Source organism: Pseudorhodoferax sp., assembly GCF_047601025.1.
In the GTDB taxonomy this organism is placed as follows: domain Bacteria; phylum Pseudomonadota; class Gammaproteobacteria; order Burkholderiales; family Burkholderiaceae_C; genus Pseudorhodoferax.
The window spans coordinates 1,452,767-1,508,102 of sequence record NZ_JASGJZ010000001.1 but is presented as its reverse complement, the minus strand read 5'-3'; the positions used below and the strand labels follow the sequence as shown (position 1 = coordinate 1,508,102).

The 55,336-nt window shown below is 72.2% G+C and carries 52 protein-coding genes and 1 riboswitch (2 of these 53 cut by a window edge); of the genes, 37 read left to right on the top strand and 15 right to left on the bottom strand.

From position 1 onward, the window contains the following. Positions 1-1,002 carry the 3' portion of a homocysteine S-methyltransferase family protein gene (locus QM782_RS07065; RefSeq protein WP_415202207.1) on the top strand. It extends 45 nt beyond the left edge of the window, so only the last 1,002 of its 1,047 coding nucleotides appear in the window; its start codon lies off the left edge, out of view; the stop codon is at positions 1,000-1,002. 15 nt (positions 1,003-1,017) lie between these two features. Here the strand turns inward: QM782_RS07065 and QM782_RS07060 are convergent, their stop codons facing one another. Further along, the gene (locus QM782_RS07060; protein ID WP_415202206.1) at positions 1,018-1,428 is read right to left on the bottom strand and encodes a GNAT family N-acetyltransferase; all 411 of its coding nucleotides are present in this window, start codon (positions 1,426-1,428) and stop codon (positions 1,018-1,020) included. A 110-nt stretch (positions 1,429-1,538) separates the two neighbouring features. Between QM782_RS07060 and QM782_RS07055 the strand changes: the two genes are divergently transcribed. The 17 genes from QM782_RS07055 to QM782_RS06975 all read left to right on the top strand — a co-directional run bounded on the left by QM782_RS07055 (position 1,539) and on the right by QM782_RS06975 (position 16,308). Then, complete coding sequence (locus QM782_RS07055) at positions 1,539-1,799, top strand: hypothetical protein (RefSeq protein ID WP_415202205.1); 261 nt, start codon at positions 1,539-1,541, stop codon at positions 1,797-1,799. Between the two features lie 123 nt (positions 1,800-1,922). Further along, positions 1,923-4,244 carry a bifunctional salicylyl-CoA 5-hydroxylase/oxidoreductase gene (locus tag QM782_RS07050; RefSeq protein WP_415202204.1) on the top strand — a complete coding sequence of 774 codons (2,322 nt, stop codon included), beginning with the start codon at positions 1,923-1,925 and terminating at the stop codon, positions 4,242-4,244. Beyond that, a complete protein-coding gene (locus QM782_RS07045) occupies positions 4,241-4,999 on the top strand; it encodes an SDR family NAD(P)-dependent oxidoreductase (RefSeq protein ID WP_415202203.1) in 759 nt (252 codons plus the stop codon). Before QM782_RS07050 ends, QM782_RS07045 begins: the two co-directional genes overlap by 4 nt. Next, positions 5,000-5,575 (top strand): MarR family winged helix-turn-helix transcriptional regulator, encoded by a 576-nt coding sequence (locus QM782_RS07040; RefSeq protein WP_415202202.1) that lies wholly within the window; start codon positions 5,000-5,002, stop codon positions 5,573-5,575. Then, the gene (locus QM782_RS07035) at positions 5,572-6,429 is read left to right on the top strand and encodes an enoyl-CoA hydratase family protein (RefSeq protein WP_415202201.1); all 858 of its coding nucleotides are present in this window, start codon (positions 5,572-5,574) and stop codon (positions 6,427-6,429) included. The genes QM782_RS07040 and QM782_RS07035 overlap by 4 nt, the downstream gene beginning before the upstream one ends. A gap of 1 nt (position 6,430) precedes the next feature. Further along, complete coding sequence (locus tag QM782_RS07030; RefSeq protein WP_415202200.1) at positions 6,431-7,582, top strand: acyl-CoA dehydrogenase family protein; 1,152 nt, start codon at positions 6,431-6,433, stop codon at positions 7,580-7,582. Positions 7,583-7,602: 20 nt separating this feature from the next. Further along, on the top strand, positions 7,603-9,213 hold the full coding sequence (locus QM782_RS07025; protein WP_415202199.1) for an AMP-binding protein: 1,611 nt from the start codon (positions 7,603-7,605) through the stop codon (positions 9,211-9,213). 33 nt (positions 9,214-9,246) lie between these two features. After that, positions 9,247-10,425, top strand: coding sequence for an ABC transporter substrate-binding protein (locus QM782_RS07020; protein ID WP_415202198.1), 1,179 nt, complete (start codon positions 9,247-9,249; stop codon positions 10,423-10,425). A gap of 22 nt (positions 10,426-10,447) precedes the next feature. After that, positions 10,448-11,368 carry a branched-chain amino acid ABC transporter permease gene (locus QM782_RS07015; protein WP_415202197.1) on the top strand — a complete coding sequence of 307 codons (921 nt, stop codon included), beginning with the start codon at positions 10,448-10,450 and terminating at the stop codon, positions 11,366-11,368. A gap of 11 nt (positions 11,369-11,379) precedes the next feature. After that, positions 11,380-12,351 carry a branched-chain amino acid ABC transporter permease gene (locus tag QM782_RS07010; protein ID WP_415202196.1) on the top strand — a complete coding sequence of 324 codons (972 nt, stop codon included), beginning with the start codon at positions 11,380-11,382 and terminating at the stop codon, positions 12,349-12,351. Further along, positions 12,348-13,109: an ABC transporter ATP-binding protein gene (locus tag QM782_RS07005; protein WP_415202195.1), complete on the top strand. Its 762-nt coding sequence runs from the start codon at positions 12,348-12,350 to the stop codon at positions 13,107-13,109. The genes QM782_RS07010 and QM782_RS07005 overlap by 4 nt, the downstream gene beginning before the upstream one ends. Further along, positions 13,106-13,816 carry an ABC transporter ATP-binding protein gene (locus QM782_RS07000; RefSeq protein WP_415202194.1) on the top strand — a complete coding sequence of 237 codons (711 nt, stop codon included), beginning with the start codon at positions 13,106-13,108 and terminating at the stop codon, positions 13,814-13,816. Before QM782_RS07005 ends, QM782_RS07000 begins: the two co-directional genes overlap by 4 nt. After that, the gene (locus QM782_RS06995) at positions 13,816-14,232 is read left to right on the top strand and encodes an acyl-CoA thioesterase (RefSeq protein ID WP_415202193.1); all 417 of its coding nucleotides are present in this window, start codon (positions 13,816-13,818) and stop codon (positions 14,230-14,232) included. The genes QM782_RS07000 and QM782_RS06995 overlap by 1 nt, the downstream gene beginning before the upstream one ends. A gap of 37 nt (positions 14,233-14,269) precedes the next feature. Beyond that, the gene (locus QM782_RS06990; protein WP_415202192.1) at positions 14,270-14,662 is read left to right on the top strand and encodes a RidA family protein; all 393 of its coding nucleotides are present in this window, start codon (positions 14,270-14,272) and stop codon (positions 14,660-14,662) included. 2 nt (positions 14,663-14,664) lie between these two features. Next, positions 14,665-15,549: an alpha/beta hydrolase gene (locus QM782_RS06985; RefSeq protein ID WP_415202191.1), complete on the top strand. Its 885-nt coding sequence runs from the start codon at positions 14,665-14,667 to the stop codon at positions 15,547-15,549. An 81-nt stretch (positions 15,550-15,630) separates the two neighbouring features. Further along, entirely contained in the window at positions 15,631-16,002 is a 372-nt protein-coding gene (locus tag QM782_RS06980; protein WP_415202190.1) for a hypothetical protein, read from the top strand. 45 nt (positions 16,003-16,047) lie between these two features. Further along, positions 16,048-16,308, top strand: coding sequence for a hypothetical protein (locus QM782_RS06975; RefSeq protein ID WP_415202189.1), 261 nt, complete (start codon positions 16,048-16,050; stop codon positions 16,306-16,308). A 9-nt stretch (positions 16,309-16,317) separates the two neighbouring features. Here the strand turns inward: QM782_RS06975 and QM782_RS06970 are convergent, their stop codons facing one another. Genes QM782_RS06970 through araD form a run of 3 tightly spaced genes read right to left on the bottom strand, consistent with a single transcriptional unit; the run spans position 16,318 to position 19,763 of the window. Beyond that, positions 16,318-17,283, bottom strand: a complete 966-nt coding sequence (locus QM782_RS06970) for a tripartite tricarboxylate transporter substrate binding protein (protein ID WP_415202188.1) — start codon at positions 17,281-17,283, stop codon at positions 16,318-16,320. A gap of 25 nt (positions 17,284-17,308) precedes the next feature. Further along, positions 17,309-18,019: a ribonuclease activity regulator RraA gene (locus QM782_RS06965; RefSeq protein ID WP_415202187.1), complete on the bottom strand. Its 711-nt coding sequence runs from the start codon at positions 18,017-18,019 to the stop codon at positions 17,309-17,311. A gap of 13 nt (positions 18,020-18,032) precedes the next feature. Beyond that, complete coding sequence (gene araD, locus QM782_RS06960; protein ID WP_415202186.1) at positions 18,033-19,763, bottom strand: L-arabinonate dehydratase; 1,731 nt, start codon at positions 19,761-19,763, stop codon at positions 18,033-18,035. 79 nt (positions 19,764-19,842) lie between these two features. On the opposite strand from araD, the gene QM782_RS06955 reads away from it, so the two are divergent. The 3 genes from QM782_RS06955 to QM782_RS06945 all read left to right on the top strand — a co-directional run bounded on the left by QM782_RS06955 (position 19,843) and on the right by QM782_RS06945 (position 24,537). Further along, a complete protein-coding gene (locus tag QM782_RS06955; RefSeq protein ID WP_415202185.1) occupies positions 19,843-20,538 on the top strand; it encodes a GntR family transcriptional regulator in 696 nt (231 codons plus the stop codon). Between the two features lie 54 nt (positions 20,539-20,592). After that, a riboswitch (S-adenosyl-L-homocysteine riboswitch) is annotated at positions 20,593-20,674 on the top strand. Between the two features lie 86 nt (positions 20,675-20,760). Continuing rightward, positions 20,761-23,460, top strand: a complete 2,700-nt coding sequence (gene metH / locus QM782_RS06950) for a methionine synthase (protein WP_415205605.1) — start codon at positions 20,761-20,763, stop codon at positions 23,458-23,460. Between the two features lie 285 nt (positions 23,461-23,745). Beyond that, the gene (locus QM782_RS06945; RefSeq protein ID WP_415202184.1) at positions 23,746-24,537 is read left to right on the top strand and encodes a PEP-CTERM/exosortase system-associated acyltransferase; all 792 of its coding nucleotides are present in this window, start codon (positions 23,746-23,748) and stop codon (positions 24,535-24,537) included. A gap of 43 nt (positions 24,538-24,580) precedes the next feature. Here the strand turns inward: QM782_RS06945 and QM782_RS06940 are convergent, their stop codons facing one another. Further along, positions 24,581-26,107, bottom strand: coding sequence for a YifB family Mg chelatase-like AAA ATPase (locus QM782_RS06940; RefSeq protein WP_415202183.1), 1,527 nt, complete (start codon positions 26,105-26,107; stop codon positions 24,581-24,583). 207 nt (positions 26,108-26,314) lie between these two features. Here QM782_RS06940 and QM782_RS06935 point away from each other — a divergent pair, with 207 nt between their 5' ends. The 5 genes from QM782_RS06935 (at position 26,315) to glcF (ending at position 31,441) form a co-directional block, all read left to right on the top strand. Beyond that, positions 26,315-27,052, top strand: a complete 738-nt coding sequence (locus QM782_RS06935; protein WP_415202182.1) for a TorF family putative porin — start codon at positions 26,315-26,317, stop codon at positions 27,050-27,052. 24 nt (positions 27,053-27,076) lie between these two features. After that, positions 27,077-27,415 (top strand): P-II family nitrogen regulator, encoded by a 339-nt coding sequence (gene glnK, locus QM782_RS06930; protein ID WP_415202181.1) that lies wholly within the window; start codon positions 27,077-27,079, stop codon positions 27,413-27,415. Between the two features lie 31 nt (positions 27,416-27,446). Continuing rightward, entirely contained in the window at positions 27,447-28,853 is a 1,407-nt protein-coding gene (locus tag QM782_RS06925; RefSeq protein WP_415202180.1) for an ammonium transporter, read from the top strand. Between the two features lie 119 nt (positions 28,854-28,972). Then, a complete protein-coding gene (gene glcE, locus QM782_RS06920; protein WP_415202179.1) occupies positions 28,973-30,094 on the top strand; it encodes a glycolate oxidase subunit GlcE in 1,122 nt (373 codons plus the stop codon). Positions 30,095-30,196: 102 nt separating this feature from the next. Beyond that, a complete protein-coding gene (gene glcF / locus QM782_RS06915) occupies positions 30,197-31,441 on the top strand; it encodes a glycolate oxidase subunit GlcF (RefSeq protein WP_415202178.1) in 1,245 nt (414 codons plus the stop codon). On the opposite strand, the gene QM782_RS06910 is transcribed toward glcF, so the two are convergent. Then, positions 31,442-31,930 carry a glutathione peroxidase gene (locus QM782_RS06910; RefSeq protein ID WP_415202177.1) on the bottom strand — a complete coding sequence of 163 codons (489 nt, stop codon included), beginning with the start codon at positions 31,928-31,930 and terminating at the stop codon, positions 31,442-31,444. 12 nt (positions 31,931-31,942) lie between these two features. Further along, positions 31,943-33,226 carry a lysophospholipid transporter LplT gene (gene lplT / locus QM782_RS06905; protein ID WP_415202176.1) on the bottom strand — a complete coding sequence of 428 codons (1,284 nt, stop codon included), beginning with the start codon at positions 33,224-33,226 and terminating at the stop codon, positions 31,943-31,945. A gap of 129 nt (positions 33,227-33,355) precedes the next feature. Here lplT and alr point away from each other — a divergent pair, with 129 nt between their 5' ends. Beyond that, positions 33,356-34,456, top strand: coding sequence for an alanine racemase (gene alr / locus QM782_RS06900; protein WP_415202175.1), 1,101 nt, complete (start codon positions 33,356-33,358; stop codon positions 34,454-34,456). 39 nt (positions 34,457-34,495) lie between these two features. On the opposite strand, the gene QM782_RS06895 is transcribed toward alr, so the two are convergent. Genes QM782_RS06895 through QM782_RS06885 form a run of 3 tightly spaced genes read right to left on the bottom strand, consistent with a single transcriptional unit; the run spans position 34,496 to position 40,779 of the window. Next, positions 34,496-38,740, bottom strand: coding sequence for an NB-ARC domain-containing protein (locus tag QM782_RS06895; protein WP_415202174.1), 4,245 nt, complete (start codon positions 38,738-38,740; stop codon positions 34,496-34,498). Between the two features lie 58 nt (positions 38,741-38,798). Beyond that, the gene (locus QM782_RS06890; RefSeq protein ID WP_415202173.1) at positions 38,799-39,788 is read right to left on the bottom strand and encodes a 2-dehydropantoate 2-reductase; all 990 of its coding nucleotides are present in this window, start codon (positions 39,786-39,788) and stop codon (positions 38,799-38,801) included. 1 nt (position 39,789) lies between these two features. Continuing rightward, positions 39,790-40,779, bottom strand: coding sequence for a Bug family tripartite tricarboxylate transporter substrate binding protein (locus QM782_RS06885; RefSeq protein ID WP_415202172.1), 990 nt, complete (start codon positions 40,777-40,779; stop codon positions 39,790-39,792). A gap of 218 nt (positions 40,780-40,997) precedes the next feature. Here QM782_RS06885 and QM782_RS06880 point away from each other — a divergent pair, with 218 nt between their 5' ends. From QM782_RS06880 to QM782_RS06870, 3 genes are all read left to right on the top strand, one after another. Then, the gene (locus QM782_RS06880) at positions 40,998-41,189 is read left to right on the top strand and encodes a hypothetical protein (protein ID WP_415202171.1); all 192 of its coding nucleotides are present in this window, start codon (positions 40,998-41,000) and stop codon (positions 41,187-41,189) included. Between the two features lie 96 nt (positions 41,190-41,285). After that, positions 41,286-42,722: an NAD-dependent succinate-semialdehyde dehydrogenase gene (locus QM782_RS06875; RefSeq protein ID WP_415202170.1), complete on the top strand. Its 1,437-nt coding sequence runs from the start codon at positions 41,286-41,288 to the stop codon at positions 42,720-42,722. A 25-nt stretch (positions 42,723-42,747) separates the two neighbouring features. After that, positions 42,748-43,716 carry a Bug family tripartite tricarboxylate transporter substrate binding protein gene (locus QM782_RS06870; RefSeq protein WP_415202169.1) on the top strand — a complete coding sequence of 323 codons (969 nt, stop codon included), beginning with the start codon at positions 42,748-42,750 and terminating at the stop codon, positions 43,714-43,716. A gap of 52 nt (positions 43,717-43,768) precedes the next feature. Here the strand turns inward: QM782_RS06870 and QM782_RS06865 are convergent, their stop codons facing one another. Beyond that, a complete protein-coding gene (locus tag QM782_RS06865; protein WP_415202168.1) occupies positions 43,769-46,513 on the bottom strand; it encodes a diguanylate cyclase domain-containing protein in 2,745 nt (914 codons plus the stop codon). A gap of 78 nt (positions 46,514-46,591) precedes the next feature. Here QM782_RS06865 and radA point away from each other — a divergent pair, with 78 nt between their 5' ends. The 7 genes from radA (at position 46,592) to QM782_RS06830 (ending at position 52,197) form a co-directional block, all read left to right on the top strand. After that, positions 46,592-47,953, top strand: coding sequence for a DNA repair protein RadA (gene radA / locus QM782_RS06860; protein ID WP_415202167.1), 1,362 nt, complete (start codon positions 46,592-46,594; stop codon positions 47,951-47,953). Between the two features lie 11 nt (positions 47,954-47,964). After that, positions 47,965-48,381, top strand: coding sequence for a glycerate kinase (locus tag QM782_RS06855; RefSeq protein ID WP_415202166.1), 417 nt, complete (start codon positions 47,965-47,967; stop codon positions 48,379-48,381). A gap of 58 nt (positions 48,382-48,439) precedes the next feature. Beyond that, a complete protein-coding gene (locus tag QM782_RS06850; protein ID WP_415202165.1) occupies positions 48,440-49,384 on the top strand; it encodes a branched-chain amino acid transaminase in 945 nt (314 codons plus the stop codon). A 5-nt stretch (positions 49,385-49,389) separates the two neighbouring features. Continuing rightward, positions 49,390-49,599, top strand: coding sequence for a zinc-finger domain-containing protein (locus tag QM782_RS06845; protein ID WP_415202164.1), 210 nt, complete (start codon positions 49,390-49,392; stop codon positions 49,597-49,599). A 205-nt stretch (positions 49,600-49,804) separates the two neighbouring features. Continuing rightward, positions 49,805-50,809: a lipopolysaccharide heptosyltransferase II gene (gene waaF, locus QM782_RS06840; RefSeq protein WP_415205604.1), complete on the top strand. Its 1,005-nt coding sequence runs from the start codon at positions 49,805-49,807 to the stop codon at positions 50,807-50,809. A 21-nt stretch (positions 50,810-50,830) separates the two neighbouring features. Continuing rightward, a complete protein-coding gene (locus tag QM782_RS06835; protein WP_415202163.1) occupies positions 50,831-51,856 on the top strand; it encodes an NAD(P)H-dependent flavin oxidoreductase in 1,026 nt (341 codons plus the stop codon). A gap of 2 nt (positions 51,857-51,858) precedes the next feature. Then, positions 51,859-52,197: a hypothetical protein gene (locus QM782_RS06830; RefSeq protein ID WP_415202162.1), complete on the top strand. Its 339-nt coding sequence runs from the start codon at positions 51,859-51,861 to the stop codon at positions 52,195-52,197. Positions 52,198-52,209: 12 nt separating this feature from the next. Here the strand turns inward: QM782_RS06830 and QM782_RS06825 are convergent, their stop codons facing one another. The 4 genes from QM782_RS06825 to QM782_RS06810 form a co-directional block, all read right to left on the bottom strand. Then, positions 52,210-53,154, bottom strand: a complete 945-nt coding sequence (locus QM782_RS06825; protein ID WP_415202161.1) for a phosphatidate cytidylyltransferase — start codon at positions 53,152-53,154, stop codon at positions 52,210-52,212. After that, positions 53,151-53,870, bottom strand: a complete 720-nt coding sequence (locus QM782_RS06820; RefSeq protein WP_415202160.1) for a lysophospholipid acyltransferase family protein — start codon at positions 53,868-53,870, stop codon at positions 53,151-53,153. The genes QM782_RS06825 and QM782_RS06820 overlap by 4 nt, the downstream gene beginning before the upstream one ends. A gap of 76 nt (positions 53,871-53,946) precedes the next feature. Beyond that, complete coding sequence (locus QM782_RS06815; RefSeq protein ID WP_415202159.1) at positions 53,947-54,378, bottom strand: hypothetical protein; 432 nt, start codon at positions 54,376-54,378, stop codon at positions 53,947-53,949. Then, positions 54,375-55,336 carry the 3' portion of a phosphatase PAP2/dual specificity phosphatase family protein gene (locus QM782_RS06810; RefSeq protein ID WP_415202158.1) on the bottom strand. 436 nt of this gene lie beyond the right edge of the window, so only the last 962 of its 1,398 coding nucleotides appear in the window; the start codon falls outside the window, past its right edge; its stop codon occupies positions 54,375-54,377. Before QM782_RS06810 ends, QM782_RS06815 begins: the two co-directional genes overlap by 4 nt.

Below are 55,336 nucleotides of genomic sequence, written 5' to 3'. Positions count from 1 at the left end.
CTGGCCGAGCGCATCGCCATCCTCGACGGCGCCATGGGCACCATGATCCAGCGCTTCAGGCTCAGCGAGGAGCAGTACCGCGGCGAGCGCTTCCGGGACTTCCACAAGGACGTCAAGGGCAACAACGAGCTGCTGTCGCTGACCCGGCCCGACGTGATCCGCGACATCCACGAGGGCTACCTGGCCGCCGGCGCCGACATCGTCGAGACCAACACCTTCGGCGCGACCACCATCGCGCAGGAGGACTACGACATGGCGCACCTGGCGGGCGAGATGAACCTGGAGAGCGCCCGGCTGGCGCGCGCCGCCTGCGACCGCTTCGCCACGCCGGACAGGCCGCGCTTCGTCGCCGGCGCGCTGGGCCCGACGCCCCGCACCGCCAGCATCAGCCCGGACGTGAACGACCCCGGCGCGCGCAACATCGATTTCGAGACGCTGCGCGCGGCCTACTACGCGCAGACCGCCGCGCTGGTCGAGGGCGGCGCCGACCTGCTGCTGGTGGAGACCATCTTCGACACGCTCAACGCCAAGGCCGCGCTGTTCGCCATCGACGAGTTCTTCGAGGCCTCGGGCGAGTGCCTGCCCCTGATCGTCAGCGGCACCGTGACCGACGCGTCCGGCCGCATCCTGTCGGGCCAGACCGTGACCGCGTTCTGGCACAGCGTGCGCCACGCCCGGCCGCTGGCCATCGGGCTGAACTGCGCGCTGGGCGCCGCGCTGATGCGGCCCTACATCCAGGAGCTGAACCGCGTGGCCGGCGACACCTTCATCAGCTGCTACCCGAACGCCGGCCTGCCCAACCCGATGAGCGACACCGGCTTCGACGAGACGCCGGCCGACACCTCCAAGCTGCTGCACGACTTCGCGGCCGAGGGCCTGGTCAACATCGTCGGCGGCTGCTGCGGCACCACGCCCGAGCACATCGCGGCGATCGGCCAGGCGGTGGCGACGGTGGCCACGCGCGCGGTGCGGCGCGGGCCCTTCTACCAGGAGGCCGCGTAGCCGCCGGGCGGGGTTTCAGGCGGGCGGCTCGCGGCGGATGAGCAGCGCGCGCTCCGCCACCGGCGCATAGTCGGGCTTGCCGTACAGGCCGAACGATGCTGCCTCCTGCCCGGGCGCCCGGCAGGCGTGCGTAGCCCCTAGGGCGCGGGCCTTGCGCTCCAGCGCCAGGACGATCCGGTGGCAAAGCCCCTGCCTGCGGTGGGCCGGCGCGGTGAAGATGTCCGAGATGTACGCGACGCTACCCGCCAGGTGCACGAGCTGGCCCTTGGCAGCCACCTCGGCACCCACCATGGCGAAGACGTGTGGATGTGCGGGTCGCGCCGCGTGCCGGGGTTCGAGATGCCCGCCAGCGCTGCGTGGCGTGCCATGTCCTGCGTGTCCATGACCTCGTGGACTTCGGCGTCCGCAGGCCGGCCGCGGTGCCATGGGGTGTGCAGCGGGCGCCCGAGCAGGGCGCTGGTCCAGGCCTGGCGTAGCCGGCGTTGGCGAACGGCCGCACGTCGCGCGGCAGATCGGCGGAGAACAGGCATGACGACATGCTCGTCCTGGCCAACACCTGCCGCGCCGACGCCACCCAGGCTGGATGCGCCCGGGCCGGTGCAGAAGAACTCGCGCGTGTAGTCGAACTGGCGGGGCCAGGGCCAGCCCGGCGGGAACGGGTAGCGGATTTCGATCACGTTCCCCTGGGTGCGGACCGTGGCGCCGGCCTCGCATCGCTCGCGGTGCGCCAGTGCGCGGATGAAGGCGGCAACGGTGTCCTGATCCATGCCCGATCCTGCCATGGCGCGGGTGCGTGACCCCGCCGCGCCGGCGGCCCCTCCGGGTTTTCCCTTGGAAATTTCCCCAAATCAAATACTTGACTTATAAATAATATAGTTCTAAAGTTTATCGCGCGGCCTCGGTGGTCGTGGAGAGTTCGGATGAAGATCGTTTGCATCGGCGGCGGCCCGGCCGGCCTGTACCTGGCGCTGCTCATGAAGCAGCTGGACCCCGCGCACGACCTCACCGTCGTGGAGCGCAACAAGCCCTACGACACCTTCGGCTGGGGCGTGGTGTTCTCGGACGCGACCATGGACAACATGCGCCAATGGGACCGCGCCACGGCCGACGAGATCGAGCAGGCCTTCAACCACTGGGACGACATCGAGCTGCTGTTCAAGGGCCGGCGCATCCGCTCGGGCGGCCATGGCTTCGTCGGCATCGGCCGCAAGAAGCTGCTGAACATCCTGCAGGCCCGCTGCGAGTTGCTGGGCGTCAAGCTGGTTTTCGAGACCGAGGCCGATTCGGACGCCGACTACCCGGACGCCGACCTCGTCATCGCCAGCGACGGCATCAACTCGCGCATCCGCGCCAAGTACGCCGACCGGTTCCGGCCCGACATCGTCACGCGGCCCAACCGCTTCATCTGGCTGGGCACGCACAAGCTGTACGACGCGTTCACGTTCGACTTCCAGCGCACCGAGCACGGCTGGTTCCAGGCCCACATCTACAAGTTCGACGAGAACACCACCACCTTCATCGTCGAATGCCCCGAGAACGTCTGGCGCGCCCATGGGCTCGACCAGGCCGACCAGGAGCAGTCCATCGCCTTCTGCGAGAAGGTCTTCGAAGGCAACCTGCAGGGCGCCAAGCTGATGACCAACGCGCGCCACCTGCGCGGCTCGGCCTGGCTCAACTTCCAGCGCGTGGTCTGCGACCAGTGGTGGCTGCGCAACCCGCACGGCAGCCACGTGGTGCTGATGGGCGACGCCGTGCACACGGCGCACTTCGCCATCGGCTCGGGCACCAAGCTGGCGATCGAGGACGCGATCGAGCTCACGCGCCAGTTCAAATTGCTGGGCGACTCCAAGGAGCACATCCCCGAGGTGCTGGCGGCCTACCAGGAGGCCCGCCGCGTCGAGACGCTGCGCATCCAGAACGCGGCCTGGAACGCCATGGAGTGGTTCGAGGTTTGCGGCCTGCGCTACTGCGACCAACTCGACCCCGAGCAGTTCATGTACTCCATGCTCACGCGCAGCCAGCGCATCAGCCATGAGAACCTGCGCCTGCGCGATGCCGGCTGGCTCGAGGACTACGAGCGCTGGTTCGCGCAGCACGCCGGCGTGGCCGTGGCGGACGCGGCTAAGCCGCCGCCGCCGATGTTCACGCCCTACACCGTGCGCGGCCTCACGCTGAAGAACCGCATCGTGGTCTCGCCCATGGCGCAGTACTCCGCCGTGGACGGCGTGCCGGGCGACTACCACCTGGTGCACCTGGGCGCGCGCGCCATGGGCGGCGCCGGCCTGGTGTTCGCCGAGATGAGCTGCGTCAGCGCCGAAGGCCGCATCACCCCCGGCTGCCCCGGCCTGTACAAGCCCGAGCACACGACGGCGTTCAAGCGCATCGCCGACTGGATCCACACCCACACCGACGCGAAGTTCGCCATCCAGATCGGCCACGCCGGCGCCAAGGCCTCGACGCGCCTGGCCTGGGACGGCATCGACCAGCCGCTCGAATCGGGCAACTGGCCCATCATCTCGGCCTCGCCCCAGCAATACCTCGAAGGCGTGAGCCAGACCGCGCGCGAAATGACGCTGGCCGACATGCAGCTGGTCAAGGAGCAGTTCGTGGCTTCCACGCGCGCGGCCGACGCGGCCGGCGCCGACTGGCTGGAGCTGCACTGCGCGCACGGCTACCTGCTGTCGAGCTTCATCTCGCCGTTGACCAACCAGCGCACCGACGGCTACGGCGGGTCCTTGGCCAACCGCCTGCGCTACCCGCTGGAGGTGTTCGCCGCCGTGCGCGCCGCCTGGCCCCAGGACAAGCCGATGTCGGTGCGGATCTCCGCGCACGACTGGGTCGAGGGCGGCATCACGCCCGAGGACGCCGTGCAGGTCGCGCGCGCCTTCAAGGAGGCCGGCGCCGATATGATCGACTGCTCCTCCGGCCAGGTCAGCAAGAAGGAAAAGCCGGTCTACGGCCGCATGTTCCAGACGCCGTTCGCCGACCGCATCCGCCAGGAGGCCGGCATCCCCACCATCGCGGTCGGCGCCATCAGCGAAGCCGACCATGCCAACAGCATCCTGGCCGCCGGCCGCGCCGACCTGTGCGCCGTGGCGCGTCCGCACCTGGCCAACCCGGCCTGGACCCTGACCGAGGCCGCCAAGATCGGCTACACGCCGCTGGCCTGGCCCAAGCAGTACCGGTCGGCCAAGCCGCAGATGGAGGCCAACTTCGCGCGCGAGAAGGCGCTCAAGGCATGAAGAAGGTCCACGCCCTCGTGACCGGCGGCGGCCGCGGCATCGGCGCTGCCGTCGCGCGGCGCCTGGCGGCCGACGGCCTGCAGGTGACGGTGTTGGGCCGCGGCCTTGCGTCCGTGCAGGCGCTGGCCGCCGAGGAGCCCGAACGCCTGCACGCCGTGGCCGCCGATGTGGCCGACGCGCAGCAGGTCGCCGCGGCGTTGGCCGATGCCGTGCGCCGCTTCGGCCCGGTGCAGGTGCTGGTCAACAACGCCGGCCAGGCCGAGAGCGCGCCCTTCCTCAAGATGGACGCCGGCCAGTGGCAGCGCATGCTGGACGTGAACCTGACCGGCACCATGCTCTGCACCCAGGCGGTGCTGCCCGGCATGGTGGCCGCGGGCTGGGGCCGCATCGTCAACGTGGCCAGCACGGCCGGGCAGGTGGGCTATGCCTATGTGGCAGCGTACTGCGCGGCCAAGCACGGCGTCATCGGCCTCACGCGCGCGCTGGCGCTGGAGCTGGCGGCCAAGGGCGTCACCGTCAACGCGGTCTGCCCGGGCTACACCGAGACCGACATCGTCAAGGACAGCATCGCGCGCGTGGTCGCCAAGACCGGCCGCAGTGCCGAGGACGCGCGCGCCGAGTTCGTCAAGAGCAATCCGCAGGGCCGGCTGGTCGACCCGGACGAGGTGGCCGACGCCGTGGCCTGGCTGTGCGGCGCCGGGGCCGGCGCCGTGACCGGCCAGTCGGTCTCCGTCAGCGGCGGGGAGGTGATGTAGATGGCCACCCACACCAAGAACTTCCGCCTGGTGCAGTCGCTGGGCGAGGAACACATCGGCCTGGAGGCGCGCGCCCAGGTCGCCGACCACCTGGACACCAAGATCTGGCTGCGCCTGCTGGCCTGCAGCACGCAGATCGAGCAGCAGATCCGCCAGCTGCTGCGCACCCGCTTCGACACCACGCTGCCGCGCTTCGACTACCTGGCCCAGCTCGACCGCCACCCCGAGGGCCTGCGCATGAGCGTGCTGTCGCGCTACCTGATGGTGACCGGCGGCAACGTCACGGGCCTGACCGACCAGCTCGTCAAGGAAGGGCTGGTGCAGCGCATCGACGACCCGCAGGACCGCCGTTCCTGGCGCGTGAGCCTGACCGACAAGGGCCGCACCGAGTTCGCGCGCATGGCGGCCGAGCACGAGCGCTGGCTGGCCGACCTGTTCCAGGGCCTGCCGGCCGCCAGCAAGGATGCCCTGTACGGGCACCTGGGCCTGCTGCGCGTGCACCTGGTGCAGCGCCAGGCTGAGCTCGACGCCGCCAGCCAGGAGGACCACATGAGCACCCGGAGACCCACCAAATGAGCACCGACGACCGCATCGATCCGCAACTCCTCGCCGGCAACCGGCGCCAACTGGCCACCTACCAGGCCACGCACTTCCTGTGGCAGGTGCAGGCCGGCGTGGCCACCATCACGCTGAACCGCCCCGAGCGCAAGAACCCGCTGACCTTCGACAGTTACGCCGAGCTGCGCGACCTGTTCCACCAGCTCAAGTGGGCCGACGACGTGAAGGCCGTGGTCGTCGCCGGCAGCGGCGGCAACTTCTGCTCCGGCGGCGACGTGCACGAGATCATCGGCCCCCTGGTGAAGCTCAAGGCGCCCGAGCTGCTGATGTTCACGCGCATGACCGGCGAGCTGGTCAAGACCATGCGCACCTGCCCGCAGCCCATCGTGGCTGCCATCGACGGCGTGTGCGCCGGTGCCGGCGCCATCATGGCCATGGCCTCGGACCTGCGCATCGGCACGGCTCGCAGCAAGACCGCTTTCCTGTTCAACCGCGTCGGCCTGGCCGGCTGCGACATGGGCGCCTGCGCCATGTTGCCGCGCATCGTCGGCCAGGGCCGGGCCAGCGAGCTGCTCTACACCGGCCGCAGCCTGGGGGGCGAGGAGGGCGAGCGCTGGGGCTTCTTCAACCGCTTGGCCGCGCCCGAGGAACTGCTGGGCGCGGCGCAGGTTCTGGCGGCCCAGCTCGTGGAAGGCCCGAGTTTTGCAAACGGCATCACCAAGACCATGCTGCACCAGGAGTGGGCGATGACCATCGAGCAAGCCGTCGAAGCCGAAGCGCAGGCGCAGGCCATCTGCATGCTGACCGAGGACTTCTCGCGCGCCTACCACGCGTTCGTGGCCAAGCAGAAGCCGGTCTTCCAGGGGAACTGACATGGCCGACACCGCCTACCTCGACTGGCCCTTCTTCGAACCCCGCCACGCCGAACTGACGCGCGCGTTGGATGCCTGGGCCACGGAGCACATCGCGCACGACCACGGCCCCGATGCGGACGCCGAATGCCGCAACCTGGTGCGCCTATTGGGCGCAGGTGGCTGGCTGCGCCACGCCGTTGGCGAGTCGGCGCAGGCCATCGACACGCGCGCCATCTGCCTGATCCGCGAGACGCTGGCGCGTCACTCGGGCCTGGCGGACTTCGCGTTCGCGATGCAGGGCCTGGGCAGCGGCACCATCAGCCTGCACGGCACGCCAGCGCAGCGCACGCGCTACCTGGCGCCGGTGGCCAAGGGCGAGGCCATCAGCGCCTTCGCGCTGTCCGAACCCGAGGCCGGCTCCGACGTCGCGGCTATGGCCTGCGCTGCCCGTGCCGATGGCGAGCACTACGTGTTGGACGGCGAGAAGACCTGGATCTCCAACGGCGGCATCGCCGACTTCTACGCGGTGTTCGCCCGCACCGGCGAGGCGCCGGGCGCACGTGGCATCTCCGCGTTCATCGTCGAGGCCGGCACGCCTGGCTTCGAGATCGCCGAACGCATCGAGGTCATTGCGCCGCATCCGCTGGCGCGCCTTCGTTTCACGAACTGCCGCATCCCGGCCAGTCAGCGCGTGGGCGCACCGGGCGAGGGCTTCAAGGTCGCGATGCGCACGCTGGACGTGTTCCGCACCTCGGTGGCCGCGGCCGCTCTGGGCTTTGCGCGCCGTGCGCTGGACGAGGCGCTGGCCCGCGCGACCTCGCGCCGGATGTTCGGGGGCGTGCTGGCCGACTTCCAGCTTACGCAGGCCAAGTTGGCGCAGATGGCCACGGCCATCGACAGCGCGGCGCTGCTGACCTACCGCGCGGCCTGGCTGCGCGACCAGGGAAAGGGCGTCACGCGCGAGGCCGCCATGGCCAAGATGACGGCGACCGAGAACGCCCAGCAGGTCATCGACGCGGCGGTGCAGATTTTCGGCGGGCTCGGCGTGGTCAGCAACCAGCCGGTCGAGAAGCTCTACCGCGAGATCCGCGCGCTGCGCATCTACGAAGGTGCGACCGAGGTGCAGCAGCTCATCATCGGCCGCGACCTGCTGCGCGCTGCCGGCGCCTGACCGAGCCGGGGAGAACCGCCATGCACGCCAGCGCCCATGTCGACACCTTCGCGCGCGACCACCTGCCGCAGCCAGACCAGCAGCCCGAGTACCTGTTCGAGCTGCCGCAGCTGCAGTTTCCCGAGCGGCTGAACTGCGCGACCGAGCTGCTGGATCGCCACGTGCGCGAGGGCCGCGGGGCGCGCGCTTGCATCCGCGCGCCGGGCCTGGCCTGGAGCTACGCCGACCTGCAGGACAAGGCCAACCGCATCGCCAACGTGCTGGCGCACGACATGGGCTTGGTGCCTGGGAACCGCGTGCTGCTGCGCTCGCCCAACAATCCCATGATGGCGGCCTGCTGGTTCGCCGTCATCAAGGCCGGCGGCATCGCCGTGGCCACCATGCCGCTGCTGCGCGCCAAGGAGCTCAAGGCCATCGTCGAGATCGGCCAGGTCACGCATGCGCTGTGCGACGCGTCGCTAGCCGAGGAAATGCGCCAGACAGTGCAGGAAGTGCCCGCGCTGCGCGCGGTGCGCTACTTCCACGACGACGGGCCCGAGGGCTTGGAGGCCGCCATGGCCCAGGCCTCGCCACGGTTCGACAACGTGGACACGGTGTCGGACGACTGCTGCATCTTCGGCTTCACCTCGGGCACCACCGGGGTGCCCAAAGCCACCATGCACTACCACCGCGACGTGATGGCCATCTGCGCCTGTTGGCCGCCGCACCTGCTCAAGCCGCGGCCGGACGACGTGTTCATCGGCAGCCCGCCGCTGGCTTTCACCTTCGGGCTGGGCGGGCTGCTGCTTTTCCCGCTGGCGGTCGGCGCGTCCACCGTGCTGCTGGAGAAGGCCGGGCCGCCGCAGCTGCTGCAGGGCATCCAGGACTTCGGCGCCAGCGTGCTGTTCACCGCGCCTACCTCGTACCGCCAGCTGGCGGCCCACGGCGCGCTGCTGCGCGCGACGCCGCTGCGCAAGTGCGTCTCGGCCGGCGAGGTGCTGCCCGCCTCCACGCGCGCGCTGTGGAAGGAGGCCACCGGCATCGAGCTGATCGACGGCATCGGCGCCACCGAGATGCTGCACATCTTCATTTCGCACGACGAGACCACGGCCCGCCCCGGTGCCACCGGCAAGCCGGTGCCCGGCTACCGCGCCAAGGTGGTCGACGACGCCGGCCGCGAGCTGCCGCCCGGCACCATCGGCAAGCTGGCCGTGCAGGGCCCCACCGGCTGCCGCTACCTGGCCGACGCGCGCCAGCAGGCCTACGTGAAGGACGGCTGGAACCTGACCGGCGACGCCTACCTGATGGACGCCGACGGCTACTTCCACTACCAGGCGCGCACCGACGACATGATCATCTCGGCCGGCTACAACATCGCCGCGCCGGAAGTCGAGGACGCTCTGCTGGCGCATCCCGCCGTGGCCGAATGCGCGGTGGTCGGCGTGCCCGACGAGGAGCGCGGCCAGATCGTCAAGGCCTACGTGGTGCTCAAGCCCGGCCATGCCGGTGACGCGACAATGGTCAAGACGCTGCAGGACTTCGTCAAGCAGACCGTGGCGCCGTACAAGTACCCGCGCGCCATCGCGTTTGCCGGCCAGTTGCCCCGCACCCAGACCGGCAAGCTGCAGCGCTTCAAGCTGCACGGCGCCTGAGCCCCTTCCTGCCCACTTCCAAGGAAAGCATCCATGAGCACGCACATCCCCGCCCGCCTGGCCGTCGCGGCCGCCGTCCTGCTGGCCCTGCCGGCGCTGGCGGCCGACAAGGTCAAGGTCGGCCTGCTGAGCACCCTGTCCGGCCCCGGCTCCGCCCTGGGCATCGACATCCGCGACGGCTTCCAGCTCGCGGTCAAGCATGCGGCCGGCAAGCTCGGCGGCTTGCCGGCCGAGCTCATCGTGGCCGACGACCAGATGAGCCCGGACGCCGCCAAGCAGACGGCCGACCGCCTGCTCAAGCGCGAGAAGGTCGACTTCATGACTGGCATCGTGTTCTCCAACATCATGCTGGCGGTGGGCCAGCCGGTGTTCCAGTCCAAAACCTTCTACGTCAGCGCCAACGCCGGCCCCTCACAGTACGCGGGCGCGCAGTGCAACCCGTTCTTCTTCAGCGCCTCCTACCAGAACGACAACATGCACGAGGCCGTGGGCAAGACCGTGCAGGACCGCGGCTTCAAGAAGGTCGCGCTGCTGGCGCCCAACTACCCGGCCGGCAAGGACGCGCTGGCCGGCTTCAAGCGCTTCTACAAGGGCGAGGTGGCGTTGGAGACCTACACGCCGCTGAACCAGCTGGACTACGGCGCCGAGCTGTCCAAGATCCGCGCCTCCGGCGCCGACGCGGTGTTCATCTTCCTGCCCGGCGGCCTGGGCGTGAACTTCATCAAGCAGTTCACCGGTGCCGGCCTCAACAAGGAGATGAAGCTGTTCGCGCCGGGCTTCTCGGCCGACGAGGACGTGATCCGCGCCGTGGGCGACCCGATGCTGGGCATCTTCAACAGTTCGCAGTGGGCGCACGACATGGACAACGCGGCCAACAAGCGTTTCGTCGCCGACTTCCAGAAGGAGTACGGTCGGCTGCCCACGCTGTACGCCGCGCAAGGCTATGACGCGGCACGCCTGATCGACGGCGCCGTGCGCGACGTGCAGGGCAGGATCGAGGACAAGGACGCCGTGCGCAAGGCACTGGAGGCCGCGAAGTTCGAGTCCGTGCGCGGCACGTTCAAGTTCGGCCCCAACCACTACCCAGTCCAGAACTACTACCTGCGCGAGGTGGTCAAGGACGCCCAGGGCCGTGTGACCAACAAGACGGTCGGCCGCGTGTTCGAAAACCATGCCGACGCCTACGTCGGCGAATGCAAGATGCCTTCCTGATCCGGGGTCGGGACCAAGACGCATGAACGGCATCCTCGTTCTGGAGCAACTGCTCAACGGCCTGCAGTTCGGCTTGATGCTGTTCCTGCTGGCCGCCGGGTTGACACTGGTGTTCGGCATCATGGACATGATCAACCTGGCCCATGGTTCGCTATACATGGTCGGTGCCTACCTGATCGCCACCATCGCCGGCACCTCCGGCTCGTTCTGGGTCGGCCTGGTGGCCGGCACGGCGGCCACGGCGGTCGTGGGCGTGCTGCTGGAGTTCACCGTCCTGCGGCGGCTGTACCAGCGCGACCACCTGTCCCAGGTGCTGGGCACCTTCGCCATCCTGCTGATGGCCAACGAGGTGGTGCGCATGGTCTGGGGCGCGCAGCCCATCCCGCTGAGCCCGCCGGATGCGCTGGCCGGCCCGGTGCAACTGCTGCCGGGCTTCAGCTACCCGGCCTACCGGCTGTTCATCATCGGCGTGGGCCTGGCCGTGGCGCTGCTGCTGTACGTGCTGGTCACGCGCACGCGGGTCGGCATGCAGGTGCGCGCCGGCGCGTCGAACCGTGAGATGGCCCAGGCAATGGGCACCAACGTGCGGCGGCTGTTCACGGCGCTGTTCGCGTTCGGCGCGGCGCTGTGCGCGATCGCCGGCGGCATGCTGGGCCCGCTGCTGGCGGTGCAGGTCGGCATGGGCGAGAGCATCCTGATCCTGGCCTTCGTGGTCATCGTGATCGGCGGCATCGGCTCCATCCGCGGTGCGCTGCTCGGCGCGCTGCTGGTGGGCCTGGTCGACACGGCCGGGCGTACGCTGGTGCCCATGCTGTTCGGCACGCTGATGGGGCCGGACGCTGCGTCCAACGCGGGCCCCGCGGTCGCCTCGATCCTGATCTACGTGCTGATGGCCGCCGTGCTGTTCTGGAAACCCCGGGGCCTGTTCCCCGCCCACGGCTGAAGGACGCCGGCATGACGGACCTGTCTCGCAACACCGCCCCCAGCATCCTGGACCACGCGCTGCGCCCGCGCATCGCTGTGCCGCTGCTGGTGCTGCTGGCCATGCTGCCCACCATCGCCAACGCGCTGGACGAGGGCTTCTACATCGGCGTGGCCAGCCGCATCCTGATCTTCGCGCTGGCGGCCACCAGCCTGAACCTGATCCTGGGCTTCGGCGGCATGGTCAGCTTCGGCCACGCGGCCTTCGTCGGCATGGGCGCCTACACCGTGGGTATCCTCATGCAGGGGGGCGTGGCCTCGGCCTGGGTCGCCTGGCCGGCCGCGGTGGTCGTCGGCGGCCTGTTCGCGTTCGTGATCGGGCTGGTCAGCCTGCGCACGCAGGGCGTGTACTTCATCATGATCACGCTGGCCTTCGCGCAGATGCTGTTCTACTTGATGGTCTCGCTCAAGAGTTATGGCGGTGATGACGGGTTGTCCCTGGCGGCCCGCTCGCAGCTCGGCCTGGGCCTGGACCTGGCGGACGATGCCCAGTTCTACTACGTGGTGCTGGCGCTCGGCGTGCTGGTGTTCGTCGGCATCGCGCGGCTGCTGAATGCCCGCTTCGGCCACGTGCTGCAGGGCATCCGCGAGAACGAGACGCGCATGGCGGCACTGGGCTTCGCGGTCTACCGCACCAAGCTGATCGCCTTCACGCTGGCCGGCGCCATCGGCGGCCTGGCCGGCGCGCTGCTGGCCAACCAGGCCAGCTTCGTGAGCCCCTCGCTGCTGCAGTGGAGCCAGTCCGGCATGCTGATGATCATGGTCATCCTGGGCGGCGTGGGCCACCTGTACGGCGGGCTGGTCGGCGCCGCGGTGTTCCTGTTGATCGAGGAGGTGCTGGTGGGCTACACCATCCACTGGCAGTTCGGCCTGGGCGCCGTGCTGCTGGCCGTGGTGCTGCTGGCGCCTAACGGGCTCATGAGCCTGGTGCGGAGGAAAGCATGACCAAGATCCTGCGCACCGAGCGCCTGGTCAAGCGCTTCGGCGGGCTGGTCGCCACCGACCACGCCAGCCTGTCCGTGCGCGCGGGCGAGCTGCACGCGCTGATCGGCCCCAACGGCGCGGGCAAGACCACGCTGATCCACCAATTGTCCGGCGCGCTGGCGCCCACCAGCGGCAGCATCCATTTCGACGGGCGCGAGGTGACGGCGGTGCCGATCCACGCGCGCGTGCACCTGGGCCTGGTGCGTTCCTACCAGATCACCAGCGTGTTCAAGCGCCTGTCGGTGCTGGACAACCTGGCGCTGGCGGTGCAGGCGCGTGATGGCAGCAGCCTGCGCTTCTGGCGGCCGGCGCGCGCCGAGCGCGCGCGCTACGAGGCCGCTGCGGCGGTGGCCGCCCGCGTGGGGCTGGACCCGCACCTGGGCCGCATCGCCGGCGCGCTCTCGCACGGCGAGCAGCGCCAGCTGGAAGTGGGCCTGGCGCTGGCGCTGAATCCCAAGCTGCTGCTGCTGGACGAGCCCATGGCCGGCATGGGCCCCGACGAATCCGAGCGCATGGTCGCGCTGCTGCAAAGCCTGCGCGGCGAGGTGACGATGCTGCTGGTGGAGCACGACATGGACGCCGTGTTCCGGCTGGCCGACCGCATCTCCACGCTGGTGTTCGGCAAGGTCATCGCCACCGGCACGCCGGACCAGATCCGCGAGAACCCGGACGTCAAGCGGGCCTACCTCGGGGACGAGCTGGAGGAGGCCGCGGTATGAGCGCGCTCTTGGAAATCGAAGGCCTGGAGACGGCCTACGGCGCCAGCCAGGTGCTGTTCGGTGTGGGCTTGTCCATCCGCCAGGGCGAGGTGGCCACGCTGCTGGGCCGCAACGGCATGGGCAAGACCACCACCGTGCGCTCCCTGCTGGGCCTGACGCGGGCGCGCTCGGGCACGGTGCGCTTCCGCGGCGAACGCATCGAGGCGCTGGCGCCCGACCGCATCGCCCGCATGGGCCTGGCCGTGGTGCCCGAGGGGCGGCAGATCTTCCCGAACCTGTCGGTCAAGGAGAACCTGCTGGCCTTCGCGGCGCGGCGCAACGCGAGTGCCGACCCGTGGACGCTGGACCGCGTGGTCGCGCTGTTCCCGCGGCTCGCGGAGCGCGCGGCCAACATGGGCAACCAGCTCTCGGGCGGCGAGCAGCAGATGCTGGCGATTGGCCGCGCGCTGATGACCAACCCGCACCTGCTGATCCTGGACGAGGCCACCGAAGGCCTGGCGCCGCTGATCCGCGAGGAGATTTGGCGCTGCCTGGACCACCTGCGCGCGCAGGGCCAGACCATCCTGGTGATTGACAAGTACGTCAAGCGCCTGGTCCGCCTGGCCGACCGGCACACCATCATCGAGCGCGGCAAGGTCGTCTGGCAGGGCGAGTCGACGCAATTGGCGGCCGACCCATCGCTGTGGCACCGCTACATCGGCGTGTGATGTCCAGCGCCGCGCCCGCGCGCTTCGAGCGCGACTACCTGATCCGGTTTTCGCACTGCGACCCGGCGGGCATCGTTTTCTACCCGCAGTACCTGGTGCTGTTCAACCACCTCGTCGAGGACTGGTTCAACGAGGGCCTGAGCGTGTCCTACGCCGGGATGCTGGGCCCGCGCCGCATCGGCCTGCCCATCGTGCGGCTGGAGTGCGACTTCCGCGCCATCAGCCGCATGGGCGAGGTGGTGCGCTTCGGCCTGGCGGTCGAGCGCGCCGGCGGCAAGTCGCTGGCGCTGGCGCTCGACGCCCGGCTCGGCGACGCGCAGCGCGTGGCCGCGCGCCAGGTGCTGGTGTTCACCGACCTGGACACGCACCGCGCCATCGACATCCCGGCCGACGTGCGGGCCGCGCTGCCCGCCTGAATCCGTTTTCGTTCTTCCGCACCCATAGGAGACATCCATGCAAGTTCTTCTTCCTCCCGGCTGGCCGCGCCCCAAGGGCTATGCCAACGGCGTCACCGCGCGCGGCCGCATGGTGTTCGTGGCCGGCATGATCGGCTGGGACGCCCAGGGCCAGTTCCACACCGACGACCTGGGCGGCCAGGTGCGCCAGGCGCTGCAGAACATCGTCGAGGTGCTGCAAGCCGGCGGCGCCAAGCCCGAGCACATCGTGCGCATGACCTGGTACGTGACCGACAAGCGCGAGTACGTGGCAGCCTATCCCGAGATCGGCAAGGCCTTCCGCGAGCTGATCGGCAGCTTCAACGCCGCGATGACGGCGGTGGAGGTGTCGGCGCTGGTCGAGGACCGCGCCAAGGTCGAGATCGAAGTGACGGCGGTGGTCCCGGACTGAGCATGGCCCTGGCACTGCCCCACGGCTACGCGCGCCAGCAGGACATCGACGAGGCCTACGACCCGCTGGTCCGCGCCGCCGACGCGGCCGCCGCGAACCGGCATTTCGCCGAGCGCAGCGCGGAGGCCCGGCGCCTGCTGCCGCACCGCCTGGGCGTGCCCTACGGCCCCACGCTCGCCGAGACGCTGGACATCTTTCCGGCCGCGCAGCCCGGCGCGCCGGTGTTCCTCTTCCTCCACGGCGGCTACTGGCGCGCCCGCGCCGCGCGCGACTTCCACGGCGTGGCCCTGGGCCCGTACGCGCTGGGCTGCACCACCGTGCTGGTGGACCACGCGCTGTGCCCGTCCGTCACGCTGGACGAAGTCGTGCGCCAGGTGCGCGCCGCGGCCGCCTGGACCCTGCGCCACATCGCCGGCCACGGCGGCGACCCGCGCCGCATCGTGATCGGCGGCCATTCCGCCGGCGGCCAGCTGGGCGCGATGCTGCTGGCCACGCGCTGGCGCGAGGACTACGGCCTGCCCGACGACCCGTTCGCCGGCGCCGTGCTGGTCAGCGGCGTGTACGACATCGCGCCGCTGCGCTACAGCTACCTGCAGCCGGCGATCCAGCTCGACGAAGGCTGCGTGCAGCGCTGCTCGCCGCTGCGGCAGGTGCGGCCCTGCGCGACGCCGCTGCTGCTGGCCTGGGGCGGGGCCGAGCAGGACGCCTTCGCCCGGCAGTCGCAGGGTTTCCACGATGCCTGGCGGAAGGCCGGCAACCGCGGCGAGCTGCTGGCGCTGCCGGGGGCGGACCATTTCCAGGCGATCGAAGGCTTCGAGCAGCCCGGCAGCGCGCTGTGCGCGGCGCTGCAGCGCATGGCCGCAGGCGTACCGCCGCCGTCGCCGTGACCGCGGTCACTGGAAGGTGCGTCCGTGCGGCGCCACGGTGGCGGCGCGCGGGCGCCGCCGTGCCCGGCAGGAGAAAACACGATGACCGGGATTGCGCGCACCACCCATGGCCGGCCTGCTGGGCGCCGCGCTGCCGGCCTGCTGGCCGCCGCGGCCGGCGCCGCGCCGCGGTACGCGGCCGACCTGGCCGATCCGCAGGGCGACGGGGACTACCTGGCGCCGTCCAAGACCTCGGACATCGCGCGGCTGCGCGTGACGGTCGAGGGCGGCCAGGTCCTGTTCCGCATGGCCTTCTACGCCGGGACCATGGCGCCGTCCTCGGTGCGCATGGGGTTCGAGCTCGACACCGACCGGGGCCTCGCCACCGGCGACGCCTCGCGCGGCCTGCTGGGCGTGGACCACTACATCGCTACATCGCGACCGCGCTCGCCGACGGCAGCGTCGCCTGCCTGATGCAGGACGTCGGGCCCCGGCTGGCAGGCTGTCGGCAGCGCGCCGGTGCAGTCCGGCCCGGAATGGGTGCAGTACGGCTGCGACCTCGCCCTGCTCGGCGGCGACGACGGCCTGATGGACGTCTACGGCTACGTGCCGTCCCGGCTGTCCGACAACGCGTCCTCGCCCTTCACCGACACGGTACTGGGCAGCACCCGGGCCGTGCAGGCCGTGCCGGAGCCCGGCATGGCGGCGCTGTGGGCGGTGGCCGCGCTGGCCGTGGCCGAGCGGCCGCGTGCACGGCCGCGGCGCGGCGGAGCGCGTTGACGACTCCGCTTACTCCGGCTGGATCCCCGCCGCCTTCGCCACCTTGCCCCACTTGACCATTTCGCTCTGGATGAAGGCGGAGAACTGCGCCGGCGTGCCGCCGACCGGTTCCACGCCGGCGGCCAGCATGCGCTCGCGCACGTCGGGCAGGGCCAGGATGCGCGTGGTCTCGGCCGCCAGCTTGGCGACCACCGGCGCGGGCGTGCCGGCCGGGGCCAGCAGGCCGCCCCAGGTGCTGGTCTCGTAGCCGGGCAGGCCGGACTCGGCCACCGTGGGCACGTCCGGCAGCGCCGCCAGGCGCTGCGGCGTGGTCACGGCCAGCGCGCGCAGCTTGCCGCCCTTGATGTGGGCGCTGGTCGCGGCCAGCGTGTCGAACATGATCGACACGCGCCCGCTCATCAGGTCCGGGTGCGCCAGCGTGCTGCCCTTGTAGGGGATGTGCTGCATGTCCAGCCCGGTCATGCTCTTGAACAGCTCGCCGGAGAAATGCGGCGCGCCGCCGTTGCCGCTGGACGCGAAGCTGAGCTGGCCCGGGTGTGCCTTGCCGAAGGCGACGACGTCCTGCACGCTCTTGAACGGCGCGTCGGGCGCGACCACCAGCACCAGCGGCACCGTGTGCGTCTGCACCACCGGCTCGAAGCTCTTGAGCGTGTCGAACGGCAGCTTCTTGAACATGCTGGGGTTGATCGCATGGCTGCTGGCCACCAGCGCCAGCGTGTGGCCGTCCGGCGCGCTCTTGGCCACGAACTCGGTGCCGATCACGCCGGTGGCGCCGGTCTTGTTGTCCACGACCACGGGCTGGCCCCAGGCCTCGGTGTACTTCTGGCCGATCAGCCGCGCCGCCAGGTCGATCGCGCCGCCGGGCGAGGCCGGCACGACGATGGTGATGGGCTTGCTGGGGAAGTTCTGCGCGAAGGCCGGTGCGGCGGCCAGGGCCAGCGCGGCGGCAGCCCGTGCGAAGGTGCGTCGTTGCATGTCGTCTCCTCGTTTTTTGGGGGGATCAGCGCCCGCGGGCCGTGCGCCAGGCGGCGAAGTCGGTGCGGCTGTGTTCGTCGGTGGGCGGGTACAGGCCGAGGATGGAGCGGCCTTCCAGGACCTTTTCCTGCACGAAGTCCTCGAACACCGTCATCTCGGTGGCTTCGGCGGCGATCTCCTCGGCTAGGTGCGCCGGGATCACGACCACGCCCTCGGCATCGCCGACGACCACGTCGCCCGGGAACACCGGCGCGTCGCCGCAGCCGATCGGGCCGTTGATCTCGATCGCCTCGTGCAGCGTCAGGTTGGTCGGCGCGCTGGGGCGGCTGTGGTAGGCCGGCATCGCGTACCGGGCGATGTCCGGGCTGTCGCGGAAGCCGCCGTCGGTCACCACGCCGGCCACGCCGCGCTGCATCAGCCGCGCCACCAGGATGCCGCCGGCCGAGGCCGCGCGCGCGTCCTTGCGGCTGTCGATCACCATCACCGCGCCGGGCGGGCATTCCTCCACCGCCTTGCGCTGCGGGTGCGCGCGGTTCTGGAACACCTCGATGCCGTTGCGGTCCTCGCGCGCCGGCATGTAGCGCAGCGTGAAGGCCTCGCCCACCATGTTCGGCAGGCCGGGGTTCAGCGGCAGCACGCCCTGGATCATCTGGTGGCGCAGGCCGCGCTTGAACAGCGCGGTGCACAGCGTGGCGGTGCTGACCTTCGTCAGCCGGTCGCGGGTCTCGGGGGTCATGGATGTCTCCAGGTCAGAAGATGTCGGGCTCCGGCACGGGCTGGCCGAAGGTGGTTTCCAGGAAGTCGAAGTCGCAGCCCTCGTCGGCCTGCTTGATGTGGCGCCCGAACATCCAGCCGTAGCCGCGCTCGTAGCGCGGTGGCGGCGGCGTCCAGGCGGCGCGGCGCGCGGCGAGCTCCTCCTCGCCGATCTCCAGGTGGATCGTGCGGGCCGGCACGTCCACGGTGATGCGGTCGCCGGTGCGCACCAGCGCCAGCGGGCCGCCGATGGCCGATTCGGGCGAGCAGTGCAGCAGGCAGCCGCCGTAGCTGGTGCCGCTCATGCGCGCGTCCGACAGGCGCAGCATGTCCTTCACGCCCTGCTTGAGCAGCTTGGTCGGGATCGGCAGCATGCCCCACTCGGGCATGCCGGCGCCGCGCGGGCCGGCGTTGCGCAGCACCAGGATGTCCGCGCCGGTCACGTCGAGGTCCGGGTCGTCCACGGCCTTCTTCAGCGCCGGGTAGTCGTCGAACACCAGCGCGCGGCCGGTGTGGCGCAGCAGGTGCGGCGCCACCGCGCTGGGCTTGATGACCACGCCGTCCGGCGCCAGGTTGCCGCGCAGCACCGCCAGCGCGCCCTCGGCGTAGATCGGGTTGTCCAGCGGGCGGATCACGTCGTCGTGGTAGACCTCGGCGCCGGCGATGTTCTCGCCCAGGGTCCGGCCGTTGACGGTCAGTGCCTCGGGCCGCAGGTGCACGCGGATGCGCTCGAGCATCGCGCGCAGGCCGCCGGCGTAGAAGAAGTCCTCCATCAGGTAGGCGTCGCCGCTGGGCCGGATGTTGGCGATCACCGGCACGCGGCGGCTGAAGGCGTCGAAGTCGTCCAGGCCGACGGGGTGGCCGGCGCGGCGCGACATCGCGATCAGGTGGATGATGGCGTTGGTCGAGCAGCCCATGGCCATCGCGCAGGCGATGCCGTTCTCGAAGTTCGCGCGCGTCAGCATCCGGGCGGGCGTGAAGTCCTCCCAGACCATCTCGACGATGCGCCGGCCGCATTCGGCGCTCATGCGCACGTGGTTGGCGTCGGCCGCCGGGATGCTGCTGGCGCCCGGCAGCGTCAGGCCCACGGCCTCGGCGATGCCCATCATCGTGGCGGCCGTGCCCATGGTCATGCAGGTGCCGTGGCTGCGCGCGATGCCGGCCTCCATCTCCTTCCAGGCCTGGTCCGGCAGGCGGCCGGCGCGGCGCTCGTCCCAGTACTTGAAGGCGTCCGAGCCCGAGCCCAGCACCTTTCCCTTCCAGTTGCCGCGCAGCATCGGGCCGGCCGGCAGGTAGACGAAGGGGATGCCCATGCTCAGCGCGCCCATGGTCAGGCCCGGCGTGGTCTTGTCGCAGCCGCCCATCAGCACGGCGCCGTCCACCGGGTGGCTGCGCAGCAGCTCCTCGGTTTCCATCGCCAGGAAGTTGCGGTACAGCATGGTGGTGGGCTTGACCATGCTTTCCGACAGGCTGATCGCCGGCAGCTCCAGCGGAAAGCCGCCGGCCTGGAAGATGCCGCGCTTGACGTCCTCCACGCGCTGCTTGAAGTGCGTGTGGCACTGGTTCGCATCGCTCCAGGTGTTGACGATGGCGATGACGGGCTTGCCCTGCCAGTCGGCGTAGTCGTAGCCCATCTGCAGCACGCGCGAGCGGTGGCCGAAGGAGCGGAAGTCGTCGGGGGCGAGCCAGCGGGCGCTGCGCAGCGTCGCGTAGGCGCGTTTCGTCATGGGAGTCTCCTCGGGGGAAGGTCTTGTGCGGCGGATTGAAACACTAATATATTAGTACGTCAATGGGAAAATCCAACCGATGAACGCGCTGCCCAAGTTCCGCCTGGACCGCACCCGCCTGGCCACGCCGCAGGTGCTGGAGACCCTGCGCGAGGCCATCGTGTCGCTGGAGCTGGCGCCCGGCGCGGCGCTGGCGCGGGCCGAGCTGGCGGCGCATTTCGGCGTGAGCCAGACGCCGGTGCGCGAGGCGCTGCTGCGGCTGCACGAGGAGGGGCTGGTCGACGTGTTCCCGCAGCACGCCACGCTGGTCAGCCGCATCGACCTCACAGCCGCGCGCCAGGCGCATTTCCTGCGGCGCTCGATCGAGCTGGAGCTGGTGCGCGAACTGGCGCTGCAGACGCCGGCCGGCCTGGTGGACGCGCTGCGCGGGCAGATCGCGCTGCAGCAGGCGCTGGCCGAGGCCCAGCACTACGGCGAGTTCGTCGGCGCCGACCGGCGTTTCCACCAGCTGCTGTACGAGGCCGGCGGCATGCCGGCGCTGCACGGCCTGGTCGCCCGCGTCTCGGGCCACGTGGACCGGCTGCGCCGGCTGCACCTGCCCACGGCCGGCAAGACGGCCTCGATCCTGCGCGACCACCGCGCCATCGCCGACGCCATCGCCGCCGGCGACCCGCAGGCCGCGCAGGAGGCGCTGCGCCGCCACCTGTCGGGCACGCTGTCGTCGGTGGAGGCGATCCGGCGGCAGTACCCGGACTACGTGGTGGACGGGGGCTGAGCGCTTCCGCGGCCGGCGTCGGCATGACCGCGGACGGGCGGCCTACAATCGCGCCTTCCCAAGGAGCGTTGCAGCGGGCCGGATGCGAGGCGGCCCGTCAGGCTTGGGACCGCATCCGCAACGACGCTCACCGGCCCCTTCGATGGATGCCCAGGTGAGACCATGACGACGCCCGATTCCGCTGCTTCCTCTTCCGCCACCGACGCCGGCGCGCCGCCGCCGATGCGCCTGTCCGGCCTGGAGCCGGTGTCCATCGGCGCCGGCACGCTGTTCGTGAACGTCGGCGAGCGCACCAACGTGACCGGCTCCAAGGCCTTCGCGCGCATGATCCTGAACGGCGCGTTCGAGGACGCGCTGGCCGTCGCGCGCCAGCAGGTCGAGAACGGCGCCCAGATCATCGACGTGAACATGGACGAGGCCATGCTGGACAGCAAGGCCGCGATGGTGCGCTTCCTGAACCTGATCGCCGGCGAGCCCGACATCGCGCGCGTGCCCGTCATGGTGGACAGCTCCAAGTGGGAGGTCATCGAGGCCGGCCTGCGCTGCCTGCAGGGCAAGGGCATCGTGAACTCGATCTCGATGAAGGAAGGCGTGGAGGAGTTCAAGCGCCAGGCGCGGCTGGTGCGGCGCTACGGCGCGGCGGCCGTGGTGATGGCCTTCGACGAGGTCGGCCAGGCCGACACCTTCGCGCGCAAGACCGAGATCTGCGCGCGCGCCTACCGCATCCTGGTCGACGAGGTGGGGTTCCCGCCCGAGGACATCATCTTCGATCCGAACATCTTCGCCGTCGCCACCGGCATCGAGGAGCACAACAACTACGCGGTCGACTTCATCGAGGCCGTGCGCTGGATCAAGCAGAACCTGCCCGGCGCCAAGGTCTCCGGCGGCGTGTCCAACGTCAGCTTCAGCTTCCGCGGCAACGACCCGGTGCGCGAGGCCATCCACACCGTGTTCCTGTACCACGCGATCCAGGCCGGCATGGACATGGGCATCGTCAACGCCGGCATGGTCGGCGTCTACGATGACCTGGAGCCGCAGCTGCGCGAGCGCGTGGAAGACGTGGTGCTGAACCGCCGGCCCGACGCCGGCGAGCGCCTGGTCGAGATCGCCGAGAGCGCCAAGGGCGCCGCCAAGGACGACGGCCGCAAGCTCGAATGGCGCGCTGGCAGCGTGCGCGAGCGCCTGTCGCACGCGCTGGTGCACGGCATCACGGACTTCATCGTCCAGGACACCGAGGAGGCCTATCAGGAGGTGCTGGCCCGGGGCGGCCGCCCGCTGCACGTGATCGAAGGCCCGCTGATGGACGGCATGAACATCGTCGGCGACCTGTTCGGCTCCGGCAAGATGTTCCTGCCGCAGGTGGTCAAGTCCGCCCGCGTGATGAAGCAGGCCGTGGCCCACCTGATCCCCTACATCGAGGAGGAGAAGAAGCGCGACGAGGCGGCCGGTCGCGACGTGCGCTCCAAGGGCAAGATCGTAATCGCCACCGTGAAGGGCGACGTGCACGACATCGGCAAGAACATCGTCACCGTCGTGCTGCAGTGCAACAACTTCGAGGTCGTGAACATGGGCGTGATGGTCCCGTGCCACGAGATCCTGGCCCGCGCCAAGGTCGAGGGCGCGGACATCGTGGGCCTGTCGGGCCTGATCACGCCCAGCCTGGAGGAAATGCAGATCGTGGCCGGCGAGATGCAGAAGGACGAGCATTTCCGCCTGCGCAAGATCCCGTTGCTGATCGGCGGCGCCACCACCAGCCGCGTGCACACGGCCGTCAAGATCGCGCCGCACTACGAGGGGCCGGTGGTCTACGTGCCGGACGCCTCGCGCAGCGTGGGCGTGGCGCAGAGCCTGCTGTCCGAGCAGGCCGCCGGCTACATCGCCGAGCTGAACGCCGACTACGAGAAGGTGCGCCGGCAGCACGCCAACCGGAAGCAGGCGCCGCTGTGGCCGCTGGCCAAGGCGCGCGCGAACAGGACGCCGATCGACTGGGCCGCCTACCGGCCGACGAAGCCGAAGTTCATCGGCCGCCGCATGTTCAGGAACTTCGACCTCGCGGAGCTCGCCAGGTACATCGACTGGGGCCCGTTCTTCCAGACCTGGGACCTGGCCGGCCCGTTCCCGCAAATCCTGAAGGACGAGATCGTCGGCACCGAGGCCCAGCGCGTGTTCAGCGACGGCAAGCGCATGCTGCAGCGGATCATCGAGGGCCGCTGGCTCACGGCCAACGGCGTGGTCGCGCTGTACCCGGCCGCCTGCGTGGACGAGGACGACATCGCGTTCTACGCCGACGAATCACGCCGCGAGCGCGTGCTGACCTGGCACGGCCTGCGCCAGCAGACCGAGAAGACGGCGGTGGACGGCGTGATGCGGCCGAGCCGCTGCCTGGCGGACTTCGTGGCGCCGGCCGGCAGCGGCGTGGCCGACTACGCCGGCCTGTTCGCGGTCACCGCCGGCATCGGCGCCGAGGCGCGCGAGCGGCGCTTCGCCGCGGACCTGGACGACTACTCCGCCATCCTGTTCAAGGCGCTCGCCGACCGGCTGGCCGAGGCCTTCGCCGAGTGCCTGCACCAGCGCGTGCGCACCGACCTGTGGGGCTATGCGGCGGACGAGTCGCTGGACAACGAGGCCCTGGTGCGCGAGCAGTACCGCGGCATTCGCCCCGCGCCGGGCTACCCGGCCTGCCCCGAGCACAGCGTCAAGCGCGAGATGTTCGCGCTGCTGCAGTGCGAGGACATCGGCATGGGCCTGACCGAAAGCCTGGCCATGACGCCCGCGGCCAGCGTCAGCGGCTTCTACATCGGCCATCCCGACAGCACCTACTTCAACGTCGGCCGGATCGGCCCCGACCAGCTGGAAGACCTGGCGCGCCGCCGCGGCGTGGCCGTGGCCGAGCTCGAGCGCGCACTGTCGCCGCAGCTGTAGGCCGGCGGGCGAGCCGCCCGCTTCCCCGATGACACGTCGTTTCGGCCGGCGCCTTGGGCTGCGCGCCGGCCGTTCATCGCCCTGACTTTGCGCGGTTCGTGCAGGCGCGGTGCTGCGCCGACCTGGGCGGATTCACGGCGGCGCAACCAAAAATTTCACGATACGGGGTGTTTGCAAGGGAACTTTTCACGCTTGCTGACATTTTGTATCGGCCTTGGCCTACGAAAACCCCTAAGATGCCCCTACACCTGTTCTTCTGTTCATGCAACGCTCATATTGGCAGAAATGATGAAAAACAAACCGATCTCGGAGCCTTCCAAGCGTTTTGGGGAATTTTTCCGCATTTCTCCTGCGCTGGACCCCCAGTCCAGGGATGAAGTGCATTTCGTGCGCCACGACGTGTATGCACGCGAACTGGGCTTCGAGCCGGTGCGCGCCAGCCAGCGCGAGACCGACCGCTACGACCGGCATTCGCTGCACTGCATCGTGCGTACCAACGACGACGACGTCCGTCCGGTGGGCTGCGCGCGCCTGGTGCTGACCGATCCGGAGGACCGCAACCGGCCGCTGCCGTTCGAGGTTGCCTGCCGCGCGACGCTGGACCGCAGCATCATCGACCCCGCCGCGCTGCCGCGCGAGAAGGTCGCCGAAGTGTCGCGCCTGGCCGTGATGGGCGAGTTCCGCCGCCGGCGCGGCGAGCTGAACCGCGCGGTCGCGCTGTCGGACAAGGACAGTGCGGGCCACCCGGTGGCGCGCTTCCCGAACATCCCGGTCAGCCTGTACTTCGGCGCCGTGGCGCTGGCCCAGCGCGCCGGCATCGAATACCTGTTCACGCTGACCGAGCCCCGGCTGGCCCAGCACTTCCGCCGCGGCGGCGTCAAGATCGAGCAGATCGGCGCGCCGATCGAGCACCGCGGCCAGCGCATCCCGTCGCTGATGCGGGTGTCCGAGCTGTACGGCAGCCTGCGTGCGATGGTGCGCCCGATCTGGCACGAGGTGCACGCGCAGATCGAGACCAGCTACCTGCTGCACGACGCGATCGCGCGGGCGCTGGCGGCCGATCCGGTCCAGGTCTGAACGGCCGCACCCCGGCCGGGGTGCCAGTTACGTTCACTTTCAGTCAGGCGCCGCGCAGCGCGCGGCGGTACTGCACGGCCTCGGCCACGTGGGCGGCGTCCAGCCGCTCGCTGCCCTCCAGGTCCGCGATCGTGCGCGCGACCCGCAGCACCCGGTGGATGCTGCGCGCCGACCAGCCGAGCCGGGCCGCGGCCTGGTTCAGGAAGCGGCCGGCCTCGTCCGTGCGCGCCGCATGGCGCTCCAGTTCCCGACCTTCCAGCGCCTGGTTGCTGCGGCCCTGGCGCTGCAGTGCGCGCTCGCGTGCGGCGGTGCAGCGCGCGCGCACGCTGGCCGTGCTTTCGCCGGCCGGCGCCTCCAGCAGTTCGCCGGATGACAGCGTGGCCATCTCCAGGTGCAGGTCGATGCGGTCCAGTAGGGGCCCGCTGAGCCGGGCCTGGTAGCGCGCCACCTGCTCCGGCGTGCAGCGGCAGGCCTGGTGCGTGGCGCCGTGGTAGCCGCAGGGGCAGGGGTTCATCGCGGCCACCAGCAGGAAGCGGGCCGGGAACTCGGCGCGGCGCGCGGCCCGCGCGATCGCCACGCGGCCCGTCTCCAGCGGCTCGCGCAGGGCTTCCAGCGCCGCGCGCGGAAACTCCACGAACTCGTCCAGGAACAGCACGCCGTGGTGCGCCAGCGAGATCTCGCCGGGCCGCGGTGGCGAGCCGCCGCCGACCAGCGCCACCGCGCTGGCCGTGTGGTGCGGGCTGCGCGTGGGCCGCCGCATCCACTGGGCGGGCGTGAAGCTGCCGGCCAGGCTGGCGATGGCGGCGCTCTGCAGCGCCTCGTCGGGCTGCATCGGCGGCAGCAGGCCGGCGAAGCGGTGCGCCAGCATGGACTTGCCGCAGCCCGGCGCGCCCATCAGCAGCAGGCTGTGGCCGCCGGCGGCGGCGATCTCCAGCGCGCGCTTGGCGGCGGCCTGCCCCTTCACGTCGGCCAGGTCGGCATGCGCGGCCGCCGGTGCCGGCGGCTGCGGCGCCAGCCGGGCCCAGCCTTCGTCGGCGGGCGCGGGCGCCCCGTCCGGCTGCAGGGCGGCCACCACGTCCAGCAGGTGGCGGGCGCGCACCACGTCCATGCCCGGTACCAGCGCGGCCTCCTCGGCGCTGCCGGGCGGCAGCACCAGCGTGGTCCGCACGCCCTGCTGCCGCAGCGCCAGGCTGACGGCCAGCGCGCCGTGCACCGGGCGCAGTTCGCCGGACAGCGACAGCTCACCCGCGAACTCGTGCCCGGCCAGCCGGGCCGGGTCGACCTGGCCGCTGGCGGCCAGGATGCCCAGCGCGATCGGCAGGTCGAAGCGGCCGGAATCCTTGGGCAGGTCGGCCGGCGCCAGGTTGACCGTGATGCGCTTGTTGTGCGGGAAAGCCAGCCCCGCGTTCAGGATGGCCGAGCGCACCCGCTCGCGCGCCTCCTTCACCTCCACCTGAGCCAGCCCCACGAGCGTGAAGCTGGGCAGGCCGTTGGCCAGATGCACCTCGACCGTGACGGCGGCGGCCTCCAGCCCCAGCAGGGCACGGCTTTGCACCAAAGACAGGCTCATCGTTGCGTTCCTCCCTATTCGGGTGCGCTTCGGGCCGGCTTGGGGATTGCACAGGCCTGGTGCACCAAACGCGTGCCCCGGACCCTTGTATCCGCTTGTTACGCGCGCCGTCGAGCGTATCCAAATCGGCGCGCGCTGGCCCGGTACTGCTTGGCACGCTCCATGCAATAGGTGGGCAGTACGCGATTTCACATCGGAGAAGCACCCATGAACGTGAGCATTTCGAAGAGCCTGGCCGCTGCCGGCCTGGCGTTGTCGGGCGTGGCATTCGCCCAGAGCGCCACGCCGGCCCCGGACTACACCCTGAGCTACAACGCCGGCGTCGTGACCGACTACCGCTACCGCGGCCTGACGCAGTCGCGCCAGCAGGCCGCGCTGCAGGGCGGCATCGACTTCGCGCATTCCAGCGGCTTCTACCTGGGCGCCTGGGCCTCGACGATCAAGTGGGTCAAGGACGGCGGCGGCAACGCGCCGCTGGAAACCGACTTCTACGGCGGCTACAAGGGCACGGCCGGCGACATCGGCTACGACGTGGGCATCCTGCGCTACCAGTACTTCAACCACGACCTGGAATCCAGCCCCAACACCACCGAGCTGTACGGCGCCGTGACCTACAGCCTGTTCACGCTGAAGTACTCGCACGCGATCAGCGACCTGTTCGGCTTCGACAACAGCAAGAACAGCTGGTACCTGGACCTGTCCGCCGCGTTCGACCTGGGCAACGGCTGGTCGCTGACGCCGCACATCGGCTACCAGAAGGTCAAGGTCGATGGCGACTACTCGTACTACGACTACTCGCTGACGCTGGGCAAGGACCTGGGCAACGGCTGGTCGGCTTCGGCCGCGCTGGTCGGCACCGACGCCAACCGGGCCAACTACCGCACCGTCAACGACAAGTTCGCGGGCAAGACCATGGTCGTGGTCGGCCTGAAGTATGCGTTTTGATTTTCTGTTTCTGAGGAGCCAGCCATGAAACTCGTCACGGCGGTCATCAAGCCGTTCAAACTGGACGAAGTGCGCGAAGCCCTGTCGGGCATCGGCGTGCAGGGCATCACGGTGACCGAGGTCAAGGGCTTCGGGCGCCAGAAGGGCCACACCGAGCTGTACCGCGGCGCGGAGTACGTGGTCGACTTCCTGCCCAAGGTCAAGATCGAGGCCGCGGTCGCCGACGACCTGGTCGAGCGCGTGATCGAAGCCATCGAGACCGCGGCGCGGACCGGCAAGATCGGCGACGGCAAGATCTTCGTGTACGACGTCGAGCAGGTCGTGCGCATCCGCACCGGCGAAACCGGCAAGGACGCGCTGTAAGCGTCCTCCCCTCCCCAACAAGACAACGGCAATGAAGAAATTACTTGCGTCCCTTCTCGTCGGCCTGGGCATGTGGGTCGGCGGAACCCTGGCCCTGGCCCAGCCGGCGGCCGAGCCGGCCCCCGCCGCGGCGCCTGCCGCCGAGGCGCCCGCCGCGGCCGCCCCGGCTGCGGCACCCGCCGCCGAAGCCCCCGCGGCCGAGGCGCCGGCGCCCAAGGTCGATTCCGGCGACACCGCCTGGATGCTGACCTCCACGCTGCTGGTGATCCTGATGACGATCCCCGGCCTGGCCCTGTTCTACGGCGGCCTGGCGCGTTCCAAGAACATGCTGTCGGTGCTGGTGCAGGTCTTCGTGATCTTCTCGCTGATCAGCATCCTGTGGGCCATCTACGGCTACAGCCTGGCGTTCTCGGGCGAGGGCAGCTTCTACGGCGGCTTCGACAAGCTGTTCCTGAAGGGCGTCACGACCGAGACCTTCGGCGCGCTGACCACGATCCCCGAATACGTGTTCGTCGCCTTCCAGGGCACTTTCGCGGCCATCACCGTGGCACTGATCGTCGGCTCCTTCGCCGAGCGCATCAAGTTCGCCGGCGTGCTGGTGTTCTCGGTGCTGTGGTTCACCTTCAGCTACGTGCCGATGGCCCACATCGTCTGGGGTGGCGGCCTGCTGGGCAAAGACGGCGCGCTGGACTTCGCCGGCGGCACCGTGGTGCACATCAACGCCGGCATCGCCGGCCTGGTCGGCGCCTACGTGCTGGGCAAGCGCATCGGCTACGGCCGCGAGGCCTTCACGCCGCACTCGCTGACGCTGACCATGGTCGGCGCCTCGCTGCTGTGGGTGGGCTGGTTCGGCTTCAACGCCGGTTCCGCCGGCGCGGCCAACGGCGCCGCCGGCCTGGCCTTCGTCAACACGGTGCTGGCCACGGCCGCGGCCACGCTGTCCTGGATCCTGGGCGAGAGCCTGCACAAGGGCAAGGCGTCCATGCTGGGCGCGGCCTCGGGCGCCGTCGCCGGCCTGGTGGCGGTGACGCCGGCAGCCGGCTTCGTCGGCCCGATGGGCTCCATCGTGCTCGGCCTGCTGGCCGGCCTGGTCTGCCTGTGGGGCGTGGGCGGGCTCAAGCGCATGCTCGGCGCCGACGACGCGTTCGACGTGTTCGGCGTGCACGGCGTGGGCGGCATCCTGGGCGCCATCCTGACCGGCGTGTTCGCGGCCCAGAGCCTGGGCGGCACCGGCGGCCTGACGCCCGACACCTTCTCGATGGGCGCGCAGGTCTGGATCCAGGTCAAGAGCGTGCTGTTCACCATCGTCTGGTCGGCCGTCGTCGCCTTCGTTTCCTACAAGATCGCGGACCTGACCGTGGGCCTGCGCGTGTCCGAAGAGGAAGAGCGCGAGGGCCTGGACATCACGTCGCACGGCGAGACCGCCTACAACCGTTGACGCGGCGCGCAGCGGCCCGCCGTGGCCGCTGTCGCCGGGACGAGCGAGTCTCCTGAAGAGGTTGGCCCGCGGTGCGCAAGCCCCGCGGGTTTTTTTCCGGCCGGCTTACCATCGCCCGCATGACCCACGATGACCTCGAGGAGATCGCCGAGCGCGTGCGTGCCGCCGCCAGCGCCGGCACGCCGCTGCGCATCGTCGGCGGCGGCAGCAAGGACGGCTACGGCCAGGCGCTGCAGGGCGAGGTGCTGGACGTGTCCGGCCACGCCGGCATCGTCGCCTACGAACCCAGCGAACTGGTCGTGACCGTGCGCTGCGGCACGCCGCTGGCCGAGCTGGAGGCCGTGCTGGCCGAGCGCGGCCAGTGCCTGCCGTTCGAGCCGCCGCACCTGCTGCCCGGCAGCGACAGCACGCAGGCCCGCCGCGCCACCTGCGGCGGCATGCTGGCGGCCGGCCTGTCGGGCCCGGCGCGGGCCAGCAGCGGCGCGGTGCGTGACTTCGTGCTCGGCGTCACCGTGCTGAACGGCCGCGGCGAGCGGCTGACCTTCGGCGGCCAGGTCATGAAGAACGTGGCCGGCTACGACGTCTCGCGCCTGATGGCCGGCAGCCTGGGCATCCTGGGCATCGTCGCCGAGATGAGCCTGAAGGTGCTGCCGGCCGCGCCGGCCGAGGCCACGCTGCGCTTCGACTGGCCGCAGGAGCAGGCGCTGCGCCAGCTCAACGCCTGGGGCGGCCAGCCGCTGCCGCTGAACGCCAGCTGCTGGCGCGAGGGCGAAGGCCTGACGCTGCGCCTGCGCGGCGCCGTGGCGGCGGTCGCCGCCGCCTGCGCCCGGCTCGGCGGCGAGCGGCTGGCGCCTGCCGCTGCCGCGGCCTTCTGGCAGGCGCGCCGCGCGCTGCGCATGCCCTGGGACGACATCGGCCACGCGCGCGACCTGTGGCGCCTGTCGGTGCCGCAGACCGCGCCGGTGCTGGACCTGCCCTGCGCGCCGCCGCTGGTCGAGTGGCACGGCGGCCAGCGCTGGCTGGCGGCCGCGCCGGACCAAGCCGCCCGGGTGCGCCAGGCCGCCCACGCCGCCGGCGGCAGCGCCACGCTGATGCTGGCCGCGCCCGGCGAGCGCAGCGGCGCCCGCGCCGCCGTGTTCGACGCGCTGCCGCCGGTGCTGATGCGCATCCACCGCGGGCTGAAGCAGGCGTTCGACCCGGCCGGCATCTTCAACCGCGGCCGCCTGTATCCCGACCTGTAGCGTCCTCCCCGGGCGGTCGCCGCCCCGCAAGGGGTTTGTCCAGATGGCGCCACCGGCCGGCCGCGCGATCATTCCTCTCCGGGCCCCCACCCCACCAGCACCATGCAGACCCAGCTCTCCCCCGAATACCAGGGCACGCCCGACGGCGTCGCCGCCGAGGCCATCCTGCGCAAGTGCGTGCACTGCGGCTTCTGCACCGCGACCTGCCCGACCTACCAGCTCCTGGGCGACGAGCTCGACGGTCCGCGCGGGCGCATCTACCTGATGAAGCAGGTGCTCGAAGGCGCCGAGCCCACGCGCGCCACGCAGCAGCACCTGGACCGCTGCCTGACCTGCCGCAACTGCGAGAGCACCTGCCCCTCCGGCGTGGACTACGGCCACCTGGTCGACATCGGCCGCAAGCTGGTCGACGCCAAGGTGCCGCGCCCGCCGAAGGAGCGCGCCGTGCGCTGGGCGCTGAAGGAAGGCCTGCCCTCGCCGGCGTTCGCGCCGGCCATGCGGCTGGGCCAGCGCGTGCGCGGCCTGCTGCCCGCGGCGCTGCGCGCCAAGGTGCCGGCGCCGCGCCCGGCCGGCGACTGGCCGCCGGCGCGCCACCATGCGCGCACCGTGCTGATGCCCGAAGGCTGCGTGCAGCCGTCCATGGCGCCGAACATCGACCGCGCCACGGCCCGCGTGCTCGACGCGGCCGGCATCGGCGTGCTGCGCGTGCCGGGCGGTGGCGGCTGCTGCGGCGCCGTCAAGTTCCACCTGGACGACCAGGACGGCGGCATGGCCCAGATGCGCGCCAACATCGACGCCTGGTGGCCCCACGTCGAGGGCGCCGGCGCGGTGCAGGCCATCGTCGTCAACGCCTCCGGCTGCAGCCTGATGGTCAAGGACTACGGCCACGCGCTGCGCCACGACCCGGCCTACGCCGCCAAGGCGCGCCGCATCAGCGCGCTCGCGCGCGACCTGGCCGAGCTGCTGCCGCAGATCGCCGAAGGCGTGGCGCCACGCCTGGCCGGCAAGGCGCCGGACGGGGTGCTGGCCTTCCACCCGCCGTGCACGCTGCAGCACGGGCAGAAGCTGCGCGGCGTGGTCGAGCAGCACCTGGGCGCGCTCGGCTTCGACGTGCGCGTGGCCGCCGCCGAGGCGCACCTGTGCTGCGGCTCGGCCGGCACCTATTCGGTGCTGCAGCCCGACCTGTCGCGGCAGCTGCGCGACCGCAAGCTCGGCCACCTGGATGCGCTGGCGCCGCAGGCCATCGTGTCGGCCAACATCGGCTGCATCACGCACCTGCAGAGCGGCACCGGCGTGCCGGTACGGCACTGGGTCGAGGTGCTGGACGAAGCGCTGGCGGCGGCCTGATCAGTCGGTCGCCAGCGCCGCCTCGATGTCGCCGGCCAGGTCCTGCGGCCGGGTCCGCGGCGCATAGCGCCGCAGCACCTGCCCGTCGCGGCCGACCAGGAACTTCGTGAAGTTCCACTTGACGGCCCGGGTGCCCAGCAGGCCGGGCGCCTCGCGCACCAGCCAGCGGTACAGCGGATGCGCGCCGGCGCCGTTGACCGCGATCTTCGCCATCATCGGGAAGTCCACGCCGTAGCGCTGCTGGCAGAACGCGCCGATCTCGGCATCGCTGCCCGGGTCCTGCCCGGCGAACTGGTTGCACGGAAAGCCCAGCACCGCCAGCCCCCGCGCGCCGTAGCGGCGGTGCAGCTCCTGCAGCCCGGCGAACTGCGGCGTGAAGCCGCAGGCGCTGGCGGTGTTGACGATCAGCAGCACCTGCCCGCGCAAGCGCGCGAGCGGCAGCGGCCGGCCGGCGATGTCCAGGGCGTCGAAGTCGTAGGCGCTCGCCATCGGGCTCCCCGCTCAGACGTGCGTGTGGTCGTTGCGCGCGATCTCCAGCAGATGCTCCACCTCGTCCGTGTGCACGCGGCAGTTGTGCCGGTGCCAGTACTGGATCACCAGCATCATGGCGGCCACGACCACGCCGAACACCGTGATCGCGCCGTAGGCCGACAGGCCCAGGCCGGTGGACAGGCTGTAGAACGCGCCCAGGCCCAGGATGCAGGCCTGCTCGTTGAAGTTCTGCACCGCGATCGAGCGTCCCGCGCCCATCAGGTTGTGGCCGCGGTGCTGCAGCAGCGCGTTCATCGGCACCACCAGGAAGCCGCCCAGCCCGCCCAGCGCGATCAGGAACGGCGCGGCCACCCACACGTTGTCGATGAAGTTCATCAGCACCACCAGCACGCCCATCGCCACGCCCAGCGGCATCACGCGCGTGGCCATGTCCAGCTTCATGCGCAGCGAGGCCAGGATCGCCCCGGCCGCGGTGCCGATCGCCACCACCCCCACCAGCGAGGACGCCCGCGTGGTGCCGTAGCCCAGCGCTACCGCGGCCCAGGCCAGCACGATGTAGCGCAGGTTGCCCGAGACGCCCCAGAACAGCGTCGTCGTGGCCAGCGAGATCTGGCCCAGCCGGTCCTGCCACAGCCGCGCGTTGCAGCGCCAGAAGTCCGGCAGCAGCGCCAGCGGGTTGCGCGGCATCGGCCGCATCGGCACGCCGGTGTGCGGGATGCGCGTGTTGATCCAGGCCGCCAGCGCGTAGACGAACACCAGCACGCCGATCGCCGCCTCGGCCGGCGTGTCGATGCCGGTGTCCATGCCGGGGAAGTCGAAGGCCAGCAGCCAGTCCGACACCGTGTGCCCCACCAGCTGGCCGCCCAGCAGCACGCCCAGGATGATGGAGCCGATCGTCAGCCCCTCGATCCAGCCGTTGGCCTTGACCAGCTGCGAGGGCGGCAGCAGCTCCGTCAGGATGCCGTACTTGGCCGGCGAGTAGGCCGCCGCGCCCAGGCCCACGATGCCGTAGGACAGCAGCGGATGGCTGCCGAACAGCATCATCAGGCAGCCCACCACCTTGATCGCGTTGCTGACGAACATCACCCGGCCCTTGGGCATGGAGTCCGCGAACGCGCCGACGAAGGGCGCCAGCACCACGTAGAACAGCGCGAACATCGGCACCAGCGCGGCACGCTGCCAGTCCGGGGCGCCGGCGGAGCGGAGCAGTTCGATGGCGGCGATGAACATCGCGTTGTCGGCCAGCGACGAGAAGAACTGGGCCGACATGATGGTGTAGAAACCGCGCTTCATCGCATGTCGTCGGGGCGATCGGCAGGGCGTCCGATCGGTAGGTGTGGGGGCTGTCTCGTCGTTTCGGCCGGCGGTTATATCACGCGGCCAATGCGAGAATTCGACGATTCCCCGACCCGCGACGCGCCGATGCCCCGTCCCATTCAGGCCACCATCCACCATGGCGCGCTGCGCTGCAACCTGGCGCGCCTGCGCCGCGCCGCCGGCGATGCGCGCGTGTGGGCCGTCGTCAAGGCCAACGCCTACGGCCACGGCATCGAGCGCGTGTTCGAGCCGCTGCGCGCGGCCGACGGCTTCGCGCTGCTGGACCTGGCCGAGGCCGAGCGCGTGCGCGCGCTCGGCTGGCGCGGCCCCATCCTGCTGCTCGAAGGCGTGTTCGAGCCGCGCGACCTGGAGCTGTGCTCGCGGCTGGACCTGTGGCACGCCGTGCACTGCGACGCGCAGATCGACTGGCTGGCCGCGCACAAGACCCAGCAGGGCCACCGCGTGTTCCTGAAGATGAACACCGGCATGAACCGCCTGGGCTTCGCGCCCGCGCGCTACCGCGCCGCCTGGGCGCGGCTGGCGGCGCTGCCGCAGGTCGACGAGATCGCGCTGATGCAGCACTTCAGCGACGCCGACGGCCCCAGGGGCATCGCCGCGCAGCAGGCCGCGTTCGACGCCGCCACGCGCGACCTGCCGGGCGAGCGCAGCCTGGCCAACACCGCCGCGCTGCTGCGCCATGGCGGCGCGCCCGGCGTGTGCGCGGACTGGGTGCGCCCCGGCATCGCGCTGTACGGCGGCGCGCCCGACCATCCCGAGCACGACAACGCGCACTGGGCGCTGCAGCCGGCCATGACGCTGGCCTCGCGCCTGATCGGCGTGCAGGACCTGCAGCGCGGCGACAGCGTCGGCTACGGCTCGCGCTTCGTCGCCGAGGCGCCGATGCGCATCGGCGTCGTCGCCTGCGGCTATGCCGACGGCTATCCGCGCCACTGCGGCACCGGCACGCCGGTGCTGGTCGACGGCGTGCCCACGCGGCTGGTCGGCCGCGTCAGCATGGACATGCTGACGGTGGACCTGACGCCCGTGCCGCAGGCCGGCTTCGGCAGCGCGGTCACGCTGTGGGGCCGGGCCGGCAACGGCGCGGTGCTGCCGATCGACGCGGTGGCCGAGGCCGCGGGCACCGTGGGCTACGAGCTGATGTGCGCGCTGGCGCCGCGCGTGCCGGTGGGGGTGGACGAGGGCTGACGCCCCGGGCCGCGCGGGACGCGCGGGCGGTGGCCTGCGCTAGGAGCCGGGCGGCTGGATGCGCAGGATCTGCACGAAGCCCAGCGCGTCGCCGACGAAGGCGAGGCGGGCCGTGGCGTCGATGATGACGGCAGTGGGGGCGGCATCGGCCCAGTAGCTCGACAGCTCCGTACAACTGCGCAGGTCCCACAGGCGCAGCGTGCGGTCGTCCGACCAGGACAGCGCGCGGCCATCGGGCAGCAGCAGCGCGCCGTCGACCCCGTCCTCGTGGCCGGCCAGGGTGTGGTGCTCGCCGGGGCGCTGCAGGTCCCACAGGCGCAGCGTGCGGTCGTGCGACCAGGACAGCGCGCGGCCATCGGGCAGCAGCAGCGCGCCGAAGACCAAGCCTGCGTGGCCGGCCAGGGTGTGGTGCTCGCCGGGGCGCTGCAGATCCCACAGGCGCAGCGTGCGGTCGTCCGACCAGGACAGCGCGCGGCCATCGGGCAGCAGCAGCGCGCCGCCGACCCCGTCCTCGTGACCGGCCAGGGTGTGGTGCTCGCCGGGGCGCTGCAGGTCCCACAGGCGCAGTGTGCGGTCGTTCGACCAGGACAGCGCGCGGCCATCGGGCAGCAGCAGCGCGCCGTCGACCCTGCCCGCGTGGCCGGTCAGGATCTGGTGTTCGCCGGGGCGCTGCAGGTTCCACAGGCGCAGCGTGCGGTCGTCCGACCAGGACAGCGCGCGGCCATCGGGCAACAGCAGCGCGCCGCGGACCCAGCCCGCGTGGCCGGCCAGGGTGTGGTGCTCGCCGGGGCGCTGCAGGTCCCACAGGCGCAGCGTGCGGTCGTCCGACCAGGACAGCGCGCGGCCATCGGGCAGCAGCAGCGCGCCGCGGACTCTGCCCGCGTGGCCGGCCAGGGTGTGGTGCTCGCCGGGGCGCTGCAGGTTCCACAGGCGCAGCGTGCGGTCGTCCGACCAGGATAGCGCGCGGCCATCGGGCAGCAGCGCGCCATTGACCCAGTCCTCGTGGCCGGCCAGGGTGTGGTGCTCGCCGGGGCGCTGCAGGTCCCACAGGCGCAGCGTGCCGTCGTATGACCAGGACAGCGCGCGGCCATCGGGCAGCAGCAGCGCGTCGAAGACCAAGCCTGCGTGGCCGGCCAGGGTGTGGTGCTCGCCGGGGCGCTGCAGGTCCCACGGGCGCAGCGTGCCGTCGTATGACCAGGACAGCGCGCGGCCATCGGGCAGCAGCAGCGCGCCGTCGACCCCGCCCGCGTGGCCGGCCAGGGTGTGGTGCTCGCCGGGGCGCTGCAGGTCCCACAGGCGCAGCGTGCGGTCGTGCGACCAGGACAGCGCGCGGCCATCGGGCAGCAGCAGCGCGCCGAAGACCAAGCCTGCGTGGCCGGCCAGGGTGTGGTGCTCGCCGGGGCGCTGCAGATCCCACAGGCGCAGCGTGCGGTCGTGCGACCAGGACAGCGCGCGGCCATCGGGCAGCAGCAGCGCGCCGCCGACCCCGTCCTCGTGACCGGCCAGGGTGTGGTGCTCGCCGGGGCGCTGCAGGTCCCACAGGCGCAGTGTGCGGTCGTTCGACCAGGACAGCGCGCGGCCATCGGGCAGCAGCAGCGCGCCGTCGACCCTGCCCGCGTGGCCGGTCAGGATCTGGTGTTCGCCGGGGCGCTGCAGGTTCCACAGGCGCAGCGTGCGGTCGTGCGACCAGGACAGCGCGCGGCCATCGGGCAGCAGCAGCGCGCCGCGGACCCCGTCCGCGTGACCGGCCAGGGTGTGGTGCTCGCCGGGGCGCTGCAGGTCCCACAGGCGCAGCGTGCGGTCGTGCGACCAGGACAGCGCGCGGCCATCGGGCAGCAGCAGCGCGCCGCGGACTCTGCCCGCGTGGCCGGCCAGGGTGTGGTGCTCGCCGGGGCGCTGCAGGTCCCACAGGCGCAGCGTGCGGTCGTCCGACCAGGACAGCGCGCGGCCATCGGGCAGCAGCAGCGCGCCGCGGACCCCGTCCGCGTGGCCGGCCAGGGTGTGGTGCTCGCCGGGGCGCTGCAGGTCCCACAGGCGCAGCGTGCGGTCGTCCGACCAGGACAGCGCGCGGCCATCGGGCAGCAGCAGCGCGCCGCGGACCCAGCCCGCGTGGCCGGCCAGGGTGTGGTGCTCGCCGGGGCGCTGCAGGTCCCACAGGCGCAGCGTGCCGTCGTATGACCAGGACAGCGCGCGGCCATCGGGCAGTGCGAGGGCACCGTTCGCATCGCCGACCAGCACGGCCAGCGTCGCCCCTGGCGGCTGCAGCGCCGGCAGCGAGGGGAACAGGCCACTCGCCGCCTCGGCCAGCAGGCCCTGGCGTGCCAGCGCCTGCAGCGCTGGCGCCTCCGAGCGGCCGAGCCGGCCGAAGAGCTGCAGCGCCAGTTGTTCCGGCTGGGCCGCCAGCACGTGGCTCGAACGCTGGAGCGTGCGGGCCACGTGCTGCGCGGCCGAGTCCCTGGCGGCCAACGCGCCTTCGGCGACCAGCGCCGCCACGTCCGCGAGCGGCGGCATGCCGCGCGTCGCCGACGCCAGCCGGGCCTGCAGATAGTCCAAGTCCAGCCATGCGGCCTCCAACTCGCTGCGCCGCCCTGCCGCGACGAGGTGGGCCGCCAGCTGCTGCCAGAGGTAGGGCTCGTCGGGTGGCATGCGCGCCCAGCCGGCAGGCCCAGCCGGCAAGGCCCAGGCCCTGCGGTGCGCGTCCAGCAGGCGCCCGTGCAGGGCGCTCAGGTCTTCGCACCGCGCCAGCACGAAATCCTGCTGCAGATCGTGCAGCGCCACGCGTTGTGCGGCCCCCTCGCCCTGCAAGGTCAGCAGCGCCCGGCGCGCCAGCCGGCCCAGCAGGCGCTCCGACTCGGCCGGCTCCAGCCCCGCCATCGCCCACAGCCGGTGCACGGTGGCGGCCGGCACGGCCACTTCTTCGGGAAACACGGCCAGTTCGAGATAGCGGTCGCGTTCGGCGGCAGGCAGGCTGTCCACGCTGCGCCCCATGGATTCGTAGACGCGGCCGTACGGATGATGGTCCAGGAAACGCAGCCGCCCCCGTTCCAGCTGCTGTGCCAGGGTGGTCCACGACACGCCATTGGCCACCTGCGCGCCGGCCAGGGCCAGCGCCAATGGCAGCCCGCCGGTCTGTTCGATCACCGTGTCGGCCGCGGGTGGAAGCGAGGCCACGGGCTGGCCGGTCCAGCGCGCCAGCAGCGTGCGCGCGGCGGCGTCGGGCAGGCGCTGCAGCGCATGCGCCTGCGCGCCGACATGTACCAGTACGGCGGCGTCGCGCGTCGTCAGCAGCAGGCGACCCTGCGGCCCGACGACATCGAAGGCGCCGAAGTGGCGGGCGTCCCAGATGTCGTCGATCACCAGCAGCACACGGCGCTGCGCCAGCGCGGCCTTCAGCGCCTGCTGCGCGACGGGCACCTGGTCGGCCGGCGCGGCACCGGGCTGCAGCCGGCGCAACAGCTGGTTCTGCGCGGCCAGCAGGTCCGGCTGCTGGCCCAGCGTCACCCAGGCGATGCCGTCCGGAAACGCCTGGCGTACCGCATCGTCGTGGCACAGCATCTGGGCCAACACGCTCTTGCCCATGCCGCCCATGCCATGCAGGCCGACGCCGGCCGCCGCCGACGTCAGCCCCTGCGCCACGGCATCGCCGTGCAGCAGCCGCGCGCGCAGCGTGGCGAGATCCTCGGCACGGGCGACCAGGTTGCGCTGGTCCAGCGGCGGCACGTCGTACAGGACACCTCTCATGGCCTCGGCGGCAAGGCCGGCCAGGGCCAGAGGCTCGGCGACACGCCGCGCCGTGGCCGGTGCTGCGGCTGCCAACGGCGGCGCACCGAGCGCGTCGTAGATCTTGATCGCGACCTCGGTCAGCGAATCCTCGCGTTGCGCGTCCACCGTGCGGCTCAGCGGCGCTGCCGGGGAGTGCGTGAACTGGAACGCGCCGAGGCCGTGGTGCTGGATCAGGCGCTCGTCGCAGGGCCCGATCGGCACCGGCACCAGGGTCAGTTCACCGGAGTGCGCAGCGGCCACCAGGCGTGGCAGTTCGCGACCGCAGATGTACGGCGAGCCGAAGAAGTTGTGGTTCACCAGCAGCACGGCCACCTGGGTGCGGTCGATGGCGCCCTGGATCTGGCTGTCCCACTTGTCGCCGGTGCGGATGTCGCGGTCCGACCACGCCGCCAGCGCACGGCCCAGGGCGTACGGCTCCAGCCAGCGCAGGATCAGCCCCAGCCACCGTTCGCCTTCGGTGTCGTGCCGGTAGCTGAAGAACACCAGATCGCGTGCGGTCATCGCGGGAAAGCTCCTTGTCGTCGCCCCATGTTGCCGCAAGCCCCAGGCCCGCGCATCCTCAATACAGCCCCAGCTCCCGCATCCGCAGCCGCGTCACGCCCAGCAGCGCGTCGGTGAACGGCGTCGGTGTGCCGGTCATCTGCCCCAGCTCGCGCACCGCGCCGACCAGCGCGTCCAGCTCCACCGGGCGGCCGGCCTCCACGTCCTGCAGCATCGAGGTCTTGAACGCGCCGAGCCGGCGCGTGACGGCATGCCGGTCCTCGGGCTGCTGCGCGATCGGGATGCCGATGCGCGCGCCGATCTCCCGGGCCTCCAGCATCACGGCGGTGACGAAGCCGCGCACCAGTTCGTCGTCCATGATCTTGTCGGTGGTGGCGCCGGTGATCGCGCTGATCGGGTTCACCGTCATGTTGCCCCACAGCTTGTACCAGCAGTCCTTCTGGATCTGCGCGGAGACCTGGGTCTCGATGCCGGCGCGCGCCAGCAGCGCGGCCAGCGCCTGCACGCGGTCGCTGCCGCCGCCGGCGGGCTCGCCCAGGATCAGCTGGTTGCCGAAGTGGTGCTGCACGTGGCCCGGCCCCCGCAGCGCGCAGCTGGCGTGCACCACGCAGCCCAGCACCTGCGCGGCCGGGATCGCGGCGGCGATGCGCCCGCCGGGGTCCACGCTGTCCAGCCGGCGGCCGGCGCAGGCGCCGCCGAAGCCCTGGAAGAACCACCACGGCACGCCGTTCATGGCCGTCAGCACCACCGTGTCCGGCCCCAGCAGCGGGCCGATGGCCTGTGCCACGGCGGCCATCGCCGGGGCCTTGACGGCGACCAGCACCAGGTCCTGCGGGCCGAGCGCGGCCGCGTCGGCGCTGGCCTGCACCGGCACCTGCAGCGCCTGGCCGTCCTGCTCCAGCCGCAGGCCGTGCTGCTGCAGCGCCTGCAGCGTGGCGCCGCGGGCCACGGCGGCCAGCGTGCAGCCGGCCAGCGCCAGCCGGGTGCCGATCCAGCCGCCGATGGCGCCGGCGCCGAACACGCAGACGCGGTCGAAGCGCACGGCCACCTCAGCCCTCCGCGGTGAAGCCGATGGCCTGCACGATCGGCCCCCACTTGGCCGTGTCGCGCTGCACCAGCTCGGCCAGCTCGGCCGGCGTGGAGGACATCGCCTCCAGCCCGAAGGTGGCCAGGCCGTCCGCCACGTCCTGGTGCGCCAGCGCCACGCGCAGCGCCGCGTTCAGGCGCTGCACGGTGTCGGCGGGTGTCCGGGCGGGCAGGAAGAAGGCGAACCACTCGCTGTGCGTGCCGTCCTTGATGCCCTGCTCCTCAAAGGTGGGCACGCCGGGCGCGAAGCGGCTGCGCCGCGTGCCGGAGACGCCCAGGATGCGCACCTTGCCGCTGGCCAGGTGCTGGGTGATGTCGCCGATCGGGCCGGACACGGCCGAGATGTTGCCGCCCAGCAGGTCCAGCATGGCCGGCTGCGTGCCGCGGTAGGCCGCGTGCCGGAGCTCCACGCCGGCGCTGCGGCCCAGCAGCGCGCCGATGAAGTGCGGCGTGGAGCCGGCGGCCGGCGAGCCGAAGCTGGCGCCCTGCGGGTTGGCCTTGGCCCAGGCCAGGAACTCCGGCACGCTGCGGACCGTGGCCGGCACGGCCGGCCCCACGGCCAGGCCGAAGTCGAACACGCAGCCCAGCGACACCGGCGCCAGGTCGGTCTGGGCGTCGTACGGCAGCTTCTTGTAGATGTGCGGGTAGATCGTCAGCATGGACGTGGGCGTCTGCAGCAGCGTGGCGCCGTCCGGCGCGGCCGACTTGACGAACTGGATCGCGATCTGCCCGCCGGCGCCGGTGCGGTTCTCGACCACGGCCGTCCTGGCATAGCTGGGCGCCAGCTGCGTGGCCACGCGGCGGCAGATGGCGTCGGACGTGCCGCCGGCCGCGAAGCCGGTGACGATGCGCAGCAGCTCGGGGTGCGACTGGGCCAGCGCCTGGCGGCCGATGGCGGCCAGCAGCGCGCCGGCGCCCGCGCCGTGCAGCAGGTGGCGTCGGTTCATGGGCATGGGTGTTCTCCTCGGGGTGGTGATGGGGGGCGCGGCGGGGGGGCGGCCCCGCGCGGCGCGCTATTGTTGGCGCCGCCCCGCGGGGCGGCTACGGGTGTTTTCCTGTGCCGGCCGCCGCCGCGCGGTGGCCGCCGCCGCGTGCCGTGCAGGCCTGCGCCTACACGCGCATGCGCCATCGTGCGATGGCGCGGCCGCGCGCGGGGCCGGACCATGGGCGCATGCACGCCCTGGCCGACTCCGCCGCCTCTTCGTCCACGTCCACCCCGCTGCCGCCGCGGCACGCGCGGCGGATCCGCCAGCTGCGCGAGCGGCTGTTCGAGTTGCAGTGCGAGCCGGAGCCCGACGCCGACGCCATCGACCGGCTGATGCGCCAGCTCGCCCGCCTGCGCGCGCAGCAGGCGCCGCGCTGACGCGCGCCGCCCCTTTCCCGCCCCTGCGGGCCCGCGCCGGAACGGTGGACAATCGCCGGTTCGCTTTTCCGTTGCCGAGTCCGCAGGAGCTTTCCCATGACCTACCCCAGCACCCAACTGTTCATCGACGGCCAGTGGCAGGACGCGGCCGACGGCCGCACGCTGGCCGTGTTCAACCCGGCCACGGGCCGGGAGATCGGGCGCGTGGCGCACGCCGGCATCGCCGACCTGGACCGCGCCCTGGCGGCGGCGCAGAAGGGCTTCGAGGTCTGGCGCGACGTGCCGGCCATCGAGCGCGCCAGGACCATGCGCCGCGCCGCCGCGCTGATGCGCGAGCGCGCCGAGGCCATCGCCGCCGTGCTGACGCAGGAGAACGGCAAGCCGCTGCCCGAGGCCCGGGCCGAGGCGCTGGCCTCGGCCGACATCATCGAATGGTTCGCCGACGAGGGCCTGCGCGTGTACGGCCGCATCGTGCCTTCGCGCAGCCTCGCGGTCCGCCAGCTGGTGCTCAAGGACCCGGTCGGCCCGGTGGCGGCGTTCACGCCCTGGAACTTCCCGATCAACCAGGTCGTGCGCAAGCTGTCGGCGGCGCTGGCCAGCGGCTGCTCCATGCTGGTGAAGGCGCCCGAGGAGACGCCGGCCGCGCCGGCCGCGCTGATCCGCGCCTTCGCGGATGCCGGCGTGCCGGCCGGCGTGGTCGGCCTGGTCTACGGCAACCCGGCCGAGATCTCCGCCTACCTGATCCCGCACCCCGTCGTCCGCAAGGTCACCTTCACCGGCTCCACGCCGGTGGGCAAGCAGCTGGCGGCGCTGGCCGGCCAGCACATGAAGCGCGTGACCATGGAGCTGGGCGGCCATGCGCCGGTGATCGTCTGCGAGGACGCCGACGTGCAGCTCGCCGTCAAGGCCGCCGGCGCCGCCAAGTTCCGCAACGCCGGGCAGGTCTGCATCTCGCCCACGCGCTTCCTGGTGCACCGCAGCGTGCAGAACGAGTTCGCCGAGGCGCTGACGGCCTACGCGCGCGGCCTGCAGGTCGGCGATGGCCTGGCCGACGGCACGCAGATGGGCCCGCTGGCCAACCCGCGCCGCCTGACGGCCATGGCCGAGCTGACGCGCGACGCCGTCGAGCAGGGCGCGCGGCTGCTGGCCGGCGGCGAGCGCATCGGCGAGGCCGGCAACTTCTGGCAGCCGACCATCCTGAACGACGTGCCGCTCGGCGCCCGGGTGTTCAACGACGAGCCGTTCGGCCCGATGGCCGCGATCCGCCCGTTCGACCAGCTGGAGGAGGCCATCGCCGAGGCCAACCGCCTGGCCTACGGCCTGGCCGGCTATGCCTACACGCGCTCGCTGAAGAACGCGCACCTGCTGTCGCAGCGCGTGGAGGTCGGCATGCTGTGGGTCAACCAGCCGGCCTCGCCCTCGGCCGAGCTGCCGTTCGGCGGCATCAAGGATTCCGGCTACGGCTCCGAGGGCGGCCCCGAGGCGATGGAGGCCTACCTGAACACGCGTGCCGTGTCGATCACCAACGTCTGAACATTCACAACGAGGAGAGAACGAGATGTTCCGTCGCAGCTTCTGCAGCGCGCTGGCGGCCGGCGCGCTGGCGCCCGGCCTGGCCCTGGCGCAGGCCTACCCGTCCAAGCCGATCCGCCTGATCGTGCCGTTCCCGCCCGGCGGCGGCACCGACATCCTGTCGCGCCTGATCGCGACCAAGCTGACCGAGCACGCCAAGTGGACCGTGGTGGCGGAGAACCGCGCCGGCGCCGGCGGCACCGTGGGCATCGCCGAGGCGGTGCGTGCCGCGCCGACCGGCTACGAGATGGTCATGGGCCAGAAGGACAACCTGGTCGTCGCGCCCTGGCTGTACAAGAACCTGTCCTACGACCCCACGCGCGACCTCATCGCCGTGGCCCACGTGGCGTATACGCCGGTGGTCATCGTCACGGCCAGCACCTCGCGCTTCAAGACCCTGGGCGACGTGGTGTCCGCGGCGCGCAACGCGCCGGATGCCATCACCTACGGTTCGCCCGGCAACGGCACCACCATCCACCTGGCCGGCGAGATCTTCAAGACCGCCGCCGGCATCAATATCCGCCACGTGCCCTACAAGGGCTCCAACCCGGCGATGATGGACGTGCTGGCCGGCAACGTGGACCTGATGGTTTCCTCGCTGCCCTCGGCCATCGGGCAGCTCAAGTCCGGCAAGCTGCGCGCGCTGGCGGTGACCTCGGCCCGGCGCAGTTCCAGCGCGCCGGAGATCCCGACCGTGGCCGAGCTCGGCTACAAGGACTTCGACGTCAGCACCTGGTACGGCCTGTTCCTGCCGGCCGGCGCGCCGGCGGCGATCGTCGCCACGGTGCACGCCGAGGTCGACCGGCTGCTGGCCATGCCCGACACCGTGGCCGCGATCCAGGCCCAGGGCGCCGAGGTGCAGCGCATGAGCGCCGAGCAGTTCGGCGCGCTGGTCAAGAGCGACTACCAGAAGTGGAAGGGCATCGTCCAGGCGTCGGGCGCGACCATCGAGTAGCGAGGCCGTGAGCGGGCCCTGCGCCCGATGCATGCGCCGCTTCCGATGCGGTTCACGCCGCGGCCGGCAGCAGGCCGTGGCCGGCCGGCGGCACGGCCTCGGCCGCGCACGGGTGGTCCTGCAGCTCCACCGGCATGTGCGGGCCGGCCAGCGCGGCCAGCGCGTCGCCGTCCACGCCTTCGGCGCCGAGCACGATGCCGCGCTGCGCGCACAGCAGCGCCATCGCCTGCACGCCCGCCGGGCCGCCCTGCAGCAGCGCCGGGTCGAGCTGCAGCCTGTCCACCGGCAGCTGCAGCAGCAGGCCCAGCGCCGAGCGGGCGGCGCCGAAGCCGGTCAGCGCGGTGCGCACGCCGCGGGCGCGCAGCAGTTGCAGCAGCCGGCCGGCCGTCTCCGGGTACGCCATCAGCGCGCATTCGGTGATCTCCAGTTCCAGGCGTGGCGGCGCCAGTGCGGCGGAGCCGAGGGCCTGCTCGATCCAGCGCTGCGCCATCGGCACGCCCCAGCGCAGCGCCGGCGAGATGTCCAGCGCGGCCTTGGGGCAGTCGGGCCAGGCGGCCAGCTCGTGGCAGGTGCGCGCCAGCGCCCATTCCACCAGCCGGCCCGACAGGCCCAGCTCGTCGGCCAGCGGCATGAACTCGGCCGCGGGCAGGTGCCCGCGGCGTGGGTGGTTCCAGTGCAGCAGCGCGGCCACGCCGCACAGCCGGCGCGCGGCGTCGACCAGGGGCGCGTAGGCCAGCGCGAACTCGCCGCGCTCCAGCGCGTCGCGCAGCTCCAGCTCGGCCTGGCGGCGCGCCTGCATGCGGGCGTCCATGCCCGGCTCGAAGAAGGCGTAGCGGCCGCGGCCTTCCTGCTTGGCGCGGTACAGGGCCAGGTCGGCGTACTTGAGCAGCTGGTCGGCGCTGTGCCGGCCGTCCTGGATCGGCATGATGCCCACGCTGGCGCCGATCAGCACCCGGTGGCCGGCGATGTCGTAGGGCGCGCTCAGGCTCCTGACCACGCGCTCCGCCAGCCCGGCCGCGGCGGCCGGCGAGCCCAGCGGCGACTGGATGATCGCGAACTCGTCGCCGGCCAGCCGCGCCACCGTGTCGTCCTGGCGCAGCAGCGCGCGCAGCCGGGCCGTCACGGCCAGCAGCAGCGCATCGCCGGCCGGATGGCCCAGCGTGTCGTTGACCGCCTTGAAGCGGTCCAGGTCGATGTACAGCACGGCGCCGGCCTCGCCGCGGCCGGCGCGCCGGATCGCGGCGTTCAGCCGGTTGCGGAACTCGACCCGGTTGGGCAGGTCGGTCAGCGCGTCGTGCAGCGCCATGTGGGCCACGCGGGCCTGGGCGCGGTGGCGCTCGCTGACGTCCTCCAGCACGCCGACCCATTCGCGCACCACGCCGTCGTCGGACGGCACGGCCGCGCCGCGGCCACGCACCCAGCACCAGCTGCCGTCGGCGCGCGCGACGCGGAATTCCAGGTCCATGTGCGTGCCGGCCGGCGGCTGCAGCGCCACCTGGTCCTCCGGATGCATGCGCCGCTGCCAGCCATGGCCCAGGGCCGCCTCGTCCGGCTCGCCGGTCAGCAGCGACCAGCCGTCCACCGCGGTCAGCCGGCCGTCCGGCGTGCCGCGCCACAGCACCACGGCGCCGGTGCGCGCCAGCGTGCGGTAGCGCAGCGCGTTCAGCGCCAGGGCCGCGCTGTTGCGGCGCTCGGTCTCGGCGCGCGCGTGCAGCGCGGCCTGCGCGGCCTCGATGCTGTGGCGCATGGACTCGAATTCGGTGATCGCGCTCGGCCGCGCCAGCGCCAGGGACGGCACCTGGCCGTCCGGCGCGGCGGCTACCGCCTCGGCGTTGCGCGCGAGGTCGTGCACCGGCCGGACGATCGTGCGCGACAGCCAGGCCGCCGCCAGCAGCGCCACCAGCGTGCCGATGGCCCCGGCCGCCGCCAGCTGCAGCAGCGGCCGCTGCCAGGTCTGGTCGAAGAGGGTGCGCGGCTCGGCCACCGCCACCACCCAGCCCGGGGTGGCGGCCAGCGTCTCGTAGCTCAGCACCACCCGGCCGCCCTCGGCCGTGGTGGCGTCGATCTGCCCGCTGCGCATATTGGCCGCCTTGAGCCGGTTCCAGTCGGGCATCTGCTGGCCCACCAGCCGGTTGCCGTCGCGCGAGCGCGCGACCAGCCGGCCCTGGCCGTCGGTCACCGCCACCAGCAGCGCTTCCTCGGTGCGGGTCCGCTGCGGCGCCAGGCTCAGCAGCTGGGTGGCCGGCTGCACCAGCGACAGCAGGGCCGCCTGCCCCTCCTGCAGCGGCAGCGGCACCGACAGCGCCACGGCCGGCGCCTCTCCGGCGGCCGGGATGAACAGGTCGGACAGCGACACGCCGCCGTGCCGCAGCCCGTCGCGCACCAGCTGCGGCGGCAGCGCGGGCGCCGCGGACGGCCCGGCGCCGTCCTCGTACGACAGCACGAAGCGCGCCTGGCCGGTGCGCAGGCCGTCCAGCCAGGCCTGGGCCTGCGCCAGCCCGATGCCGCCGCTGCCGATGCCGCTGGCCATCGCCTGCAGCAGCGAGGCCTTGGTCTTGAGTTCGCCTTCCAGCGTGTGCGCCAGGGCGCGGGCCGTGTCGGCCAGCCGCGAGGCCGAAGCCTGGCGCTGCGCGTCGGCCGACTGCCAGAGCGCGAAGGCGGCCATGCCCAGCGCCGGGGCCACTGCCGCGACCAGCAGCGCCACCAGTACGGTACGCAGCCGCACGGTGCGCGTCGGCACCGGCGGGGCGGTGGGGGCATCCGGTTCGTGTTGCTGCGCCTCGCTCGACCGCGGCATGGCATGTCCTCCCGGGTGGGGCAGCCCGCCAGCGTAGCACAGGGGGCGGCCGGCGCGGCCGCTGGCTATAGTCGCCCGATGTCCAGGGACAAGACCATCTTCAGCTGCAGCGAATGCGGCGGCACCAGCCCCAAGTGGCTCGGCAAGTGCCCGCACTGCCAGGCCTGGAACACGCTGGTGGAAACCGTGGCGCAGCCGGCCGGCGGCGCGAAGAACCGCTTCGCCGCGCTGGCGCCCGCCGGCGCGCTGCAGGTGCTGGCCGACATCGAGGCGGCCGAGGTGGCGCGCACGCCGACCGGGCAGGAGGAGCTGGACCGCGTGCTCGGCGGCGGCATCGTCGAGGGCGGCGTGGTGCTGATCGGCGGCGACCCGGGCATCGGCAAGTCCACGCTGCTGCTGCAGGCGCTGGACGCGCTGCAGCGCGCCGGCCTGCCCACGCTGTACGTGACCGGCGAGGAAAGCGGCGCCCAGGTGGCGCTGCGCTCGCGCCGGCTGGGGCTGGAGCGCAGCCAGGTCCCGGTGCTGGCGGAGACGCAGCTGGAGAAGATCCTCGCCACGCTGCAGGCGCACCGGCCCGGCGTGGCGGTGATCGACTCGATCCAGACCATCTACAGCGAGCAGCTGACCTCCGCGCCCGGCTCGGTGGCCCAGGTGCGCGAGTGCGCGGCGCACCTGACGCGCGCGGCCAAGGCCGGCGGCAGCGCCATCGTGCTGGTCGGCCACGTGACCAAGGAGGGTGCGCTGGCCGGCCCGCGCGTGCTGGAGCACATGGTCGACACGGTGCTGTACTTCGAGGGCGACACGCACAGCAGCTTCCGCCTGGTGCGCGCGATCAAGAACCGCTTCGGCGCGGTCAACGAGATCGGCGTGTTCGCGATGACCGAGCGCGGCCTGAAGGGTGTCAGCAACCCGAGCGCGATCTTCCTGAGCCAGCACGCCGAGCCGGTGCCCGGCAGCTGCGTGCTGGTCACGCTGGAGGGCACGCGGCCGCTGCTGGTGGAGATCCAGGCGCTGGTGGACAGCGGCGGGCCCAGCCCGCGCCGGCTGTCTGTGGGCCTGGACCGCGACCGCCTGGCGATGCTGCTGGCGGTGCTGCACCGCCACGCCGGCGTGGCCTGCCTGGACCAGGACGTGTTCGTCAACGCGGTCGGCGGCGTGCGCATCGGCGAGCCGGCGGCCGACCTGGCGGTGCTGCTGGCTATCACCAGCAGCCTGCGCGGCAAGCCGCTGCCCAAGGGCTTCGCGGCCTTCGGCGAGGTCGGCCTGGCCGGCGAGGTGCGGCCCGCGCCGCGCGGGCAGGAGCGGCTGCGCGAGGCGGCCAAGCTCGGTTTCTCGGTCGCCGTGGTGCCCAGGGCCAACGCGCCGAAGCGGCCGATCGAGGGCTTGACGATCCATGCGGTGGACCGCGTGGACGAGGCGGTGGCGGTGCTGCGCGGGTGACAATCGCCGCCATGCAGTTCAGCAAGATCCTCGTCCCCCTGGCCGGCCTGGTGGTGCTGGCTGTCGCGTTCCGCGAATACGGCTGGCCCGGCGCGGCCCTGGTCGGCGGCGGCATCGTGATGTGGGCGCTGCTGCACATCACGCGGCTGATGACGGTGATGCGCCGCGCGGCGGACCGGCCGATCGGCTACGTCGGCAGCGCCGTGATGCTGAACGCCAAGCTCAAGCCGCGCGTGAACCTGCTGCACGTGGTGGCCATGACGCGCGCGCTGGGCGAGCGCCTGACGCCCGGCGAGCAGCAGCCCGAGGTCTACCGCTGGCGCGACAAGGGCGGCTCCTACGTGGACTGCACCTTCCAGGACGGCCGGCTGGTGGAGTGGCGGCTCACGCGGCCGCCGGCGCCTGCCGGCGCGGATGGCGCGCCGTAAAATCGCCGGTTTTCCGCCCCTCACACAGACCGCTTCCCAGCAAAGGACTTCGCGCATCATGAGCCTTATTCCCCCCGCGCCCTCCATGGCCGACCGCGACGGCAAGATCTGGATGGATGGCCAGATGGTCGACTGGCGCGACGCGAAGATCCACGTGCTGACCCACACGCTGCACTACGGCTGCGGCGTGTTCGAGGGCGTGCGCGCCTACGACACGGTGAACGGTACGGCGGTGTTCCGCCTGCAGGAGCACACCCAGCGCCTGTTCAACAGCGCCAAGATCCTGCGCATGCGGATCCCGTTCAGCCAGGAGGAATTCAACCAGGCGCAGCTGGCGGTGGTGCGCGAGAACAAGCTGGCCAGCTGCTACCTGCGCCCGCTGGTGTGGATCGGCTCGGAAAAGCTGGGCGTCAGCCCCAAGGGCAACACCATCCACGCCATGATCGCGGCCTGGGCCTGGGGCGCCTACCTGGGCGAGGAAGGCATGCAGCGCGGCATCCGCGTCAAGACCTCCAGCTACACCCGCCACCACGTCAACATCACGATGACGCAGGCCAAGGCCGTCAGCAACTACAGCAACTCCATCCTGGCCAACACCGAGGCCACGGACGACGGCTACGACGAGGCGCTGCTGCTCGATTCCGCCGGCTTCGTCAGCGAAGGCGCGGGCGAGAACATCTTCGTGGTCAAGGACGGCACGATCTACACGCCCGACCTGTCCGCCGGCGCGCTGAACGGCATCACGCGCAACACCGTGCTGCACATCGCCAAGGATCTGGGCATCGACGTAGTGCAAAAGCGCATCACGCGCGACGAGGTCTACATCGCCGACGAGGCCTTCTTCACCGGCACCGCGGCCGAGGTCACGCCGATCCGCGAGCTCGACCGCGTGCAGATCGGCATCGGCGCGCGCGGCCCGGTGACCGAGAAGATCCAGAACGCGTTCTTCGACATCGTGAACGGCCGCAACCCCAAGTACGCCCACTGGCTGACCAAGGTCTGAACACCATGAGCACCACCGCCACCGTCGAGCTGCTGGCCAAGGATCTGAACGACCAGGGCGGCGTGTTCTGCCCCACGCCCAAGGCCGGCATGCAGCTGTGGAACACGCACCCCCGGGTCTACCTGGACGTCGCCAAGACCGGCGAGGCCAGGTGCCCGTACTGCGGCACGACCTACAGGCTCAAGGCCGGCGAGCACTTCGGCGCCGCGCACTGAGCCGCGGCGAACGCATTCCTCACGCCCACGCGAGGCCCCCGATGAGCGTCCACTCGCATCGCCATTGCCGGGGCCGGGGCGCGCCAAGCCCCCGGCGGGTGGTGCAGTCGCCCTGGCACCCCTCCGGGCGGCGGCCTGCGCCTGGGGCCCGGCGCACCCCGCTGTGGGCGCGATCGGTGCGTTCGCAACTTTCAACGCCTTCCCGCTGATGCAGTCCCTGGTCATCGCGCCGCAGTGGATCGGCGACGCGGTGATGACCGAGCCGCTGCTGCGGCGGCTGCAGGCGCGCGGCGAGCGGCTGACCGTCGGCGCGCTGCCCTGGGTGGCGCCGGTCTACCGCGCGATGCCGCAGGTCGCCGAGGTCATCGACTTCCCGTTCCAGCACGGCGGCCTGCAGTTCAGGGCGCGCCGGCAGCTGGCGCGCACGCTGCGCGGCCGTTTCGACTGCGCCTACGTGCTGCCGAACTCGGCCAAGAGCGCGCTGCTGCCGTTCCTGGCCGGCATCCCGCGCCGCGTCGGCTACCAGGGCGAGGCGCGCGTGGTCCTGCTGACGCACCGGCTGCGCAATCCGCCCAAGGGGCAGCGGCCGCCGATGGTGGCGTTCTATTCGGCGCTGTCGGGCGACACCGACGTCGCGCACGACCGGCCGCAATTGCAGCTGCCCGCCGCGCAGGCCGACGCCGTGCTGCAGGCCCGGGGGCTGGCGCGTGGCGGCTACCACGTGTTCGCGCCGGGCGCCGAGTTCGGCCCGTCCAAGCGCTGGCCGCCGGAGCACTACGCCGCGCTGGCCGCCGAGCTGGCGCTGCCGGTGCTGCTGCTGGGCTCGGGCAAGGAGCAGGCGCTGTGCGCGCAGATCGCCGACGCCGCCAACGCCCGGGTGCCCGGCCGCTGCGTCAACCTGGCCGGCGGCACGGCGCTGGCCGATGCGTTCGCGCTGATCGCCGGCGCGCGCAGCGTGGTGTCCAACGACTCGGGCCTGATGCACGTGGCCGCCGCCTTCGGCGTCCCGCAGGTCGCCGTCTACGGCTCGACCAGCCCCGAGCACACGCCGCCGCTGAACGACCGCGCCGCCGTGCTGTGGCTCAAGCGCGATCCCGGCTACCAGCCGCCGCTGGACTGCGCGCCCTGTTTCGAGCGCGAATGCCCGCTCGGCCACACGCGCTGCATGGCCGACCTCGCGCCGGCGCGCGTGCTGGCCGCGCTGGCCTGACCCCCCAGTAGGAGACTCGCCATGGCCTTTCCCGGAACCGAACTGCCGATCGTCCAGGCGCCGATGGCCGGTTCGCAGCGCCACCGGCTGGCGGCCGCGGTCTGCGCGGCCGGCGGCCTGGGCTCGCTGCCCGGCGCGATGTTCGACGCGGCCGGGCTGCGCGCCGAACTGCAGGCGCTGGCCGCCCAGGTGCGCGGCGCGCCGTACAACGTCAATTTCTTCGCGCACCAGCCGCCGGCGGCCGACGCGGCGGCCGAGGCGCGCTGGCGCGCGCGGCTGGCGCCGTACTTCGCCGAGCACGGCATCGACCCGGCCACGGTGCCGGCCGGCGCCGGCCGCCAGCCGTTCAGCGCGGCGATCGCCGAGGTGCTGGAGGAATTCCGCCCGGCCGTCGTCAGCTTCCACTTCGGCCTGCCGGCGCCCGGGCTGCTGGCGCGCGTGAAGGCGCTGGGCGCGCAGGTCTGGTCGTCGGCGACCACGGTGGCCGAAGGCGTGTGGCTGCAGCGCCACGGCGCCGAAGCGGTCATCGCCCAGGGCCTGGAGGCCGGCGGCCACCGCGGGCATTTCCTGTCCGACGATCTGGCGCTGCAGAGCGGCACGATGGCGCTGCTGCCGCAGCTCGTCGACGCGGTGTCGGTCCCGGTGGTCGCGGCCGGGGGCATCGCCGACGCGCGCGGCGTGCGCGCCGCGCTGGCGCTGGGCGCCGCGGCGGTGCAGGTCGGCACCGCCTACCTGTGCTGCGACGAGGCCGAGACCGGCGCGCTGCACCGCGCCGCGCTGCGCGACCCGGCGGCGCCCACCGTGCTGACGCGGCTGTTCACCGGCCGGCCGGCGCGCGGCATCGTGAACCGGCTGATCCGCGAGGTCGGCGCGATGAGCGAGGACGCGCCCGCCTTTCCGACCGCCACGGCCGCGCTGGCGCCGCTGCGCGCCAGGGCCGAGGCGCAGGGCCTGGCGGATTTCACGCCGCTGTGGTCGGGCCAGAACCGCAGCGGCTGCGGCGAGCCCAGCGCGGCGCGGCTGACGCGCGCGCTGGCCGGAGCCTAGGCATGGAAGACCCGAACCAGACGCTGATCCCGTCGGCCTTCATGGCCTTGTACAGCGCCCACGGCCGGCCCACGGCCCCGCGCGCGCACGTCGAGGCGCGCCACGACCTGTGCGAGGACATGGCGGTGCAGATGACCACGCTGTGCGCTGCCCTGGAGCACAGGCACGACCTGTCCAGGCAGGAGGTGCTGCGCCGCTGCTGGACGGGCCTGCTGCAGCCGGGCAGCGGCGTGGAGCCGCCGGAGGCGAACTGGGTGGTGGCCCGCACGGCCGAGCTGCTGGAATGGCCGCAGCCGGCATTCCTGGCCGCGGAGGGCGCGGGGCCGGGCCGGCGCGGCTGACCCCGCCGCCCGTCAGGGCTCCCACCCGTAGCGCAGCACGTGGAAGTAGATGGGGGCGGCGAAGATCACCGAATCCAGGCGGTCCAGCATGCCGCCATGGCCTTCGATCATGGTGCCCCAGTCCTTCACGCCGCGGTCGCGCTTGATCGCCGACATCACGAGCCCGCCCAGGAAGCCCATGATGCAGATCAGCAGCGCCATCAGCCCGGCCTGCCAGAACGTGAACGGCGTGGCCCAGGCCAGCAGCGCGCCCAGCAGCGTGGCACTGGCCACGCCGCCGACCAGGCCCTCCCAGGTCTTGGACGGCGACAGCGCGGGCGCGATCGTGTGCCGGCCGAACAGCTTGCCCCAGACGTACTGCAGCACGTCGCTGCCCTGCACCACGATGACCAGGAACGCGATCAGGAGCAGGTTGCGGTCCTCGAAGCCCGGGATCCGCAACGTCAGCAGCGCCGGCACGTGGCTGATGCAGAACACGCAGACCATCAGCCCCCATTGCACCTTGGCCGTGCGCTCCAGGAAGCGCAGGGTGTCGCCGCCCAGCGCCGACAGGATGGGCAGCACCAGGAAGGCATAGACCGGGATGAAGATCGAGTACAGGCCGTACCACTCGATCCAGACCAGGAAATACTGCAGCGGCAGCGCCAGGTAGAAGGCCGCCGCGATCGCCAGGTGGTCGCCGCGCCGCGTGTAGGCCAGGCTCATGAACTCGCGCAGGCCGTAGAACGAGACCAGGTAGAACAGCACGATCACGCCGCCCTTGCCGAAGGCGAAGGCCAGGCCGATCACCGCGACCATCGCCCACCAGGCGTTGACGCGCGCGTTGAGGTTGTCGATGACGGCGTGCGGCCGGCCGCCGATGCGCCATTTCAGCAGCGCGCCGATGGCCGAGGCGAGTACCAGCACGCCGGCGATGCCGCCGAACAGCTGCAGCGTGGCCTGGGTCTGCGCGGTCACGATGGCTGCTCCGGGCTGGGCGCGCGCGGCTCGTCCTGGCGGTCGTGTTCGGGCCGCAGGTCCAGCATGGCCTGGCGCGCCCGCGCCAGGAAGCCGGCCTTGTCCTCGCCCTCCTGCAGCGCCAGCGGCGCGCCGTAGCGCACCGAGCAGGCCAGCGGGATCGGCACCAGCGCGCCCTTGGGCAGCACGCGCCGGAGGTTCTCGATCCACACCGGCACCAGGCGCACCTGCGGGCAGGCGCGCGCCAGGTGGAACAGCCCGCTCCTGAGCGGCAGCAGCGTGGCGTCGCCGGTGTTGCGCGTGCCTTCGGGAAACATGATCAGCGAGTCCCCGGCCTCCAGCGCCCGGGCCATCTGCGCGACCGGATCGGGGCCGCCGGCGCTGCCGTCGCGCCGGATCATCAAGGCGTTGAACACGTGCCCGCCGATGAAGCGGCGCAATCCCGAGGCCAGCCAGTAGTCGGCGCCGGCCACCGGGCGGGTGCGGGTGCGCAGGTCGGGCGGCAGCGTCGCCCACAGCAGCACGAAGTCGCCGTGGCTGGTGTGGTTGGCGAAGTAGAGGGTCTGGCAGGCATCGGGCGCGCTGCCGATCCAGACGGCGCGCACGCCCGTCAGCAGGCTGGCCGCGCCGACGATCAGGCGGCCCGCCAGCGCGGCGAGCAGCCGCGGCAGCAGGCCGCGCGGCGGCGCGGCGTCGGGGGGCAGGTCATCGTTCATGGGCAGGGGGCGGCAGCGCCTGGCGTGCCGCGGGGAAGGTGGCCGAAACAAGCCGGCATGGGGGCGCGCCGGCGTGTCATGCGCCGTGCAGCGCCGCCAGCGCGATCAGGAACACGGTGGTCTGGCCGGCCACCAGCAGCGCGTGCCGCCGCATCCAGCGGCGGGCGCCGTGCAGGCGTTCGTCCAGGCCGCGCGGCGCGCCGGGCGTGGCGGCACGCAGGCCCAGTTGCGCCAGCGCGGCGTCCAGCGTTGCCAGCGAGGCCACGTCGCCGCGCGCCAGCCCGTCGAACAGTCGCTCGTCCAGGCGCAGCCGGACGGCCAGGTAGCGTTCCGGCAGGCCCAGCAGCAGCGTGGCGCCGCAACCCAGCCAGGCCGCCGTGCCGAGGTCCCGCAGGGCCAGCGCCAGGGCGGCGGCGGTGCTCAGCGCCAGGCTCCACTGGCCCAGCAGCGCGCCGGCGCGCAGCAGCGCGGCCAGCGCGGCACAGGTGGCTCGGTCCTGCCCGGTCATCGCGGCCCGGGCTCCCCGGCGTGCGCCGCGAGTGCCGCCAGCGCGCGCCGCCAGCCGGCGTGCAGCACGATCTGCGGCCGCGCCTGGCGCAGCATCGCCTCGGCCTGCGGCGCACTGCGGCCCTGCAGCACCAGCCAGCCCGCCAGCGTGGCGGCGCTGCGCGAGAAGCCGAGGGCGCAGCACACCCACACGGCTTCGCCCGGCGCGCTGGCGCGGCGCTGCGCCTCGACGAGGGTGGCGGCGCGGCGCAGCCGGCCGTGCGGCGGCACCACCAGGTCCAGCAGCGGCAGGCAGCGCGCGCGGCCGGCCCGCGCCGCGGCGGCAGGCAGCTGCAGTTCGGCGCACAGGCTCACCAGGCGCGGGCGGCCGGCCGCTTGCCATTCGGCGGCGGTGGGCCGCCGGCCCAGGCGCAGGCCCGGCGCCACCTCCACGCTGGCCGGCAGGCGGCGCGTCCAGAGCCAGGCGTTGGCGGCCGCGGCCAGCCGGTAGGGCGCGAACAGCCAGCGCGCGGCCCAGGCCATGCGGCCGTGCCGGTCCATCGCGAAGCCGCGCGCGCCCAGGCCCAGGTAGTTCAGCGCCACCAGCGCGAGCGCCGTGGCGGGCCAGGCGAGCCACAGCCCGGCGCCGTGCAGCCACAGGGCCGCGCCCAGGCACAGCCCGGCGGCGCCGGCATAGAGCGCCGCCAGCCGGAGCCGCCAGGCGTCGCGCGCCAGGCGCCAGGCGCGCGGCAGCGCCACCACGCGTTCCAGCGGCCACAGCCACACGCACACCAGGCCGAGCAGCGCGCCGGTCGGGATGTCGATGAAGTGGTGCTGGTAGGTCGTCAGCACCGAGGCGCAGATGGCGAACACCCACAGCAGGGCCAGCCCCTGGCCCCAGGTCGGCGTGATCAGGCGGCGGTACCAGTCCCACAGGATCACCGCCAGCGCGATGTGCAGCGAGGGTGCCTGGTTGAACG

Excerpts from the sequence above, each read along its gene's own strand:
- QM782_RS06995 (WP_415202193.1), top strand. The coding sequence starts at position 13,816 with ATGTCCAGCGCCGCGCCCGCGCGCTTCGAGCGCGACTACCTGATCCGG.
- araD (WP_415202186.1), bottom strand. The coding sequence starts at position 19,763 with ATGACGAAACGCGCCTACGCGACGCTGCGCAGCGCCCGCTGGCTCGCC.
- QM782_RS06925 (WP_415202180.1), top strand. The coding sequence starts at position 27,447 with ATGAAGAAATTACTTGCGTCCCTTCTCGTCGGCCTGGGCATGTGGGTC.
- QM782_RS06965 (WP_415202187.1), bottom strand. The coding sequence starts at position 18,019 with ATGACCCCCGAGACCCGCGACCGGCTGACGAAGGTCAGCACCGCCACG.
- QM782_RS07035 (WP_415202201.1), top strand. The coding sequence starts at position 5,572 with ATGAGCACCGACGACCGCATCGATCCGCAACTCCTCGCCGGCAACCGG.
- QM782_RS07025 (WP_415202199.1), top strand. The coding sequence starts at position 7,603 with ATGCACGCCAGCGCCCATGTCGACACCTTCGCGCGCGACCACCTGCCG.
- QM782_RS07060 (WP_415202206.1), bottom strand. The coding sequence starts at position 1,428 with ATGGCACCGCGGCCGGCCTGCGGACGCCGAAGTCCACGAGGTCATGGA.
- QM782_RS06845 (WP_415202164.1), top strand. The coding sequence starts at position 49,390 with ATGAGCACCACCGCCACCGTCGAGCTGCTGGCCAAGGATCTGAACGAC.
- QM782_RS06980 (WP_415202190.1), top strand. The coding sequence starts at position 15,631 with ATGACCGGGATTGCGCGCACCACCCATGGCCGGCCTGCTGGGCGCCGC.
- QM782_RS07030 (WP_415202200.1), top strand. The coding sequence starts at position 6,431 with ATGGCCGACACCGCCTACCTCGACTGGCCCTTCTTCGAACCCCGCCAC.
- lplT (WP_415202176.1), bottom strand. The coding sequence starts at position 33,226 with ATGAAGCGCGGTTTCTACACCATCATGTCGGCCCAGTTCTTCTCGTCG.
- glnK (WP_415202181.1), top strand. The coding sequence starts at position 27,077 with ATGAAACTCGTCACGGCGGTCATCAAGCCGTTCAAACTGGACGAAGTG.
- QM782_RS06865 (WP_415202168.1), bottom strand. The coding sequence starts at position 46,513 with ATGCCGCGGTCGAGCGAGGCGCAGCAACACGAACCGGATGCCCCCACC.
- QM782_RS07040 (WP_415202202.1), top strand. The coding sequence starts at position 5,000 with ATGGCCACCCACACCAAGAACTTCCGCCTGGTGCAGTCGCTGGGCGAG.
- QM782_RS06940 (WP_415202183.1), bottom strand. The coding sequence starts at position 26,107 with ATGAGCCTGTCTTTGGTGCAAAGCCGTGCCCTGCTGGGGCTGGAGGCC.
- alr (WP_415202175.1), top strand. The coding sequence starts at position 33,356 with ATGCCCCGTCCCATTCAGGCCACCATCCACCATGGCGCGCTGCGCTGC.
- QM782_RS07010 (WP_415202196.1), top strand. The coding sequence starts at position 11,380 with ATGACGGACCTGTCTCGCAACACCGCCCCCAGCATCCTGGACCACGCG.
- QM782_RS06815 (WP_415202159.1), bottom strand. The coding sequence starts at position 54,378 with ATGACCGGGCAGGACCGAGCCACCTGTGCCGCGCTGGCCGCGCTGCTG.
- QM782_RS07000 (WP_415202194.1), top strand. The coding sequence starts at position 13,106 with ATGAGCGCGCTCTTGGAAATCGAAGGCCTGGAGACGGCCTACGGCGCC.
- radA (WP_415202167.1), top strand. The coding sequence starts at position 46,592 with ATGTCCAGGGACAAGACCATCTTCAGCTGCAGCGAATGCGGCGGCACC.
- QM782_RS07045 (WP_415202203.1), top strand. The coding sequence starts at position 4,241 with ATGAAGAAGGTCCACGCCCTCGTGACCGGCGGCGGCCGCGGCATCGGC.
- QM782_RS06820 (WP_415202160.1), bottom strand. The coding sequence starts at position 53,870 with ATGAACGATGACCTGCCCCCCGACGCCGCGCCGCCGCGCGGCCTGCTG.
- QM782_RS06830 (WP_415202162.1), top strand. The coding sequence starts at position 51,859 with ATGGAAGACCCGAACCAGACGCTGATCCCGTCGGCCTTCATGGCCTTG.
- QM782_RS06945 (WP_415202184.1), top strand. The coding sequence starts at position 23,746 with ATGATGAAAAACAAACCGATCTCGGAGCCTTCCAAGCGTTTTGGGGAA.
- QM782_RS07005 (WP_415202195.1), top strand. The coding sequence starts at position 12,348 with ATGACCAAGATCCTGCGCACCGAGCGCCTGGTCAAGCGCTTCGGCGGG.
- QM782_RS06895 (WP_415202174.1), bottom strand. The coding sequence starts at position 38,740 with ATGACCGCACGCGATCTGGTGTTCTTCAGCTACCGGCACGACACCGAA.
- QM782_RS06880 (WP_415202171.1), top strand. The coding sequence starts at position 40,998 with ATGCACGCCCTGGCCGACTCCGCCGCCTCTTCGTCCACGTCCACCCCG.
- metH (WP_415205605.1), top strand. The coding sequence starts at position 20,761 with ATGCGCCTGTCCGGCCTGGAGCCGGTGTCCATCGGCGCCGGCACGCTG.
- QM782_RS07055 (WP_415202205.1), top strand. The coding sequence starts at position 1,539 with ATGCTCGTCCTGGCCAACACCTGCCGCGCCGACGCCACCCAGGCTGGA.
- QM782_RS06985 (WP_415202191.1), top strand. The coding sequence starts at position 14,665 with ATGGCCCTGGCACTGCCCCACGGCTACGCGCGCCAGCAGGACATCGAC.
- QM782_RS06935 (WP_415202182.1), top strand. The coding sequence starts at position 26,315 with ATGAACGTGAGCATTTCGAAGAGCCTGGCCGCTGCCGGCCTGGCGTTG.
- QM782_RS06990 (WP_415202192.1), top strand. The coding sequence starts at position 14,270 with ATGCAAGTTCTTCTTCCTCCCGGCTGGCCGCGCCCCAAGGGCTATGCC.
- QM782_RS06955 (WP_415202185.1), top strand. The coding sequence starts at position 19,843 with ATGAACGCGCTGCCCAAGTTCCGCCTGGACCGCACCCGCCTGGCCACG.
- QM782_RS06910 (WP_415202177.1), bottom strand. The coding sequence starts at position 31,930 with ATGGCGAGCGCCTACGACTTCGACGCCCTGGACATCGCCGGCCGGCCG.
- QM782_RS07050 (WP_415202204.1), top strand. The coding sequence starts at position 1,923 with ATGAAGATCGTTTGCATCGGCGGCGGCCCGGCCGGCCTGTACCTGGCG.
- glcF (WP_415202178.1), top strand. The coding sequence starts at position 30,197 with ATGCAGACCCAGCTCTCCCCCGAATACCAGGGCACGCCCGACGGCGTC.
- QM782_RS06870 (WP_415202169.1), top strand. The coding sequence starts at position 42,748 with ATGTTCCGTCGCAGCTTCTGCAGCGCGCTGGCGGCCGGCGCGCTGGCG.
- QM782_RS06850 (WP_415202165.1), top strand. The coding sequence starts at position 48,440 with ATGAGCCTTATTCCCCCCGCGCCCTCCATGGCCGACCGCGACGGCAAG.
- QM782_RS06875 (WP_415202170.1), top strand. The coding sequence starts at position 41,286 with ATGACCTACCCCAGCACCCAACTGTTCATCGACGGCCAGTGGCAGGAC.
- glcE (WP_415202179.1), top strand. The coding sequence starts at position 28,973 with ATGACCCACGATGACCTCGAGGAGATCGCCGAGCGCGTGCGTGCCGCC.
- QM782_RS07020 (WP_415202198.1), top strand. The coding sequence starts at position 9,247 with ATGAGCACGCACATCCCCGCCCGCCTGGCCGTCGCGGCCGCCGTCCTG.
- QM782_RS07015 (WP_415202197.1), top strand. The coding sequence starts at position 10,448 with ATGAACGGCATCCTCGTTCTGGAGCAACTGCTCAACGGCCTGCAGTTC.
- QM782_RS06835 (WP_415202163.1), top strand. The coding sequence starts at position 50,831 with ATGGCCTTTCCCGGAACCGAACTGCCGATCGTCCAGGCGCCGATGGCC.
- QM782_RS06885 (WP_415202172.1), bottom strand. The coding sequence starts at position 40,779 with ATGCCCATGAACCGACGCCACCTGCTGCACGGCGCGGGCGCCGGCGCG.
- QM782_RS06855 (WP_415202166.1), top strand. The coding sequence starts at position 47,965 with ATGCAGTTCAGCAAGATCCTCGTCCCCCTGGCCGGCCTGGTGGTGCTG.
- QM782_RS06970 (WP_415202188.1), bottom strand. The coding sequence starts at position 17,283 with ATGCAACGACGCACCTTCGCACGGGCTGCCGCCGCGCTGGCCCTGGCC.